Annotated in this window: 50 protein-coding genes and 1 pseudogene (1 of these 51 running past the window's edge); 36 read left to right on the plus strand and 15 right to left on the minus strand. The window is 55.7% G+C overall.

Features of this window, described 5'->3' with window-relative positions; translation table 11 throughout:
* Window positions 1-608 precede the first annotated feature (608 nt).
* Together ACPOL_RS30525 and ACPOL_RS30535 are read right to left on the minus strand one after the other, a co-directional pair.
* Window positions 609-908: pseudogene (locus tag ACPOL_RS30525) on the minus strand (transposase); the annotation flags it as partial.
* A gap of 1,770 nt (window positions 909-2,678) precedes the next feature.
* Window positions 2,679-3,323: an IS6 family transposase gene (locus ACPOL_RS30535; protein ID WP_275066527.1), complete on the minus strand. Its 645-nt coding sequence runs from the start codon at window positions 3,321-3,323 to the stop codon at window positions 2,679-2,681.
* Between the two features lie 235 nt (window positions 3,324-3,558).
* Between ACPOL_RS30535 and ACPOL_RS33830 the strand changes: the two genes are divergently transcribed.
* On the plus strand, window positions 3,559-3,723 hold the full coding sequence (locus ACPOL_RS33830) for a hypothetical protein (protein ID WP_161557670.1): 165 nt from the start codon (window positions 3,559-3,561) through the stop codon (window positions 3,721-3,723).
* A 147-nt stretch (window positions 3,724-3,870) separates the two neighbouring features.
* Here the strand turns inward: ACPOL_RS33830 and ACPOL_RS30540 are convergent, their stop codons facing one another.
* Window positions 3,871-4,776: a leucine-rich repeat domain-containing protein gene (locus tag ACPOL_RS30540; RefSeq protein ID WP_150133194.1), complete on the minus strand. Its 906-nt coding sequence runs from the start codon at window positions 4,774-4,776 to the stop codon at window positions 3,871-3,873.
* A gap of 33 nt (window positions 4,777-4,809) precedes the next feature.
* Entirely contained in the window at window positions 4,810-6,705 is a 1,896-nt protein-coding gene (locus ACPOL_RS30545) for a leucine-rich repeat domain-containing protein (RefSeq protein ID WP_114211161.1), read from the minus strand.
* Between the two features lie 335 nt (window positions 6,706-7,040).
* Here ACPOL_RS30545 and ACPOL_RS30550 point away from each other — a divergent pair, with 335 nt between their 5' ends.
* Window positions 7,041-7,619 (plus strand): hypothetical protein, encoded by a 579-nt coding sequence (locus ACPOL_RS30550; protein WP_114211162.1) that lies wholly within the window; start codon window positions 7,041-7,043, stop codon window positions 7,617-7,619.
* Window positions 7,620-7,810: 191 nt separating this feature from the next.
* Here ACPOL_RS30550 and ACPOL_RS33835 read toward each other — a convergent pair whose 3' ends face one another.
* Window positions 7,811-7,984: a hypothetical protein gene (locus ACPOL_RS33835; RefSeq protein WP_161557671.1), complete on the minus strand. Its 174-nt coding sequence runs from the start codon at window positions 7,982-7,984 to the stop codon at window positions 7,811-7,813.
* 279 nt (window positions 7,985-8,263) lie between these two features.
* Here ACPOL_RS33835 and ACPOL_RS30560 point away from each other — a divergent pair, with 279 nt between their 5' ends.
* The 10 genes from ACPOL_RS30560 (at window position 8,264) to ACPOL_RS30600 (ending at window position 20,113) form a co-directional block, all read left to right on the plus strand.
* Window positions 8,264-10,507 carry a CHAT domain-containing protein gene (locus tag ACPOL_RS30560; RefSeq protein WP_114211164.1) on the plus strand — a complete coding sequence of 748 codons (2,244 nt, stop codon included), beginning with the start codon at window positions 8,264-8,266 and terminating at the stop codon, window positions 10,505-10,507.
* 76 nt (window positions 10,508-10,583) lie between these two features.
* Complete coding sequence (locus tag ACPOL_RS30565) at window positions 10,584-11,804, plus strand: tetratricopeptide repeat protein (protein ID WP_114211165.1); 1,221 nt, start codon at window positions 10,584-10,586, stop codon at window positions 11,802-11,804.
* Window positions 11,805-12,257 (plus strand): hypothetical protein, encoded by a 453-nt coding sequence (locus tag ACPOL_RS30570; RefSeq protein WP_114211166.1) that lies wholly within the window; start codon window positions 11,805-11,807, stop codon window positions 12,255-12,257.
* A gap of 630 nt (window positions 12,258-12,887) precedes the next feature.
* Window positions 12,888-13,388: an ABC transporter permease gene (locus ACPOL_RS30575; protein WP_236657602.1), complete on the plus strand. Its 501-nt coding sequence runs from the start codon at window positions 12,888-12,890 to the stop codon at window positions 13,386-13,388.
* Window positions 13,389-13,605: 217 nt separating this feature from the next.
* Window positions 13,606-13,908, plus strand: coding sequence for a hypothetical protein (locus tag ACPOL_RS30580; protein ID WP_114211168.1), 303 nt, complete (start codon window positions 13,606-13,608; stop codon window positions 13,906-13,908).
* Between the two features lie 81 nt (window positions 13,909-13,989).
* Window positions 13,990-14,112 (plus strand): hypothetical protein, encoded by a 123-nt coding sequence (locus ACPOL_RS35635; RefSeq protein ID WP_275066528.1) that lies wholly within the window; start codon window positions 13,990-13,992, stop codon window positions 14,110-14,112.
* Window positions 14,113-14,440: 328 nt separating this feature from the next.
* Window positions 14,441-15,502 (plus strand): hypothetical protein, encoded by a 1,062-nt coding sequence (locus ACPOL_RS30585; protein ID WP_114211169.1) that lies wholly within the window; start codon window positions 14,441-14,443, stop codon window positions 15,500-15,502.
* A 662-nt stretch (window positions 15,503-16,164) separates the two neighbouring features.
* Window positions 16,165-17,151 carry a tetratricopeptide repeat protein gene (locus tag ACPOL_RS33305; RefSeq protein WP_161557673.1) on the plus strand — a complete coding sequence of 329 codons (987 nt, stop codon included), beginning with the start codon at window positions 16,165-16,167 and terminating at the stop codon, window positions 17,149-17,151.
* Window positions 17,152-17,652: 501 nt separating this feature from the next.
* Window positions 17,653-19,311 carry a hypothetical protein gene (locus tag ACPOL_RS30595; RefSeq protein ID WP_114211171.1) on the plus strand — a complete coding sequence of 553 codons (1,659 nt, stop codon included), beginning with the start codon at window positions 17,653-17,655 and terminating at the stop codon, window positions 19,309-19,311.
* A 91-nt stretch (window positions 19,312-19,402) separates the two neighbouring features.
* Window positions 19,403-20,113, plus strand: coding sequence for an IS6 family transposase (locus tag ACPOL_RS30600; protein WP_114211172.1), 711 nt, complete (start codon window positions 19,403-19,405; stop codon window positions 20,111-20,113).
* Here ACPOL_RS30600 and ACPOL_RS30605 read toward each other — a convergent pair.
* On the minus strand, window positions 20,085-20,540 hold the full coding sequence (locus ACPOL_RS30605; RefSeq protein WP_236657603.1) for a site-specific integrase: 456 nt from the start codon (window positions 20,538-20,540) through the stop codon (window positions 20,085-20,087). The genes ACPOL_RS30600 and ACPOL_RS30605 overlap by 29 nt on opposite strands.
* Before the next feature lie 59 nt (window positions 20,541-20,599).
* Here ACPOL_RS30605 and ACPOL_RS30610 point away from each other — a divergent pair, with 59 nt between their 5' ends.
* Complete coding sequence (locus tag ACPOL_RS30610) at window positions 20,600-21,190, plus strand: hypothetical protein (protein ID WP_114211173.1); 591 nt, start codon at window positions 20,600-20,602, stop codon at window positions 21,188-21,190.
* Between the two features lie 1,184 nt (window positions 21,191-22,374).
* On the opposite strand, the gene ACPOL_RS30615 is transcribed toward ACPOL_RS30610, so the two are convergent.
* The 4 genes from ACPOL_RS30615 to ACPOL_RS30630 form a co-directional block, all read right to left on the minus strand.
* Window positions 22,375-22,719, minus strand: a complete 345-nt coding sequence (locus tag ACPOL_RS30615) for a condensation domain-containing protein (RefSeq protein ID WP_150133197.1) — start codon at window positions 22,717-22,719, stop codon at window positions 22,375-22,377.
* Complete coding sequence (locus tag ACPOL_RS30620) at window positions 22,716-23,324, minus strand: hypothetical protein (protein ID WP_150133198.1); 609 nt, start codon at window positions 23,322-23,324, stop codon at window positions 22,716-22,718. Before ACPOL_RS30620 ends, ACPOL_RS30615 begins: the two co-directional genes overlap by 4 nt.
* A gap of 9 nt (window positions 23,325-23,333) precedes the next feature.
* On the minus strand, window positions 23,334-23,963 hold the full coding sequence (locus ACPOL_RS30625) for a hypothetical protein (protein WP_114211176.1): 630 nt from the start codon (window positions 23,961-23,963) through the stop codon (window positions 23,334-23,336).
* Window positions 23,964-24,122: 159 nt separating this feature from the next.
* On the minus strand, window positions 24,123-24,353 hold the full coding sequence (locus ACPOL_RS30630) for a hypothetical protein (RefSeq protein WP_114211177.1): 231 nt from the start codon (window positions 24,351-24,353) through the stop codon (window positions 24,123-24,125).
* Window positions 24,354-24,783: 430 nt separating this feature from the next.
* On the opposite strand from ACPOL_RS30630, the gene ACPOL_RS30635 reads away from it, so the two are divergent.
* From ACPOL_RS30635 to trfA, 4 genes are all read left to right on the plus strand, one after another.
* A complete protein-coding gene (locus ACPOL_RS30635; RefSeq protein WP_150133199.1) occupies window positions 24,784-25,074 on the plus strand; it encodes a hypothetical protein in 291 nt (96 codons plus the stop codon).
* Window positions 25,075-25,710: 636 nt separating this feature from the next.
* Window positions 25,711-26,037 (plus strand): hypothetical protein, encoded by a 327-nt coding sequence (locus ACPOL_RS30640; RefSeq protein WP_114211179.1) that lies wholly within the window; start codon window positions 25,711-25,713, stop codon window positions 26,035-26,037.
* Window positions 26,034-26,675, plus strand: coding sequence for a hypothetical protein (locus tag ACPOL_RS30645; protein ID WP_114211180.1), 642 nt, complete (start codon window positions 26,034-26,036; stop codon window positions 26,673-26,675). The genes ACPOL_RS30640 and ACPOL_RS30645 overlap by 4 nt, the downstream gene beginning before the upstream one ends.
* 51 nt (window positions 26,676-26,726) lie before the next feature.
* Entirely contained in the window at window positions 26,727-27,674 is a 948-nt protein-coding gene (gene trfA, locus ACPOL_RS30650) for a plasmid replication initiator TrfA (RefSeq protein WP_114211181.1), read from the plus strand.
* 540 nt (window positions 27,675-28,214) lie between these two features.
* Here the strand turns inward: trfA and ACPOL_RS30655 are convergent.
* The gene (locus ACPOL_RS30655) at window positions 28,215-29,159 is read right to left on the minus strand and encodes a DUF3991 and TOPRIM domain-containing protein (RefSeq protein ID WP_114211182.1); all 945 of its coding nucleotides are present in this window, start codon (window positions 29,157-29,159) and stop codon (window positions 28,215-28,217) included.
* Between the two features lie 619 nt (window positions 29,160-29,778).
* On the opposite strand from ACPOL_RS30655, the gene ACPOL_RS30660 reads away from it, so the two are divergent.
* From ACPOL_RS30660 to mobF, 17 genes are all read left to right on the plus strand, one after another.
* Complete coding sequence (locus tag ACPOL_RS30660; RefSeq protein WP_150133200.1) at window positions 29,779-30,177, plus strand: hypothetical protein; 399 nt, start codon at window positions 29,779-29,781, stop codon at window positions 30,175-30,177.
* Between the two features lie 2 nt (window positions 30,178-30,179).
* Entirely contained in the window at window positions 30,180-30,449 is a 270-nt protein-coding gene (locus ACPOL_RS30665) for a VirB3 family type IV secretion system protein (protein WP_114211184.1), read from the plus strand.
* On the plus strand, window positions 30,430-32,790 hold the full coding sequence (locus ACPOL_RS30670) for a VirB4 family type IV secretion system protein (protein ID WP_114211185.1): 2,361 nt from the start codon (window positions 30,430-30,432) through the stop codon (window positions 32,788-32,790). The genes ACPOL_RS30665 and ACPOL_RS30670 overlap by 20 nt, the downstream gene beginning before the upstream one ends.
* On the plus strand, window positions 32,787-33,059 hold the full coding sequence (locus ACPOL_RS30675) for a hypothetical protein (protein ID WP_114211186.1): 273 nt from the start codon (window positions 32,787-32,789) through the stop codon (window positions 33,057-33,059). The genes ACPOL_RS30670 and ACPOL_RS30675 overlap by 4 nt, the downstream gene beginning before the upstream one ends.
* A gap of 31 nt (window positions 33,060-33,090) precedes the next feature.
* Window positions 33,091-33,303, plus strand: a complete 213-nt coding sequence (locus tag ACPOL_RS30680; protein ID WP_150133201.1) for a hypothetical protein — start codon at window positions 33,091-33,093, stop codon at window positions 33,301-33,303.
* 81 nt (window positions 33,304-33,384) lie between these two features.
* Complete coding sequence (locus ACPOL_RS30685; protein ID WP_114211188.1) at window positions 33,385-34,230, plus strand: TrbG/VirB9 family P-type conjugative transfer protein; 846 nt, start codon at window positions 33,385-33,387, stop codon at window positions 34,228-34,230.
* Window positions 34,231-35,505: a TraB/TrbI/VirB10 family type IV secretion system protein gene (locus ACPOL_RS30690; protein WP_114211189.1), complete on the plus strand. Its 1,275-nt coding sequence runs from the start codon at window positions 34,231-34,233 to the stop codon at window positions 35,503-35,505.
* A gap of 14 nt (window positions 35,506-35,519) precedes the next feature.
* Window positions 35,520-36,341 (plus strand): hypothetical protein, encoded by an 822-nt coding sequence (locus tag ACPOL_RS30695; protein ID WP_114211190.1) that lies wholly within the window; start codon window positions 35,520-35,522, stop codon window positions 36,339-36,341.
* 27 nt (window positions 36,342-36,368) lie between these two features.
* Window positions 36,369-36,593 carry a hypothetical protein gene (locus tag ACPOL_RS30700; RefSeq protein ID WP_114211191.1) on the plus strand — a complete coding sequence of 75 codons (225 nt, stop codon included), beginning with the start codon at window positions 36,369-36,371 and terminating at the stop codon, window positions 36,591-36,593.
* 10 nt (window positions 36,594-36,603) lie between these two features.
* Window positions 36,604-37,503 (plus strand): hypothetical protein, encoded by a 900-nt coding sequence (locus tag ACPOL_RS30705; protein WP_114211192.1) that lies wholly within the window; start codon window positions 36,604-36,606, stop codon window positions 37,501-37,503.
* Window positions 37,500-37,694: a hypothetical protein gene (locus tag ACPOL_RS33310; protein ID WP_150133202.1), complete on the plus strand. Its 195-nt coding sequence runs from the start codon at window positions 37,500-37,502 to the stop codon at window positions 37,692-37,694. The genes ACPOL_RS30705 and ACPOL_RS33310 overlap by 4 nt, the downstream gene beginning before the upstream one ends.
* Window positions 37,666-38,448, plus strand: coding sequence for a VirB8/TrbF family protein (locus ACPOL_RS30710; RefSeq protein WP_114211193.1), 783 nt, complete (start codon window positions 37,666-37,668; stop codon window positions 38,446-38,448). The genes ACPOL_RS33310 and ACPOL_RS30710 overlap by 29 nt, the downstream gene beginning before the upstream one ends.
* The gene (locus ACPOL_RS30715; RefSeq protein WP_236657599.1) at window positions 38,445-39,464 is read left to right on the plus strand and encodes a TadA family conjugal transfer-associated ATPase; all 1,020 of its coding nucleotides are present in this window, start codon (window positions 38,445-38,447) and stop codon (window positions 39,462-39,464) included. Before ACPOL_RS30710 ends, ACPOL_RS30715 begins: the two co-directional genes overlap by 4 nt.
* Before the next feature lie 81 nt (window positions 39,465-39,545).
* Complete coding sequence (locus ACPOL_RS30720) at window positions 39,546-39,830, plus strand: hypothetical protein (RefSeq protein WP_114211194.1); 285 nt, start codon at window positions 39,546-39,548, stop codon at window positions 39,828-39,830.
* A 262-nt stretch (window positions 39,831-40,092) separates the two neighbouring features.
* Complete coding sequence (locus ACPOL_RS30725; RefSeq protein WP_114211195.1) at window positions 40,093-40,488, plus strand: hypothetical protein; 396 nt, start codon at window positions 40,093-40,095, stop codon at window positions 40,486-40,488.
* Between the two features lie 3 nt (window positions 40,489-40,491).
* Window positions 40,492-42,600, plus strand: coding sequence for a type IV secretion system DNA-binding domain-containing protein (locus ACPOL_RS30730; protein ID WP_114211196.1), 2,109 nt, complete (start codon window positions 40,492-40,494; stop codon window positions 42,598-42,600).
* Between the two features lie 18 nt (window positions 42,601-42,618).
* A complete protein-coding gene (gene mobF, locus ACPOL_RS30735; RefSeq protein WP_236657600.1) occupies window positions 42,619-47,373 on the plus strand; it encodes a MobF family relaxase in 4,755 nt (1,584 codons plus the stop codon).
* A 337-nt stretch (window positions 47,374-47,710) separates the two neighbouring features.
* Here the strand turns inward: mobF and ACPOL_RS30745 are convergent, their stop codons facing one another.
* From ACPOL_RS30745 to ACPOL_RS30755, 3 genes are all read right to left on the minus strand, one after another.
* Window positions 47,711-48,337, minus strand: coding sequence for a LolA family protein (locus tag ACPOL_RS30745; protein WP_150133203.1), 627 nt, complete (start codon window positions 48,335-48,337; stop codon window positions 47,711-47,713).
* A gap of 164 nt (window positions 48,338-48,501) precedes the next feature.
* On the minus strand, window positions 48,502-53,082 hold the full coding sequence (locus ACPOL_RS30750; RefSeq protein WP_150133204.1) for a hypothetical protein: 4,581 nt from the start codon (window positions 53,080-53,082) through the stop codon (window positions 48,502-48,504).
* Window positions 53,083-53,283: 201 nt separating this feature from the next.
* Window positions 53,284-56,310: a TonB-dependent receptor gene (locus tag ACPOL_RS30755; RefSeq protein WP_114211199.1), complete on the minus strand. Its 3,027-nt coding sequence runs from the start codon at window positions 56,308-56,310 to the stop codon at window positions 53,284-53,286.
* 287 nt (window positions 56,311-56,597) lie between these two features.
* Here ACPOL_RS30755 and ACPOL_RS30760 point away from each other — a divergent pair, with 287 nt between their 5' ends.
* Complete coding sequence (locus tag ACPOL_RS30760; RefSeq protein WP_236657601.1) at window positions 56,598-56,948, plus strand: helix-turn-helix domain-containing protein; 351 nt, start codon at window positions 56,598-56,600, stop codon at window positions 56,946-56,948.
* 8 nt (window positions 56,949-56,956) lie between these two features.
* Here ACPOL_RS30760 and ACPOL_RS30765 read toward each other — a convergent pair whose 3' ends face one another.
* Window positions 56,957-57,172, minus strand: a complete 216-nt coding sequence (locus ACPOL_RS30765; RefSeq protein ID WP_150133205.1) for a hypothetical protein — start codon at window positions 57,170-57,172, stop codon at window positions 56,957-56,959.
* 151 nt (window positions 57,173-57,323) lie between these two features.
* Between ACPOL_RS30765 and ACPOL_RS34390 the strand changes: the two genes are divergently transcribed.
* Window positions 57,324-57,671 carry the 5' end (the start) of an NACHT domain-containing protein gene (locus ACPOL_RS34390; RefSeq protein ID WP_201759353.1) on the plus strand. The gene runs 3,111 nt beyond the window's last position, so the window shows 348 of its 3,459 coding nt (coding positions 1-348); its start codon is at window positions 57,324-57,326; its stop codon lies beyond the right edge, outside the window.

The raw sequence follows: 57,671 nt of genomic DNA on the forward strand, positions 1-57,671 counted from the left end.
CTCGGCGGCGTATCTCTATTCATTCCTCGGCCACAACCCGACCCTATACGGAGGTTTGCTGAATCTTGCCATTTGGCAGCTTGTGAGAAACATGGAGAACTTATTAGCAACAGCATGCAGACGACAAGAGGGCAAAAACTTAGCGGTTTTGCTTTTCGCATTCGTATCTCTTCCTTGAAACCAGATTTTATTCGGGCCCAAATACGAAGAAGCGAATTTTAGCACGCAACAACAACAAATTATCGAACTTTATCCAAGCCGGTAAGGCGGCTCTTCCGGCACGCGGGGATATTGATCGTTTCGATGGGCACGCCGGCGTCGGTCCACAGCGCGACACCGCTTCCCTTCTCGTCGAGCGGCTGGAGCCGCATGCGCACCTTCTGCGCGCCGTAAACGCCATGCAGCTTCTGAGAGGTATGAATCCGATGAAGCCTGCCGCTCCTGTCACCAAATAGGGGATGACCTGCCCCCAAAAAACTGTACCAGTGGTAGCTGGAGTTCTCTCGTAATGTAGACGGGAGGATTTTGTATGAAGAAGAGCCGTTACACGGAAGAGCAGATCATCGGGATCTTGAAGCAGCATGAGGCAGGAGTGAAGACGGCGGAGTACCGGTCTTGATGATCCCATGGGCCACACGTACCATCTTGGCAGCCACGGCGACATACGCCATGCGCTTGCGGTCGGCACTGGCGGGATCACGCCGGAGATATCGTTCGAACTTGTCTTGGAAACTGTTCTCACGCAGCCTGACAGCCACGGTGGCCGCCATCCAAAAGGCGCAACGGAGACGCGCGTTTCCGTACTTCGACAGCTTGGTGGTTCCCCGGAACTGTCCCGACTGCTGGGTCGAGAGATCGAGACCACAGAACTTGAGGACCTGGCGATGATGGTTGAAGCGGCGGAGATCCTGCTGTTTTCCATGCTGCTGAAAATGAATGGGTTATTAAACCTGCTCGCCGCTTAACGTACGTAGCGTTCCCTTTCTTGAGGTGCCCCCGTTTTGCACTTGGTCTATCCGGTCGAGATAAGCTCGGCGTGGTTCATCCGTCAAGAACCGCCCCTCTTCACATCCATTCCCCCGGACACAGCACTTGTGAAAATGATCTAACGTTCAAATGCCCGCCAAGTCCTGGTTCTCGGTAACTTCAAGTTCAAAGAACAACCGCCCGAGCCGAACCCAAAAGAGCTTAACGTATTGGAATTAGCCTCAACAGTAGGTGTATAATAGCGGGCATTTCATCGACCACGATGAATAACTAAGTTCTAGTGAGGTGAATAAACATAATGAAGATTATCGGCTGTTTATTCTTCATCTCTTTGTCTGCTGTGTTAGCTCAAGCTCAAAGTTCTCCAGAAGATACGGCATCGGGGTCGCAGTGCGGCCAGATGACATTTTCACCCAAACAGAAAGCGCCAGCTACCGATCAGCCAGCATTTGACCCTAATGATCAGCGCTTCTTCGCGGTTGCAGGATTTCCCCCCCTTCCACAGGGCTGCCGCTACACGGGAAACAGCGCGTGTGGAGGCACCGGTGTAGACCTACAAGGACATTCACAGACCTGCGATAGACACTCTCGCTTTTTCACATGGGTATGCAATGTCCTCGGGGCCCAAATTCAAAACAGGGGATGCAAAACATCTCCGGACTGCGGCTAGTGTGACTGAGTACTCACCTGTTTTACTGGGATAGGAAGACTGTAAGACCACTGATAGCCGTTGAACGCAGTGCCCACGAGACCCACACTTAGTGGTCCCCGACTGCCTGCAATATATACAGATTGCACGGATGCGGACTGAGCATGAACTGTTTGTAAATGCGCTTGGCCACAAAGATACAGAAGGCACAAGGCTATTACGGTAAGTATTCCTTTTGTATAAACATCCACTCGCATCATTTTTTCTCCTTTACCCGCCTCTTGTGAGACCTACTCTTTACTTTGATTCTTAAAAGTAGCTGATCAAAGAAGGCCTCAAAAAGGGAAATTTATGTACGCCGCGATCTCCCAATGCTGAACCGCTGGGCTTTGCATCCTGAGACCTCTGAATTAAAGAGCTGGGTGCAACGGATGGACGCCGTGTGTCACGCATGTGGCGGCCTTGGGGAAGTGCATCCAGTTTATTAATCGCGAGCCTCCAAAGAAAGTCCCGGGCAGCCCGGCAGCGCCTGAGACATCCGTTACATCGGATCGAGCGAGGCGTCGCTAAACCCGTATCCGTTAGCTTCAAAGCTAGCGAACCATAGTCGGACGACTCCCATTGGGAACCACGCCCGCGTGTACTCTCCGAAACCACCGGTTTAGACGGTAGGTTCCCTTCCCTGCACGCCCTTTATGCAGCCATGCGTTCCAGCGCGTGTCCCCAAAGGGTGAGTTTTGACCCATGCCTTCCCTACCCTATTTCCAACGGCTTGCGCGGGTCACAAGTCAAGGCAGTAATTGGCGAACAACTACGGCTAACCTTACGACCCTCTCTAAACTACAGACTCCAGGTATCATTAACGGCCACGGCAATCTCTTGCTCAGACGCGAGGTAGCGTTTGGTCGTCTGAATCGACGAGTGGCCAAGTAGGAACTTGATCTGCTCGAGGTCGCCGCCCGACTTCCGGCAGAGTTTCGCACAAGTCCGGGCTCTGTTGCATTAACTTCACAGGTCGCAGTTCACACGGTGGACCGCTCGATCAGGCAGCGACAGCGAAGATGTCGAACAGCTTGTTTACGAATCGGATCTCCTCTTTGACGCGCGGCTTACAGGTGAGGCAATGCCCTCGACGGATCATACGCATCACTTCAAAACCCTTGATCGTAGCAGCCGCGGTCTTCATCGTCTGAAAGCCTCGGGTGGGTCGGATGACGCGCTTGAGGGCGCCATGGTCGGCTTCGATGATGTTGTTCAGGTATTTGCACGTCCGATGTTTTGTGTCTGCAGACAGCTTGCCCTCGCGCTGTAGTCGGCGGATTGCTTGCGGGTAGGAACCGAGTTGGTCGGTGGTGATCGAGGACGGTGGCCAGTGGCGCATGATCGTCAACGCTTTTCCCAAGAAACGATGGGCTGCCCGAGTATTGCGGCGATCTGCCAACATGAAATCGATCAAGCGGCCGTGCTTGTCGACGGCCCGAAACAGGTACCTCCACCGACCGCCGACCTTCACATACGTCTCGTCTACGCGCCAGGAACCGGTTCGGTAGCCTTGGTACCAGCGCACCCGTTTCTCCAATTCAGGCGCATAACGATGCACCCAGCGCATAATCGTAGACGGGTCTAGTTCCACGCCACGCTCCTGCATCATCTCCTCCGAACGCGAGGTCGCTGCACTTTCCCGCAATGGCCGGGAGCTGAATCTCTATACCTCCGATGGCTCACTGAAGCCGGAGACGCAAAGCCACACAGTCCAAAACCAAACGACCCAAAACCCTGTCGCTCTCCCCCAGCAACCGCAGTTCGAGGCCCCAGCAGCCATCGCACCGCAGCTCGCAACCCGCATGGGACGGTAGTGACCTACCCCGCACCCTAACGGTTCGCCAGGCATCGTCAACTAAAGGGGGTGAAAAGCTGAGGCGATGAGAGCACCTGAGAACTACGGCAGACACCGTTTTCCAATGAAGTGGCAGAGCGGCGACGGGGATGTCCCCTTAGAACTCACCGTCTGTATGAGCGGAAGCGAGATACTGGCGGCGTCAGCAGTGCTGCCTGTGTACGTCGGCAGTGATGGAGTGATGGAGTGACCTGCGAGGCAAAGAGCCGCTATGCTGAAGGTAGAAGGTAGCCACGCCCTCGTTTAGAACGGATGTGCCCGTCACGATGGCACCGTGTCTAAAGATCACCGAGCCGTTTGGCGATTGGGCGTGGGTTGGCACGGCGGCGCTCAGCAATCACCACTCAGGCCCACAAGCTGGCGAATACCGCGTGAAGTCGAATCCTGACTTATAGGTGACCGAGCTTGGAGCGGGGCAACCTACCACATCCTTGTGCTCAGCATAGCTGTCCTTTATGGATTCGACGGTGAGCGTATCTCCGTATAATTCCACTATCATCGCAGGAACCTTCGTTAGAAGGGCGTCCAATTGCTCTTTCTGTGCAGGATTGCCGGTGATAATAACCCTTTTTCTCAACGTCTCATCAAGCAACCCAAAATCCTTGATCTCATTGTTCGAAATGTCAAATATGCCCGGCGTAGACAAGAATGTCTCAAACCCGGAGAGCCTTTCTATCTTGTTGCTAGATAGATGTACCCACAATAGGTTGGGCAGATTACCGATCGGAGAGATGTCACTAATGCTGTTAAAATCGGCCCACAGTTCTCGCAAGTCCCCCAACGCCGCTATGGCATGTATGTCGTTAACTTGGTTATCTTCCATTCTTAGGGATTCTAAGTTTGATAATGCGGGGAGCTCCGTTATGTCCGAAATGTTGTTGAGCGATACATCGATAGCTTTTAAGTGACTCAGATGCCCCACACCCGAAGCCGTCGTCAATCCATTTCTGCTTATGTCTAGTGACTCCAAGGCATGCATATCCTGCAATAATTCCAAGTGGTGGAAGTTATGTCCCGATAACTGCAGGCCATGCATCTTTTTCAGTGCGCGATCGTACATCGTACAATTGAAGCCTTCCACGTTCCCAACAAAAGAAGCTGTAGCCGTTTTCAGAGAATCAACATCTGCAGAAAGTCCGTCGTCATCCTTTTTAGAAGCATCACTTTGAGTGCAAGCCTGTAGAAACGTCTGAGCAATTAACGACGAACCTGTGCCCATTATGATAACCGCAATGAGAGCCATTCTGAGTTTCTGACACATGACGGCAGGCCTTCCTTACTCATCGGCAAAGCAGCTATAGTCTGCAATTAGAACTCTCGCGTCTGCAAGTCCGTTCGTCTGTATCACTACGAGTCCGGGCAGTCGCTCCTTGAGGGTATCCACTTCCGACGGTGGCACAAAATTGCGTTTGATGCTCAAGCAACCCAAGCGCGACGGCGGCTTCAACATCTGAAGAGTTTGAACGTTATTGCCCTCGATATCTAAAAACCGCAGTCTAGTCAGGGAGGCCACCGGAGTAATATCTGTTATCAAATTGTTCGGCACCGTCAAATCATGAAGGAGCGGCAGCGTCTTTATTGGACCAAGATCCTGGATACGATTGTCTGCCGCAAACAATGAGGTCATTTCGGTTAGGTCTGATAATGGTGCGATATCGGATATTTGATTATGGTCGAGGTTCAAATATTCTAGGTCCTTTAAGGTGCGGAGAGCGCTTAAATCCTTGATCCTGTTCTTGCTCAAGCTCAGCCTTCTCACATGCACTAGGCTGGCCAGTGGGCCGCTGTCCGATAAGCCTTGGTCTTCGAGCCAAATAATCTCTTTACGTGCCAGCAACCGCTCATAGATAAGACAGTCCAACTCATCAATTGGCACTCCGGCAGTGTCGACAATATTTATTAGCGCGTTCACTGTTTGTCGAAGGGGGTCTTGAGGATTCCTTGTTAGAGCTTCAGAACAAAATGTCCTAAAGGATTCCGCGACGAGAAGCGAGTCATCTACATCAGCAAGCTTCAACTTGTCGACAGTGTCAGGGCATTCGATCGGCTTGTTATAGCACACGTCTGACGCTTGTCTTTCCAGTGCCAGATTACCCCTGGCGACCTCAAACGCCTTCGTAAGGGAGTCCTTTCGTGCAGCGGACGTCGACAGATCACGAAGGCGGTCAGCGGCGAGATATTGGCGATAGGATCGCTCAAAATTCTTTGCAAGCTGCGCCCTTGCGTTTTCAATAGATAATTTTAAGCCCGGATACTCGGGGCTGAAGATTCCCTGAGAAGGATACGTGGATAGTACATACTCCATGTCTACGGGGCCTGGTTTGACCCCAGGTGCTAACTGAGACGGAAAGCCTTTGCTTGTGTCCTTAGCGTAAGTAATCGCGCCCTCAAGAACGGAAGCGCATGCCTCGAAAGTTCCCAATGTGCATTGCACAAACTGATGGACGGAATCATCCTTGGTTCCAAAGATGTCTGTTACTTTGCTTGGGTCGCCACCTATCTGAAGAGCGCTAATAGTAACCTTTACATCTTTCCCGAAGCTCTTGCTCGCCGTGGATAGAGTTCCTTCAATTCCCGCCATCGGTCCTGACACACTAAACTTTGCGCTAAAGTCTTGTTGCTGGGCTGCTGACCGAAAGTCAATTCTGATTGAAAAATACAGTTTGGCGCCCTTGCGTATTTGCGAGACGAAGCTGTCTCCACACGCTTGATTCCAGCGCTCAAATTGCTTTCCGTCATATAGCGGTTTGGCAAATTTGGTGAATTCGATCGAGTCTGAGGTGAGTTTTTCATACGGGAAAAGGTATTCAGCTCGATAGATGGAAGAAATTGAAAAAGATGAGCTGACCGATCGAGAGTTGAAACGCGCCTCGGCACTCCCCTCGTAGACGCCAAACCGGGCATGTGCTCCAAGCGAAAAGCCGAGGTCATTAGCAAGTTCAGACTCTGAGATTTGCTGGTCCAACGCAAAGCTCGACGATGACGTCCCGGTAGGCTCGGAGATGCCCTTGAGACACTCGCCGCTGAATGCTTGCGTGTCGGAGTGATATGCCGTACCAAGTATTGCCGTCTTGCCGGTGGCAGAGACTACCGTATCGCTACATCGAGCTGAGGTCGAGAGGCTGATAAGACCTAGAAAACAGCCAATAAAGACTGAATAATTGTTGGGCATCCAAAACCCCCAATCTTCAATTAAGGTCGTTGGCGGATGATATCATGCGGCGGTATAAATAGCAGTCTTCTGGGTGCAAAGATTTTCACTGAGGAGATTGGTTAGGATAAATGGTCGCCGATCGTAATTGCTTAATGAACGCCTTGCTCCGAGTGACACAGGTGCTCCGCATGGTCGGACATGCGGTTCACAAAACCCGGCGAGAGGGTTCCGTCATGCGTCTTGGATAGTCACGCTATATAAACGGCAATATCCGTTATTTGGCGCGCGACTTTATTGGTAAGGTCCGGCCGCCATCTGTTAATCTCAATCCCGAATCGAAAGGGTCGTCAGCAATGCACATCAACGCTTTGGCTAAGTTCGTGGTGCTTTCACTGTTTACCATGTGCGCTTCTTTATCTTTTGCTGATCCCCCACTTTGCGGACACGCAACATGGACCGAATGTAGCGGACTCGTAAAAGATGCGGTTGATAAGGACGACGGCTCCAACCTTCAACGTCTTGTGGGGTACGCTATGGAGTGGAATAGTTCTTATGCTGCCCGATTCGATCACCTCCGCAAAGGAGGCGTGATTGAGCCTTCCTTTCCAGATTCAGAGAAGATCTACGAAGCCGTTAAGGACAAGCTCGACCCACGCTCAATTGCCAAAGATAAGGCGAGAGAAGTTCTCATTAAGAAGCTGCTTCCCCGGGTGGCTTTTATTGTCGAATGGTCGTCCACACCTTTTGCTGAAGGGCTTAAAGTCTTTCTGAGTTCTTCCGAGACAGCGTCCGATTATGACGAACTAAGACTGGCAAACGACGATGTTCAACGGTCAATAGAAAGGAAGCTCGGGCCATATCTACAGTCTGACTGGAAGGCTACCCTGAACGCTGCAATTATTGAGGCGGCCCCAGAGCTCCGTAATCCCTAAATAAAGAGGAAGCGCCAGAAGCACCCGAGCAGAATAAGCCCGCCCTGGTCGGCTTTCGCGCGGTCTACGTCTTCGACAGATTATTGCTGTTTTGAATTATGCAGATTTGGAGATAGTGGGTCACGCAAGGGACGCCTCTTAACTAAGGCTGAGGGACGGAATCACGGGTCTTTCCACTAGGTCGCCGATCACTACTCGCCGTCGCGCTCGACGATGTCCTGGCTGCGTAGTCCGCAGCCGAGCAGGAGGGTCAGAAGAGCGTGGTCGCACTTACCGATCAGCTTATCCTGGTCAGGCACGGCGAGGAGCTCTTTCGCCTGATCGTGGTCGAGCCAATTCCTCTCCGCGTCCCTGCTGGCGCACATTGGGTACATCGGTGATCGAGACCGCGGCCTCGGAGTCGAGTATCACTCACATTAGGGTGTTGTTCCCTCAAGAAATATTTGAAGACACTCCGGCGGTCGGATATTGGCCGCCTAGCCCGAGGGTGACTAAACGTTTTTAATGGTCGGCAGGATGTAGCGTGTGGAGCGGCGACCTCAGCCGTCAATATGTTCGGTATATTTAGCAGATCGTTTGCTGAACAAAAGACAATAAATTTACTTTCTATGTATCACTTGCAGTGAAGATCGTGGAGTACTCGAATGGAAACAACCGCTCCCGTTACAACCCTGCGCATCGCTCATCTTACCGGCAGCGATCCCGCAGCCTTCCATGTCGTACGCCTAAGCGACGGTAAGACGGCGCTACCGACAACACCGTTATCTCCAGTTGGATTTCCTGTCGATGGCCGTCCAGACAGCGATTTGCTGCGTGAGCTCCAATGGTATTTGGAGTCCTTCCTCGACTATCCATTCTTCCCGGAGGTTGAACGTGCTGAGAATGTTTTGCATGCATTGCGCAGCTGGGGAAAGCAAGCATTCTCGACTCTTTTTGAAGAGCGTACAGCCGGACGTCTCTTTGAGGCCTCCACTGCCGACGACTATTCCTCGCTTCATCTGCAGATTGCCAGCGACGACCCGCGTATTCTCGCTTGGCCCTGGGAGGCTCTGTGTGATCCGGAACTAAGTTGGCTTGCACAGACATGCCAAATTGAGCGTCGCTTGAACTTGGGTCGGGATCCACAGCCACTCTCCAGTTCTCTGCCCAAGGACCGCGTCAACATCCTGCTCGTTGTTGCGCGTCCCTTCGGCGACTCCGATGTAAAGTTCCGTTCCATAGCCCGGCCGCTTATGGATCTTATTGAAGGCGACCGCTTACCGGCCCATGTTGAGTTGCTCCGGCCGCCAACATTCGATCAGTTGCGCAAGCATCTGGGTGAACGCCCGGGCTACTACCACATCTTGCACTTCGACGGTCACGGAGCTTACAGCGCGAATGGCAAGCAAGGGTCCATCCACATGCTAAGGGAGTCCGAGGGCACGCTTGTATTTGAAACCGAAACCGGCGGTCCGGATGAGATTGGTGCCGACAAACTCAGCGCCCTGCTTAAACAGTACGCGGTTCCTGGAGTGGTGCTCAATGCCTGCCAATCAGCCATGGTGGATGCGGGCGGCATAGATCCATTTGCCTCCGTTGCAACCGCCCTTCTTCGCTCAGGGATGCGTGACGTGGTTGCGATGGCTTACTCGCTGTACGTTGGCGGAGCTCAGCAATTTCTCCCGAGCTTCTATCGTGGTCTCTTTGAGCAAGGCAGCATGGCCAAAGCTGTCCGGCTCGGACGTCAGCAAATGTGGACCCACGACAAACGAATTTGCGCGCGAGGAAATTACCCTTTGCAGGATTGGCTTCTTCCCGTTTTGTACCGACAGGACCCGCTTGATTTCTCATTCATTGCCGGAGAAGGCAGGACCCAAGCACTTCGCGAATCAAAACTACCGGACGATCTGCGACTGAACAAGGACCCATACGGCTTCGTGGGGCGGGACAGCGCCATTCTTGCCATTGAACGCGCTATGCGTCGGCCTCCGGCCGGGATTTTGGTTCAGGGTCTCGGTGGCGTGGGCAAGACAACTCTCGCGAAAGGCTTCCTCCAATGGCTGGACTCGACTGGGGGCCTAGGCAATGGCTGTTTCTGGTTCTCATTTGAAGAGATTCGCAGCGCCGAATACGTCTTCAACCGGCTCGGAGAAGCACTCTTCGGTGGCCAGTTCGCAGCCTCGCCTGCCGAGCAGAAGATCAGAGCCCTGGGGGATAGGTTCCGGAGGCACCGCTTCGTCATCGTTTGGGATAACTTTGAATCTGCTGCCGGAATACCTGACACTGCGGTTACGGAGAATCTCACCGATGCGGATCGTCAACTCCTCGCGCTCTTTCTCGATGAGCTGCGCGGCGGCGCAAGCAAAGTTCTTATTACCAGCCGTTCCACAGAAGAATGGCTCGGTTCACACCGGCGCTTTTTGTTGCGTCTGGGTGGGCTGGATGGAGAGGAACGCTGGGAGTATTGTGATGCCATCCTCCGCGATCTAGGATTGACCATCGACCGGGAGGACGCAAAGCTGGTTGAGCTAATGGATCTATTGGGCGGTCATCCTCTGGCTATGCGCGCAGTTCTCCCCAAGCTTGAGCATTTAGAGGCTACGGAAGTGACATCTGCCTTGCGCTCAAATATCGCCAGCCTCAAAGCCATTCAAGATCCAGATTTTGCCGCTATTCTTGCGACACTTCAGTTTGTCGACCAATCACTCCCTCTGGAATTGCGGCCGCTTTTGGTCATATTGGGCATGCATGAAGGCTACGTAGCTTCAGACTACCTGGAGGCAATGGCCCGAAGGGTTGATCAGACGTCGACCCGAGCTAGGATCAACCGGTTGATGTCGGCTTTGACCTCCGCTGGCCCCTTCTCCGAGAGATCCGCCAGGCGATCTATCAAATGCATCCTCTCCTGACTAGCTATCTCCGATCGACCGATGCAGAGGAACCCGAAGCTGCAAATCGCGAAGCATCGACTTCAAGCCTTTATGGATGTCCTTGCTTTCCCAGCGGTTCGACCTTATTACAAAAAAACTACACGAACAGCGACCTATTTTTCAAACTTACGGTCAGAACTTCTATCATGCTCTCAACCAAGCCCAGAGCCGGGGGGCGCAGCTACAGATCGTCGCCTTCACCGAGTTCCTAGCCGCATTCGCTCGGAACAGCCGCAACTTTAAGGAAGCCGAAAGACTGTATAAGCGCTTGGCGGAGCATTCCATCGAGTTAGAGAATGAAAGACTTGAGGCGATTGCTTATCACCACTTGGGAATTGTCGCCGGCGAGCAGCTGGACTACGCAACTGCAGAGAAATGGTATTTCAAGTCGCTCGAAATCAAAGAACGACGTCGTGACGAGCCCGAGGCAGCAAGCACCTACCATCAACTCGGAACGGTCGCACTTGAACGACGGGACTTTCCACTGGCGGAAAAATGGTATTTGAAATCTCTCGAAATTAAGGAACGCCTACGACAAGAGTATGGTGCTGCTTTGACTTACAACCAGTTGGGAGTAGTAGCACAGAAGCAGGGAGAATTTGGTAAGGCTAAGGATCTCTACCTAAAGTCGCTCGAAATTAAGGAGCGGCTGGGCGACGAACATAGCGCCGCAACGACTTATCACCAGCTTGGAATAATTACACAGAGGCAGCAAGATTTGCGAGCGGCGGAAAAGTGGTTTTGCAAGTCTATCGAAATTGATGAGCGACTTGGCGAGAATGATAGCGCCGCACGCGGCTATTACCATCTGGGGATGGTCGCCCGGGAGCGGCAGGATTTGGGCGCTGCTGAGAGGTTTTATCTAAAGTCGCTCGAGATCAAGGAACGCTTGAACGATGAGCACGGCGCCGCTGTGATTTACAACGAACTAGGACTGGTCGCCCTAGCTCACCATGACCTGAGTTCGGCAGAAAAGTGGCACCTCAAGTCTCTCGAAATTACTGAACGACAGGGAAATAAGGATGTTGCCGCCATGAGTTACGGACAACTCGGCATACTGGCAGCAGAGTGGGGAAATTTCTTAGAAAGCGGGAAATGGATGCTCAAATCTATCGCAGCCCACATTGATGCAGGCGATAACCATCAAGCGACAATATCCAAAAGAAACTACCTTGTCCTCTTCCGCATAGCCCCGGCGGCCGACCGCATCCAGCTCCGTGCCTTGTGGGATAGTGCCAAACTCAACGAGCCTTTCTTTAATGGAAGAGGGAACTGAATGAGGACGAAAGAGAGAATCAAGAGGCTTGGCCAGACTCAAGCCGCGGAAATCCTTGAAACGATCGCTCGATACCGCCTCGCATCCGGGCCGCCCCTGGAGCTAACCCCTCAGTTGCGCGCACAACTCGCTTCAACATTCGGCCTGCTCGGTGCATCGCTTCCAACGGTTTCCGAGGGAGAACTAGCCCAGCAAGCTCTTATGGTCCTGTCGGAAGATCCCGCGACGGCCGTCGCCATCAGTACCATGGTAGATCAGCCCATCCGTGTGGCCCAGAAGCTCGACTTGGGTGCAACCATCGCTCTTACAACGGCGGTATTGGTTGTTTTACAAACGCATTACAAGTTCGAACGCCACACCAACGGCACTTGGACTCTCAAACTGGAAAAAAAGCCTACTAGCGAGCTACTCCTCAAGACCCTAGTCCAAAAACTACTCGGATACTCGAAGTAGATCACGCGATGGGGCCCGGGCCTTAGCGCGCTCCCCCATCTCACCCTGCCTGGCTACCGGCGGTGGGGCGTTGATCTACCTGCATAACATCAGCCGAACGGTCTCGAAAACTTTCCGATTGGCGATGCTCAGCGAACCCCCCGAGGCAGGGAGGGGACACTTCAAGATAGGGAAATTTACGTACTCTAGTGCGCCGGGAGACCGGAAAGGAGTATCGGGTGAGAGTCCCGTGCAGTGAAGGAATAGCAAACCACACTGGCCCCGAGTCATGCGTACTGCATCGCGAGGTGCAGGATGAAGCGTTGACAGGGGAGTCTGTAGGCCAGCCATTGAGCCGCGAAAGCGATAAATCAGTTCAGGGAGCCGCCGCCGTTAGCGTGGTGGAAGGCAATATCGACGGGCGCGATAGTGCGAGTGCCTGCTCGGCCCTGCGTGGTCTTAGAACCTGGCATGCAGAGACGCTCTTTATCCGGAACCGGGAGATCTCCGGCCTGATCGCTCTGGATGTGCCGGAGCGGTCCGCATCGGGAAGACGAGGAGTCGAAGCCGATGACGCACGGGCCGGAGAAGTCAGACCTTTCCATAGTAGCGATGAAGCTGGCGAACAAATCCGGGCACACGGGAAGAGACATGACCAGGGAGATTTATCAGCCTCTCCTAGAAAGAGCAAAACACCTCCCGGGGGTTCAGAGCGCATCGCTGATGACCGAGGTCCCGCTCGGCAAGACTTTCAAGATGATCTTTACTTTGTCGACCGATGGCGAAGACGCGGCGGCACAGAGGCAAAGGGAGATGCGGGCGCAATTTCGTGTTGTCAGCCCTGAGATGCAAGAGGTGTTTGGCTTTCGCATGTTGAAGGGCCGCTTCTTCAACGCAGAAGATACGCCGACGTCTCAGCCTGTTGTCGTTGTCAACCGCGCATTTGTCAGGGCGTATACAGGACAGGATCAGGATATGGGAAAAATACTTGGCGACTCGTTGCTCAGCTATGGTGGCGGGGATGATCGCAGAGCAGTCGTCATTGGAGTCCTCGACGACGAGCGGCAGGTTTCGGTCGCTGAACAATCCCAGCCAGAGATCGAGGTGTGTCTACCCCGGCCGTCATATCTCCCGCTACGCCCGCTCCTCTAGGCGATACAGAAGAGGAGACCGAAGGTGAGGACGAGGCCGAAGAGCAAGCCGCCCAGCGCCAGCAGGAGGCCGAACGGCTCAGACAAGAGTTCAAGGAAAGCAGGAACGCCAAGCCGAGGAGCGCCGCAGGGAGTCCCAAAGGCAGCATGAGGAGTACGAGGCCGAACACGCCCGGAAAGCGGCCTTACATCAAGAACGTCTGGCCACGCTCGACCGGATGATCGAGAATGCGCCCGCCATCATTGGCGACGACGAAAACAACCAGCAGAGCGCGGAGGAGGTTCTAGCCAGCACCCTTGCCAAACTCCCGGACGACAAGCTTACAGGCTTCGCCCTCCGTCTCGGCTTCACCGCCCATACCGCTCTTCCCCGTCAGGGCGAGACCGACTTCCTGGCCGCAGCCGCAGCCGCCTTCGCTCCACCGCAACCCCAGAAAGCCAGCAAGCCGAAGAAGGCGCAGACGCCCCGCGCCAAGGCCACGCCCAAAAAGAGCGCCCCGAAAAAGAAAGTCGCAGCCTAGCCCGGAGGTGGGGGAATCCGAAGGACTCCCCCACCCCTTCCTCGACATAACGCACACGAAAACCACCACGGAGCCACTGCCATGTCGCAGCGCATCGCTTACATCCTTGTTCCCGGAGCTACGCCCGGAAAGCGCATCGCCTACAAGCCGTGTACCGAAGCCGCCGCCGAGTCAGTGATGCTTTCCAGCTCCCCTAGCGATTGAACCGCAGCGCTGCAGCTCTTCGTTTTTAGCTGGCGCTACACTATATCTGCCATGCCTTTAACCCCTGAATTGCGTAAGTTTCTTCGAGATCTCTTCCAGTTTTTAGAATTGGAACCCGCTTGAGCATACCGACCCGCGCTACGTACCGCTCTATGAAAATCTCGAAGATGGAGATCCCGTCGAAAGGCTGTCGCGGACCATCAATTTCTCAGACAGTCAGAGTTGTCAGTTCTTCTCAGGTTTTCGAGGCACAGGAAAATCAACTCAACTCCTTCGACTGAAGTCGCAGCTTGAGGCTGATGGATATCTCGTCTTCTATGGGAACGCAATGAATTACCTGAATCCAGCGCTCCCTATCGAAATAGGGGACCTTTTAGTGCTGCTGGCAGGGGCGTTCAGCGATGCAGTTTCTGAATCAGAAGGCCTCAACCTGGCTGGGCAGTCCTATTGGGAGAGATTCACCAATTTCTTAATGAACACCCAGGTAACGATGACTGATCTTGAGCTTGGTCTTGTCAACGATATTGCGAAACTCAAATTTGCCTTTCGGGACGCTCCGAGTTTCCGCGAGATATTGCAAAAGGCACTCTCGGATCGCCTTTTCGAAGTTGAGCTTCAGGTGAGGAAGTTCTTCGAGGATTACGTCAAAGGACTAGGCGAGCGTCATCCAGGAAATCTAGGCATAGTCTTTATCTTTGACAATCTGGAACAAGTGCACGGTTCCGCGACTACCGAATCCGAGGTCATCGCCAGCGTGCAGCGTCTGTTTACAGCCCACATTGAGCGTCTGAAGATTCCATATGTCCATCTGGTTTATACCGTTCCGCCCTGGTTGAAATTCCTGCTCGCTGGCGTCGATGTGGAGTTGCTCCCCAGCATTTGTCAATGGACAAAGCATCCTGACCGCGCCCGACGAGAAACAGGCCATGCCAGCATGCTGGACGTAGTTCGCAAGCGGTTCGGTCTTGAAAGCTTTAATCGGTTTTTTGGGGAAGAATCCAAGGCCGGGCAATTCGTCGAGGTCTGCGGCGGCAACCTACGGGATCTGATCCGACTGCTTCAGGAAGCCTTTCGCAGGGTTGACAATCTTCCTATAACAGATAAAGTCATCCATTCCTGTATCCGCTCCATACGGGATGACTTGTTGCCTATTCCAACTGACGACGCGATCTGGCTTTCTCGCATCGCCCGTCTTCGGGAGCCGTCGTTGCCCAATGGGCATCCGGAAACAATATCCCGCTTTACACTTTTTCTGGACATCCACCTTGTCTTGCTATTTCGAAACGGAGATGACTGGTACGACGTCCATCCTCTGATTCGCGAATATGTTGAGCAACTTGCGTCAACGGAACAACGCCAAGCTGCTGTTGAGCAAGGGGGCGTTTCGTGAGCGCACCGCAGGGGCGAGATGCAGCATTACATAGTGCATTGTCGATTGACGCCGATTGGCAGGCCTTTCTCCGGCATTTTGATTTGAGCCGGGGTTTTTCTTTCTTGTTGCTTCTCGTGGATAGCTGTGAAAATGCTGGTTTTCTGCGCGAAGATCTCTCCCGCCACCTAACGGAAATTGGCTCAGGGCCCATCGAAGACATCCTGTCCTGGTGCGAGCCGACCGGATCTCTCGAAGAACTTAACAACCTTCCCTCGCTTCTTCGGTATTCGAAGTTCTCGCACGCCCTGGGTGCGATCTGGTGTGAAGCTGTGGCGTCAGAAAGCGACCCACAGATAGAGCGGTGGCGGCGCGAGTGGTGGCTTTGTTTTTCAAGGCTCAACCAGGTGCGCAACATTCTTCAGCGAACAATTCCCTGTCCGCTCGTGTTCGTCGGCGCCCCCTGGGTGCAGAAAACGGTTCGAGAGGCCGCTCCCGATCTTTGGTCGATACGATCGTCAGTGTCTCGCATTTTCCTTCGAACGACTGCCCGGAACCTCTTAGAGGGACAGATCCTCGATTCCGATGTCATACCCCGCACATCCGATATAGCTGATCCCGAGTACGCTCTAAAAATGGCCGAGAGGCTACACGTAAGGGGATCGGCTCGCGAAGAAGCTGAGATGCTTAATATCGCGGGTTCGGCCTTAGTAATGAAGGAGCAGTTTGCTGAAGCGACCCCGATCCTGCAGCGTGCACAGATGCTTCTCCTTCAAACGCCGGACTTGAGGCGTGAGCTGGCAGAAAACGAGATATGGCTGGGAATTGCCTACCGTCGTCTCGGCCAACTTTCTGAAGCGGAACGTGTGCTTCGCGATGCGATTGAGACTATAGAAATGTTCGACAGTCCGCAGCCTTCCTTGCTTGCGTCGGCTCTTCATAATCTCGCAATTGTCCTTGGACAGCAAGGGGCGGTGGAAGAATCAATAAGCCTTCTCCAACGCACTTTATCCTCTCAGATCAGAAGCCTGGGGGAAGACCATCCATTCGTTGCGCGCCTTTGGCTTGACCTGGGATCTCTGTTGCATAGACATCAGCGTCACGTCGAAGCAGAGTCCGCTTACCGGAAGGCTCTTTCGATTCAAAGCACGTCTCTAGGTAGGGAGCAACCGGATACCGCGGATGTGTTGTCCAATCTGGGCCTCCTCCACCAGGCGATGGGCCACCATCACGAAGCTGAAGTTGAATTCCGTAAAGCGCTGGCAATTTGGGAGAAGACACTCGGGTCTCGTCATCCGCGCGTTCATACGGGTTACTACAATCTAGCAATCAATCTTTATCAGGCGGGAAGGATCCAGGAAGCAGAGCGTTCAGCACGAAAAGCGTTCGAGATTGAAATGGAAGCTGAAGGATATTTATCTCCAACGCCCTATGGCGCTTCGATGATTCTGGCACTAGTACTGGATGCGCAGGATCGCAAGGCAGAGGCAAAAGCCGTTGCTTTGCGCGGCTTTGATCTGTTTATGAAAGCGTCATTGAAATCTCATCCGCCGGTTTCATCCGTCGAGCCAATTCTGAACGGGTATCTGGAGCTATTTAGGCACCTTGGAATAGCCGAGCACCTATATAGTAGACAACTGGAAGACGCTATCGCGGACGCCGAGACATGATAGAGTTCTTCATAAACCACCTAAAATTAGACCCGTTAGCCGTTCTGGCGAACGGAAGGCTCATCGCTTAACACCCTGAAGTTACCGAGAACCCAGACTTTGCAGGCGTTTGGAAGTTAGATCGTTTTCACAAGTGCTGAAGAGCGGCTGTTCTTGACGGATGAGCCGCGCCGAGCTTATCTCGACCGGATAGCCGCCACGCACGCACCCAGATTCAATCCCCAACTAGGCGGTGTAAACTGCCACTGCCATGGCGCAACCCATTCTTCCAATCTTTCTAGCTGTTTTTGCGGTGGTGTCCTTTTAGCCATCGGCGCGTTCTCCTTCCGTAAGAAGGCGAGACTTGATCAAATGCTTGAAAAGCTTGGGAGTCTGCCGTTGAACCAACGTCAGAGCGTTCTTCGGCACGAAATGGGAATAACGCACATGAGCTTCTCAAGAATCGTCTCGGCTCGTGCATTGAACTGATCCTGCTGCTTACGATCCATATAATCCCAGCACATGGGTTTATTGATAACAATCCTGTCGCTCCTGGCCGCTGTCATCGCGGTTACGCCAAGGGAACGGCAGTTGGATCTTCGGGTACGGTTCAAGGTCCTTGATTGGGCAATAGCCTCAATTGGCACGCTTGCTTTGATCGGACTCGAATTCTACGAATTCTTGGAGACCCATTTCAGCTTTGTGCCTCCCGAGAAAAGCTGGCCGACCGGACTAACGTCCAAGAATGCCATTTACCTCATCTTTCTGGTCGTGGCCCTGGTGATCCCGCTTCGACTGCGTTTCGCAAAGCTCTCCAAGAGGCGGATGTCCATATTCCGTGAACTGATCGAAGAACTCTACTGGAATGGCAATTATGGCGAGCTTATCGCGCTGCTCCAGACCCACCTGAAAAGCCTGTTCCGGATATATCGAGACGATTTCCCGATTTCGCGCCTTCGTGCCAAAGTCTATCCTTTGGCGTTTCCGCACTACGATCCTGCCGTGATCGAGGAGATCCTCAAGGCCGTCAATGGCCCATCGAAAACAAAACCGAGAAAGCGTCGAAATGAGTTTCAAGAGCGGTTGGCGTTCCGTTTCAAACGGATTGCGTGGCGACTGCTCAAACTATTGCCAGACGGCGGGACGGCCAAAGAGGATGCGACTGAATTGATCCGGGGTATATTCTTCGCGCCGAAGTTTGTGACCGCTTTAAGCCAAACGCGGCCTTACCTAGGACTTGAAATCTTCACGGAGTTTAAGAACACGTTCGACAGGACGGAGTTTATTGAACTCTTTATGCGGGAGCTTCTGAAAGACTCGCATAGCGTTCTTTTCCGTGAAATCAGGAACAACCAGAATATGTCGGGCAGAAGGTATCAGTTACCAGAGACGAACAGACTTCTGTTCTTTCTGTTGAAAGATCTAAATTTCGCCAAGGACGTAAACATCTATAAGCCTGTCGGCGATTTCATGCTGACATATCTGGACGAATTGGCGGCGGGAACGACCAAAGACCCATACAACCGGCCTAGCGATAGCGAATATGAGCGGAACGGGGTATGGGAATCTCCGCTCTATATCGGTATTCTGTTCTTCGACATTATGGTGCGCGAGGCCCTTTTCAAAGGCATGGAGTGGCACATGTGGCTGTACTACATGCCTCTTGTGGTCAAAGAGATTGAGAAGAACTATAGCTTTGACGGGCTTGGGTCTGATCACGAACATTATCAATACCCGAGCCGGTACGCGCAGCTTCTATATCGAATCTTCAGGAATATGCGCGATTGGATATTGGGCGTCCAGGACGTACCGTCCGACCAAGCTAACGTGAAATTGAGACGAGCTGACGATGAGCATGAGAATGGGAATATTCCGAAATCGAGCATCATCGCATTCTGTGAGAGCCTGTATACAGTTCTCGTTTCGGAGAGGATCGGAGAGAAAACGAAAGCCAGCCTCGCGGACATGGCGTTTGAGATTTATTTCGAGCTCAGAGCATCAGGCAAGTACGACAGCTATGCGGTTTCGATCCTCTTGGCGATGACACATGAAAAATCGTATGCGAAGCAGGCCCCTAAATATAGGGGGCTTCTGGCAAAGTTCTTTAAGGAGCAGAGGATCGAATATCGCTTGAAAAGGAAAGAAGAGCACGTGGACAGCGTTCAGGCCGCGCTGAAGTAGATTGCGAGGCCATGGCCAAGTGATCCAGTATTTCGATATACCCAAGAGGTCGACGCAGGCATCGTCAACTTAACGGGTGTGAGAAGCTGAGGTGGTGAGCAGCGCCGAGCGGTATCATCGTCATCGTTTTCCGATCGAAGTCGTGGAGCACTGCATCTGGCTGTATTTCCGCTTCTGCCTGAGCTATCGCAATGTTGAAGAGATAATGGCGGTGCGCGGTGTCCGAGTGACGTATGAAACAGTTCGAGAATGGTGCCAGAAGTTCGGCGCCCTCTATGCGGCGCAGCTGCGAAAGCGTCGCTCTCGCATCGGTTCGAAGTGGCATCTCGGTGAGGTCTTCCTCAAGATGAATGGCGTTCAGCACTATCTGTGGCGGGCTGTGGACCAGAACGGCGTCACCATTGACATCCTGATACAGCCGAAGCGGGATCGCTGGGCAGCGCTGCGCTTCTTTCGCAAGCTGCTGCGCGCCTCAGGAGGTGCTCCGCGCGTCATCATCACGGACAAACTCCGAAGCTATGCTGCAGCGAAGAGGCAGATCCTGCCCGAGGTAGAACACCGGCAGAGCCGCTATCTAAATAATCGATGTGAAAACTCCCATCAGCCCACACGCACTCGAGAAAAACAGATGAAGCGTTTTAAGAACCCTGAACAGGCACAACGTTTTCTTTCCAGCTTCGAATCGATCAACGCTCTATTCCGCCTTCGCCGACATTTACTCTCAGCAGCTTGCTATCGACGTCGCCTCACCCATGCACTTCAACTCTGGCGTGCTACCGCCCTTGCGGTTGCACTTCCCTAATACATAGGCTTACAACAAGCCTTTGCCCGCTCAAGGCTGCACCGCGGCCGTTAAGTTGACGATGCCCGCGGGCGAGCTTACGGATCGGCGAGAGCCGGAGGTTGACGGTCGAGGCGGAGAGCCCCTGATCGAGGAGTGACGACCGGTACTGCTGAACCAAAGCTTTTGTAAAGGCCGGCCCCGCCCCGAAGATCCGGATCCAGGTGAAGAAGGCCCTAAGACCGGTCGTATAAGACCGCCGGGAGTGCTCCGAGGTCACGCCATTGACGACCAGATCGATGAGGAAGGCCTCCGAGGGCCGGTTCCCAGGCGGTTGAAGCTCGATCTCACGTTCTGGGGTCATCCAGGAGAGAATAGCAAGATAATGGGGATTATCGGGTGCAATAGTTGCCGCTAATTCATGTTGTCGTGCGGATTCCGTGCGCACTCATGGTGTATTATGGTTCTCAGTTGAAGAGCGGCTAATTCCCTCTTCCTTAATCGCTTATGCCCTTCCCGCGCAGCTGGCTCCCGCGAATCCGCTCGATCGTCGCAGCAGTCGAAGACTGGCCCGCAGAGCACTTGGATCGCGAGGCGATTGCTCAAGTCTTCGCCCTCAAGCGCCGTGCCACCCTCTCACTAATGAAAGAGATCGGCCCGATTCGGCTCCGTACCGGTCGTTGGATTCTGCCACGCGAGAAGCTCATCGCCTTCCTCCAAGCCCAGGCGAAGGAGACGGAGGTCGAGCTGGCCCGCAAAGAACGCTTTACCCAGTCCTTGCTCGCTGCCGACGCTTCCCTGCTCCGCCGTCCGAGCATTTTGCTCGCGCCACGGACGCTGTCTTCTGAGCAACGGGAGGCCTATGCCGTCGGGCTGCCGGAAAGCGTGACCCTCGAGCTGGGTTCCCCAAACCAGCTTGTCGTCGAGTTCGCCACCATCGAGGAGCTCGCCGAACGCCTGCTCGCAACCGGAATCGCCCTCAACAACCGGTTTTCCCTCTACCAGGATCTGTTCGCACCTCAATCCCAAGCTGCCCATGACGAGGACCAAGCCGAGCGCGAGGATGCCGAGTGGTTGAGAAATTGGAGGCCGGATTAGGGCCATCGACCCTTCGACGCAGTCTTCCCTGCCCCTCCTCGACACCAGTACCGCGGCTGGCGCCGCAGCGCTGCAGCGGGCCGATCCTGAAGGCTTCGCCTATCTCCAGACGCATACCGTGCCGATCGTCACCCTCGATGGGCCGACCTTCCAATGCGCGTTCGGTCGGGAGATTTCTGCCAATCCCGTCAACACCAACATCATCATGCTCAATTCAACGAAACTGTTGTCGCCCGAGCTGAAAGCCTCGGAGATCTCACACGAGCTGATCCACGTTGAGCATCGCGACAAGAACACAAAGTACGGCCAGCACTACTGGTTACGACATCTTTTGTGGATGAGCGAGGAGGGGCGAAGCCCACCTCCAAAGTTTAACAACTGCCAAAACTCTCCGTGCTCCATACCCGTACAGCGTTGCCAGCGATTATCTGACCTTCATCTACACCCTGCCTCTGTATTACCTCGTGCTAGGCCTGGCTTCCCTGGGGCTCTTCAAGCTAGATCATCAGCCGAAGGTTCTCAACTGCGTAGCAAACCCAGGCCAGCTTTGCCCCCGTCACAGAAAATGCCCAATTTGGGCGTTTATTCCTGTCGCCAGCATGGACACGAAAGCGATAAATTCCGGTGAAAGCGCGAGAGAGGCAGAGCCTCTTTCGCCCCTCAAGATGCCATCCTTCTTGTTTGCTCAGTGTTATTTCCTTCAAACTCCGGCTCTCCGTCGGAAGACTTGAACGAGCTTTCCCGGCGGGCGTTCTGCCAATGCCGGCGAACAGCCGCCTTGTATACCTCCTCCCATGGGATAGGCAGACACTCGTGGGTATCCAACAATTCAATACAGAGACCTACAGGAAGAACGCTAACCTTCACTGGATGAACTTGTTCGCCAAGCGATAGTCCCGGCTCGGGACCGAACACATCAGAGCTCCAACGTGCCAACCCCTTTTGCGGAAGCGCTGCTGCCATTGTGAAACACCTCTTTCCCAAAGGTTGTTGAACAAAACCGAAGAGCAACCTTTCCAACGAACTACAAGTCATCTCATCTCGGTGGGATAATTATCCCACCGAGATGCAAATGGCCACTACGCTCTACCTGAGGCGGATGCTTTTTATCAAAAAACATTTTCTTCGCATGAGTTGCCTACCTCAACTCAAACGGAAAAATCGACGCCACTCATGCACCGAAATCATTTCTTCTTCTTCTTTCCGTACTCCAACACCGCGCTGTTCACCATTGCGTTCATCGATGTCCCGCGCGCCGCTGCTATCTGCTTGAGCCGCCGATGCAAAGCGGCTGGCAGCTCGATCGTCGTTTGAGCAAGGCTCCGTATGTCGGATGTCAGCTCAAGAACGGGTATCGTCGTCAAATCCACTGATTTCAAAATAAGCACCACCAGCTCCGCGAGTTCGCCATAGCGGCGAATCCGATCACGCAGCTGCATGTCCGCCTCAGCGATCAACCGGGGACGTAAGGCAACCGTTTCCTTACCTGAAGATCTTCCCGTTCCCTGCCTTCCGCTATCCCACGTCATACCAAACGCTCTCGCTCTGAATCTACCGTTCCCCTCGGACTCGCCTTAAACTCCACCACTCGACGCCCTCTCGAATCTGTCGCTTGTCTCAAATACTCGGCCCGGATACTATGAACCCGCTCATAAATCCCAACAAGTCTCTGGCATATCAGGATATACGCCGCGCAGGCCTCTGCAAGGTAAGACCCCACACGGCGTCTACCATACCCTATGGTTCGACCAAGCCCTTGGCCGACGATCGCGCTCTTGATCTTGTTCGCGTCCCGCCGCATCAACTCCCCGGCTTCCGCCGCACTCTCCGGGTCCAACGCCTCTGCTTGCGATGCCATCGCCATCATCACGTCTACGTTATGACGCATCCGGGCCAAACCTGATGTCCCGCCGATCAGACGAAGTTTTTCACTTTCAGATAGAGTTTGCACGGTTTCTTGCGGACGTAGGTACTCTCGCGAGAGAGCATCTATTCCATCCACGTCCACATCCTGCAAGCTCTCCATCAACGCCCGCCACGACATCGACGAGTACCTCGCCAGGCTCATTCGCGTAATCACGAATCCCATCGACAGAATACCGAGGATTAGTACACAGACCGCCAACAGAATCATGACCCGCACTCAGACCCGCTTCCCATAAAGTAGCCGTTCACGCAACTCGCTGGCGCGATCCTCGATCTCCTGTCTTGTAAACGACGGTTCGACTGTTGGCCGCGCGAATGTCACCGTCCAGTACAGCAAGGTTCCGAGGTACAAAAATTTGCCGATGTGGTCAAAGATCACCATGTCGTGCGGCCATCCCATCGCCAATTGCGCGATCTGCCCCGCCAGGACAACAAGCGCCCACACTGTCAGCCCTTGTCCAATAGCGATCGCTTCCCTTCTCCACGGCCGCCGCTGACGATTCAGCACCAGCGCCATGGCCAGAAAGATCTCACATGTCACCATCGACATGAAAATGTCGGCACGAATCGACCAGAGATACAGTCCCGACTCGTTCGGCGGCGAAATAGCTTGCGCCACAATGGCGGCCGCAACCATTCCAGCGCCCGCGAACAAAAACGATTCTCGCAAGCCCCGCTTAAACCAGACCCCTGCCGATCGTGTAAGGACCGTCGCGAGCTCAACAAGAATACCCACCTGCAATAAGTAGTCGCCGCCGGCAAACACCCAATATGCTCGCGCATACACCGAGCCGCCCCAACTTCGATGGGTATAGTACAAGGCGATCGTTCCGACCAACTGATACAACACGCGCGCCGTAAAGACGCGAAACGTCCACGCCCCCCGCGCACTAGCAGCGTCGCCAAAAGCACTGCATGGCCCACGAAACCCGCTACCCACAATGCGTAATCAAGCGTCCCTAGTCCGCTCTCCACTCCCTCTTCGCGGCCCCCGACTTCACAACATTCACAATCCGAACACCGACATCGCAACCCGTAGCCAGGTCATAATCTCATCTGTCGTACTCACCTCACTGCCCTTAGTCACCTGGCTGGCGCCCCTACCGGGTCTTGGGTTTGTACCCCCTACGGCGGCCGGCTTCACCACATTCGCAGCAGACAAATAAGGCGAGGCCGCGAGACACAACATCGAGACGAACGCTGCTTTCCGCATGAACGGGCCAATACTGCTTCGCATCGCACAGCTCCCAGACCATAAAATTAGGGTCGAATAAAAGCTTAATCCCGTTCATTTCTGCTCTCAAACCAATTATTTGAACGAGGTAACTCCTCAAAAGTAATCCGAGAGACCAACGCTGCGGCCTCGAAAGTAACCACAGGGTACCAAATAAACCGCCGCAGTCAAGACCTCCAGCCCCAAACAACCAAAAGCCCCTTCTTTCAAGGGATTTCCCGGGATATGCTAGTGCGGAGCCTAAACATGCCACTGGCTAACAAAAGGAAAGGGCGCATTGGCGGGCAAACTCGGTCCCTTGACAGTCAAAAAAATCACCAAGAATGTAAATCGCGACGGACAGCGCTGGACTCCGAAAAGCAGAGCGTTGATCTTGAGACTTCCCCAAGGGTTAAAAGACGAACTCATCGAGCAGGGTCACGCCCGGGGAGACATGGCCAGAGTTATCATTTTCGCTCTACGCAATGTTGACCTCGATTCCATCCCTTTTCATTCCACCAAGAATGCCACTGAACTCACCCTCTCTCCCCCCCAGCAGATCTACATAGGCGCGACGGCACGAGCTGCGATCAAGCAGGCCGCCGACGAGCACGATATGAGCGTTAATTTGCTCATGATCGACATTCTGACGGCGTTCTTCCGTGTGCTGAAACGCGATAAGAAGCTTCGCGATGAGCTGAAGATTCACTTGCGAGCCACACGGGGATTACCCATCGAAGACTAAAGTCTCGCCCTAAGGCTAAACAACAGCAAAGCAAGAGAAGGCGGGGGAGCCCTACCCCCTGTCTCCAGCCGGGCACAAAACCACCGTCCCCCGCCAGCCCCTCTGCGGGAGAACCCCGCAAAACCCCGAAAGACACCCCCCCCGCCCTTATGTTTGCCCCAGGATCATCCCGTGAGCGGTCTGGCGGGCGACCCACCACTCCCTACCGAAAACCCTCTGCTTTGATCTCGGCGCGATTTAGGGCAGATCCTCTCCGGGGACCATGTAATGAGTGGCAAGCAAGCTATGTGGCTAGCCATCCGATTTGCCGTTTACTAGCGCGGCTAGCTTGCTATATCGCTAGCCGGATGGCCAGCAATGATGCTAGCACCTCTTTGAGCTATCCAGATAGTCCGCTATGCGGCTAGCCGCATAAGCCGTATGGCCATATTTAGGAGCGCGAGATTAAGAACAAAAAAACATAAAAAAGTGGCGAGGCTATGTGGCTAGCCATTCGACATGCTGTTTACTGGTTTGGCTATCCTGCTACATTGCTAGTCCGATTGCCTGCAATGATGCTAGCTTCTATTCAGGCTATCGAGATAATATGGCTATGCGGCTAGCCACATAGCCATATAGCCACATTAGGAGCGCGAGATGAAGAAACCCAAAGACGTTGCAGAACTTGCCAGCCGTCTAGCAAACGCGGCGACAACCCCGCTTGTTGTTTCTGCTCCAGCCGTTGCCTCGGCTGCAGATGATCCAGATCCGGCCCCGGCAACGCAAGGAAAATCTTCGGCAGCAGCGCGGAGGCCTCGCAGGGCCTCAAACCGTAGTACCGTCGCCGTATTCCTGCGCGTTCCAGAACCCTTGTTCGAGCATTACGACGAAGAAGCGGTGCGGAGAACCAAGGCGACCGGGCGCGGTGTCACCGTTCAACAGGTCATGCTCGATAGGCTAGAGAATGCGGGTACGAACGCATGAGCCACAGTGTTTATTTCGGCGGCCGAAAAGGCGGCGCGACCAAAACGACGACTTCGCACCTGGTCTGTCTCGGCGCAATTCTGCACAAGCAGCCCGCAGCCTATGTCCTTACCGATCCAGACCGCCGGCTAAAAGAGGAAGGCCGGCCGTACAGTGTTCTCGACGGGCGTGACCCTAACGACCTTGCAAAAATCCTTGGCGCGATCGACGCCCACCGAAACGGCTGGTGGATTATCGACGGCGGCGGCAACCGCCCCGCCTTTGACGCGGAGATGGCGCGCCATGTTGATCTTGTCATCCTGCCGTTCCGGGATAGCGAGGAGGATCTTGAGGCCGTAACGCGCGACCTTCATGCGTACCCTAATGCGTTGGCGTGGCCATGTGCATGGCCCACCAATGACAAAGCTCGACAGGTGGCAAGAGGGCTGTTCGAAGCTCTTTCGCTTGCTTTCCCGCGGCGTGTTGTCACATCGCCTCTTTTCTTCGTGAATTCAGCAAAAGAACTCCTGGACGCGTCGCTCGACAATCCGTCGACGCCGACCCGCAACGCAGCGAGACGAGCATTTGACATTGTCTCTGATACCTTCGACGCTTACGCGCAAAAGGGCGACGAAGCGCGGGGCAGGGCGATTGCATAGGAGCGGGCAGCGGGGAATAAAGAAAAGGGAAGGGAAGGGGAAGGGCGCGGCATGACCATCGAGAACCGACCTTCGAGAGGCCCGCAGCTTCCGTTATGGCCGGAGCGGGTACGTGGCGGTCCGAACGCCATTCTGCGATCAGCGCTCTTCGCCGGCATAGCCAGCAAGAAGCGCCAAATTCTCGGCACACAGACGCGCCCGGAGAAGAAGCCAGAGGGCGTAACAATCGCCGCTCAGGACGGCATCAAGATCAAGTATTCAGGCGTGCAATTTAATCAGTACGACGCCGATGTATTTTTCGAGGCGCTACACCGCGCCAGGCGCGATCTTCTCGATACGGAATGCCGCTTCACCGGCGCCGAGTTTTTGAAGAGCATTGGCCGTTCGCGCAACAACCTGAATTACGAAGACTTGGACGAAAGCCTTGACCGCCTTCGCCGCGGCAGCCTTGATCTGGAATTCGAGGTCAGCGGCCGCCGCTACATTTTTAGCGGCAGCCTGGTCGCGTCCTATGTACGGGAAACGACGACGAAGCTTTATAAGGTGACATTCGCCAAGGAAATTCAGACACTGTTCATGCCGGCAACTTGGACACAGATCGAGTGGGATGAACGTATGGCTTTGATGGGCAAGCCGCTCGCGCAATGGCTGCACAGCTATTTCTCGACGCACGCACAGCCGTTTCCAGTCAGTGCGGCCTATCTGCAGGAGAAGTCCGGTAGCCCAACGAAGCTTCTGAAGCATTTTAAAGTCGAATTAAAGCGCGCTTTCGCCGCCATGGAAACAGCTATTGGCTGGGAGTTTTCGTGGGATGGCGACCTTGTGATCCTCAAGCGACCGCCGAGCGAAGCCCAAGGCCGGCATTTGGCACGGAAGGCCGCTAAACGCCAAGCGCAGCTGGCAGCTTCAAACGGGCAAAGAGGGGGAGGAATGGTCGCTGTAAGTGATTTGCTTCCCGGCTTGCTCAAAGATTTGAAAAGGAAGAATCGCCGTCAGTAGGTGAGCATTTCACCCGACCGCCACTTTTCAATTCGCCCGAATTCTGTCTTTGTTTCACCTCGAAGCGAGCATTTCACCCGACCGAACAGTGAAATCGTTGTGCTCATGCGGGTGAGCATTTCACCCGACTGCCCGCTAAATGATTCTTTCAAAGGAGTTTTCAACAGATCGTCGATCTGGAGCATTTGACCCGACTGGGTGGAGCATTTGACCCGACCAGAGTGAGCATACGACCCGACCAAAGTGAGCATTTAACCCGACCATGGTGTATTAAAATAGGCGCGTATCCGCTTATTAATCAATGATTTACAAGTTAGTCGCGCCGCAGGTAATCCTCTTTTAATCCCCTATAATCATTATTTAATCCCAGCCGTTCCTGTGGAAAAGCCCTTCAGAATACTCAAAAGCACCTGACGGGCAGTATGAAACCCACGCTCTGCCCTTAACCCAAACAGTCGTACCCGTGTAAAGCCATGCCCTTGAACCGAGACAAGACAACACATCTACCCCCGCCACATTTCTGCCTCAACACTTAACCATTCAAAAACGGGCAGCAGGAAAAGAAGATTGACGGCTTTGCCGCAAAACATCATTCCAGTCCTTGATCGGCAGCGGAGGGAAATGTGCGCGATAGATGAGATCCTCGCGGCCGCTTTCGGTGACGGCCATTTCGATGATCGCGGCGATTTGAGCACCGTCGGCATCGTTATCCACGGCGCTGACGACTTCGGAGCCGTTCGGCAACTTGGCGATTTCAGAACGGATCAAGCCAGGCTGTTGCGGGTTCAGCTTGCCGCCGATGCTGGCGTAACGTGTGTGCTCGTCCGGAAACAGCGCCGCATGGCTTAGAGCATCGATGGCACTTTCCGCGAAGACTAGGCGACGATCGCCGTCGTGAGAGTGGCTCATCCAAAGGCCTTTTTCTCCGCCGGCCGCGAAGCCGGTGAACTCGCGATTTTTTATTTCATAGCCGGAAAGGCCGCCGGCGTCGAAGTGCGGGAAGACAGCATTTCTTTTTGCATCGATCCTGATCCGACCGGCGAAGCGCGGCGCGCTGAGTACTCCGGTCGGAATCTTGCGGGTGTCTTCGAGATAGGGATGCCGGTTAGCTATCTGCATCGTGTAGAAGCGCCGCTCGACCGCCTGGCGATCCTTCGAGGTGACTTCCATCTTGGAGAAAGAGAGAAGGGAAGGGGTCGGGCGGCCGGACCAGGCGCGCAGCTCCTTGCGGATGCCGCCGAGGTTCACTTGCTTGCGGTTCTTGATGAAATCGATGATCGAGCCGTGATCCTGGTCGTCACGAACCGAAAAATAAACGTAATGCCCGTCCGCCCCGAGCTTGATAACGATCTTGTCGCCCGCGCGGCTGCGCATGACGGCGGAGCCGCGCCAGCTTTGCTTGCGATCTAGCGCGTATCCCTGATCCGCCGCATATTCGCGCAGATCGAGGCGCTTGAATTCTTCCAACTCCGGATCGAAGGACATCTCTTTTCCTACCGCCCTTATAAGCCTAAGCCAGAAACAGAACACTGGATCAATGCACGTCGCGTCGGCTTTGCTACAAATAACCGATTACCCGCCCCTTATGGCAAGATTCCACGAATCGCTCGCGAAGGCCAGCCCGTGCGCCGACGACGAGCGCACGCGTCATGCGAATGTCCACCATTGACCGTCTCTGATGTTGCCATGGATTTTCGTTCTGTCCACCGGAATCTGGCATACCCCATATGCACTTCATGCGCGCGATAGCACCGAGTTCGATAAATCCCGGTGAGAGCGCGAGAGAGGCAGAGTCTCTTTCGCATTGCAAGAAACTTTCCCGAAACCTACTTGCGTTGCACCGCAAGCGCGTGTATTCTCCGACTAAGTTGAAACGTACAAATCAACATGTACACAATGAGTGCTTACGTTGCAAAGTGTTTTAAATTAACTCATCCTGGAAGGAGGTGATTCTTGGAGAGTAATTACGCGCATATGACACGCGCGTTTGCTTAAACGAGCCAATCGCAGCATCTTCCGGGAACCCCACAAAAACTCATGCAAGAACAGCGCATGGCCCAGCCTCAATCAGCAACATTCACCAACGCAGGACATAGGAGACACCTTGAAGAAAAACAATCATTCCCGCCTCGCGACCACCGCCGCGCAAACCTTCACCCCGCAGCGAGTGAAACTGGCCGCGCGCACCCTCGTCCCCTTCCTTATTGCCGCAGCCGTAACCACCGCGGCCCACGCGCAGGGCACCGTCGATTTAAGCGGTGTGACTACTGCGATGACCGCTGTCGAGACAACTGTAAAACTCGGCGGCGCTATCGCGCTGATCATCAGCATCGTCTTCGCTGTGTTCCAGTTCATGGGCCGGAACATTGCGCAAGGCTTCATCGGCATCGCCGGAGCCTTGTTAGCAGGCATCGTCATCGGCTTCGGGCCGGGCTGGGTCGCCTCGCTCACCGGTCAGACCGTATCGATGCTCCTCGTGCACGTCGCCGGAACGGTCGCCTAACTATGCAAACCTCGAAGCGGGGAGAGCCACTGGCGATCAACCAGGCGCTTAACAAGCCCAAAGCAAAACTCGGACTGAGCCTGCCCATCTGGATCGGCATCGTCATTGTGTCGATCCTGGCTCTCCTGCTTCGGTTCTATTTCTTCTCCCTTTTCAGCTTTCTCAGCATCACGGGCGCGTGCTCGCTGATCGTGCGGAAGCACCCCAAAATGTTTGAGCTGTGGAGCCTCAGCTTCCACCAAGGGAGCTACTATGATCCCCGCAAAGACTAACCGCTGGTTCGCTGACGCCCGCGCCGCCAACAGCATCGTCCCAGTCTCCCGCTTCGTCGGACCGGCTATTTTCGCCACCAAAACAGGCGGCTATGGATGCCTCTTCGAGCTTTCCGGCGTGGACGAAGAGGGCCTTACTGATCAGGAGCTTGAGGCGAAACTTCGCGCCGTCGAAGGCGGGCTGCGCGGTCTGCCGGAAGGCTCCTGTCTCTACCAGTACATGCGGATCAAGAAAGGTTTCGCGATCCCGCGCAAGGACCGTTATGCGGATCCCATGACCCAATCGTTCGTCGAGGACCGGCTCTCGTTCCTAGACAAGACGGCAAAGTTCCGGCGCATCGATCTCCATTGGTGCCTCACCTTCGAGCCAAAACGCGCCAATCCTTTCAAAGCAAAACCGAATGAGCAGGCGACCGACAACGGTCGACTGCTGGCGGAATTGCAGAAGGCCGCCTCGATCCTCGAAGCGCATCTCGGCCCGGCCATCGGCCTCCGGCTCATCGAGAAAGAGCCATCATTCCAGTTCTTCGCGGAGCTCTTCAACCTCGAAGAATGGGCCGGCAAGACCCGGCTCCATGCCGACACCGGAGTGGATAGGCAGATCGCAGCTAGCCCCGTCTCCTGGGGAACGGACCGCCTTCGGGTGGGCAAACGCTATGTGCAAATGTTCACCATGACCAGCGCTCCGCTTGCCTCGCAGCCCTGCCTGTTCTCCGGCGCGGTGACGACGCTTGACTGCGACAGTGTCCTCTGTTCGACGTGGCGGCCGAAGTCTCGAGCCACGGTGAGAAAAGAGATTGGAGCGCAGGAAACCTTCATCGATTTTTTTAAGGTAGGTCTCTTCCAGCGGCTGATCGCGGGCAGAAACTTCGCCGCTCTCGACCAGGGCGCGGGCGCGAAGGCCGCCTCCGCGGGCGTTGATGATCTTGGCCTGGTCGTCAGGGAACTCGACAAAAAGGCACAAGGAGAATACTCCCTGCGGCTGCTGCTCTCGGCGTGCTCTCCGGAGGAATTACAGGACAATGCGCCGGTGGTTCATCGAATCTTCGTCGAGGCCCAGGCCACCGTGATCGAGGAGACTCTCGGCAATCTCTCTGCCTTCTACGCGATGTTCCCCGGCAACACCAAATTTAACGTCTTTCCCCTTTGGTTAGGCGAAGACCATCACGCCCGACTGTCGCCGGTGTTCGCCCCCAGCATTGGTCATCCGGTATCCGAAGATCTGAATAACGACGAATATCTCAACGTCTTCGAGACCCGGCAGGGGACTCCGTTCTTTCAGGACGTTTACGTCAACGGCGTTCGGGTCATGCTAGCGATCGGCCCTCCCGGTGCAGGGAAGTCGGTCCACGTCAACCAGATGATTTCGCTTGAACGCAAGTACAACGGCTTCACCTACATCTTCGACATCGGCAACTCCTACGAGAGCATGGTCGAGCTATACGGGGGAAGGGTGGACCGGATCGGACTGGACGGCCCGCGCGTCAATCCCTTCGCGCTCGAGCCGACTGAGAAGAACCTCAAGTTTCTTTACAACTTCATCAAGCTGCTGCTTACCAATGGCGGTGCCTTACTAAATCCCGAGGACGAGGATGTGGTCTTCAAAGAGGTCCAGAGCATGTACCTGCTCGACCCGAAAAACCGCCGACTCTCGAACCTGCTTTTACCCAAACACCTCAACCGCTATCTCGCGAAGTGGGTCGGCAAAGGCGTCTATAACGCGATCTTCGACAACGTCGAAGACTCGCTCAGCCTTTCGCGGATCCAGTGTTGGGACTTCGCCGGCGTCGCCAAAGACTATTCCGATCTGATCGAGCCACTGATGATTTGGCTTCTTCGGCGGATCGACGATGTGGTTTACGACCCCAAAAATCTCGGACTCCCGAAGCACGTTGTCATCGAGGAGATTTTCTCGAACCTCAAGAACAAGCAGCTCCTCGAAGGTGCGCTGGCCAGCATCAAGCAGGTCCGCAAGAACCTGGGTGGAGTGACCATGGTCGGCCAGTCGGCGAACGACCTTGGGGAGAACGCCCACTCGATAGTCAACTCCTGCACGTCTTTTCTGTTGCTCCCCGACGCCACTTTCAACCGAAAGTTCTACGGCGAATTGTTCAAAATGACCGACCAGCAACTCAACCTCTTCGAGAGCCTACGCCCGCGCGAGGCGCTTTACATGCGTCGCGACGGGTTGACGAAGGTGGTCGCGCTTAACCTCGACCCGCGCAGCTACGCGATCTTTTCGACCAAACCGAAAGACAGGGCGCGGCGCGGACGACTCATCGAGAAGTGGGGATTGCAAGAGGGAATCACCCGATTTGCCGCAGGAGAAGACGTCGCATGAAGAGATCGACCATCGCCGCCGTTGCCGACTCGCGCAGGTGGACAACGTCTCCCCCAAAAGGACTGACCTCGATGAACCTGCCGGCTGTCAACCGCAGCATGGCAACCGATGTCGCTAGGTTGATTACGGCGCTCGTCGCCATTGGGGTCTGCGCTTTGGTTCTTGGATACCTCATCGAGGCTTCTGGAGCAATGCAAGCCATTCGACATTGCGGCCAAACGCTTCAGGAAAGATTAGACCCTTCGTTGTCCCCAGACGAGAGCTTCTAGACCAACACAGAACACCAGGGAAATGGACGCCATGATGATGCATACCACCTCCGTAGCGCTGGCTGTTGTATCCCATGCCGCCATCCGGCCTGCCATCCTGGGGATTTTCCTTCTTATTGCTAGCCTCGCCCCATTTCTAGGTTCCGCTTTTCTGATTATCGATGCGTTCAATTCCATGAGTGAAGACGACAAACAGCTACGCCGTCTTCAGAACGAAACAGCGCGGCCAATCGATCGCTTGTAAGTACGACCCCGGGATCCCCGACAAACAGGGAACCGCTCCACATCCACCAAGACCGACCTTCAACCAGGGAGATAGAACACCATGCAAAGACCGCTCATCCTCACTACTTGCGTCCTGGCGACGATCGGCGCTTGGGGACAAACGCCAACCCCTCCGCCCGCCGTCCAGCCCAAAGCACCCCGAACCGTGGAGGTAAATCACGCCTCCGCCGCCCCGATCATCCGCACGAGTCTCAACCAGTCGACGCTTCTCGAGCTACCGCCCGGCGAAAAGGTAGCCACGGTTTTCGGAGGCAACACTGACGATTGGATATTCAACGCGGGCCATGTCGCCAGCCGCTTCATCAGCGTCAAGCCCAAGGCGGCCGCCGCGAAGAGCAGCACCAATGTCCACATCATCTCCGATCACGGCAACGACTACACGCTTGAGCTCAAAGAGGTATCCGGGGACCCAGACGCCTCCTTCGACTCGACCGTCTTTCTGACCGCGACCGACCCGGAAGCTCAGAAGAAACAAGCGGAAGCGCCTGTCTTCGTTCCCGCCGCCGAGGTGAAAGAGAAGGAAGAGATCCTCGAGAAGGAGGCCGCGGACGCCCATGCCGCCGCCGAAGCCGAGAAAGCGTCGGCACAGCGCGCCAAGGAGCAATACGAAAGCACTTATCCCAGCAACCTGCATTTCGATTACAGCTGGGACGAGAAAAAGGCCAAGGCACTCGGAGTCCGGCAGATATGGGACGACGGAAAATTCACCTACATCCAGGGCAAGTTCGAGGAGCCGCCCGTCGTCTACGAGCTGAAGGATAAAAAAGGCTCACTCATCAATTTCGATTTCGCCAACGGCCTCTACACCGTCCCCAAGCTCCTTCAAAACGGATACGTCGCGATCGGCAAAGCTAGGGTTGATTTCCACCGCGAGGAGGCCAACTAAATGGACACCGTTCCCCAGCAGCCCGTCGCCAAACCGCCGATCCAGAAAACCCTTCCTATCGTCCTCGTGCTTTTGGGCGGAGTCCTGTTGATTGGTATATCGACGGTGTTCAACCTCATTGCCGGTCATAAAAAAGAAGCCGCGAAGAGCACCATGCAGACGAAGCCCTCGACGGCCGACCCGCAGCAAGTGAGCGGATTCGAGAAACAGCAGGAGCAGATCGCCAAGAACGACCAGGACAACCTGCAAATGCAAAAAGCCCTTGCTGCTTTGCGGGCGCAGGACCAGGGCGCTCCCGGCCCAGAGGCAGACCCGTCCCTGCCCATGACTCCCGCCCAGAGCGCTGCGATCTACGGAGCAAGCCCGAATGCTCCGCGCCAGACCTCCGGACAAGCCGAGCTCGAAGCTCAGGCCAGACAGCAGGCGGCGGAGCGCGCGAAAAAGCGCGAGGATGCGCTCAACAGCGACACGGTCGCCATCGACTTTGCCATCCGCGAGACGCCCGAGGCTGCGTCGGCTGTATCGGTTCACGACGAAAATAAAGCAGGCGAAGACAAAGGATCTGGCCCGCCCGCGCAGGCGGCAGGCGACAGCGACGCCGAAAAGGACATCGCCGAAGAACAAGGGCCTCGGCTGGGCGACAAAAAAGACAAAAACCCGATGGCGGCCTACGATTTCGACGCCTACGGCGGACAACTCTACCGCATCTTCGAGGGCACGGTACTTGAAGGCGTCGTCACCAACCATACCGACGGCGGCATGGCCGGCCCGGTCCTGATTATGCTCACGACCGACTACTACTCGCACGACCACCGCCAGCTTCTTCTTCCTCAGGGAACCCGGCTGATCGGCTCCGTCCAGACGGTTGGCAGTCAGCAACAACACAAGTTGGCGGTCGTCTTTCATCGCGCGGTCTGCCCGGACGGTTTCTCGATCGATCTCGACAAATATCCCGGCCTCGATCCTTTGGGAACGACCGGCCTTGCCACCAAGGTTGACCACGGCTACGCAATGACGTTCGCCGCCGCCGCCGCCGTCGGGGGACTGGGAGGCCTCGCGCAAATCGGCAACGCCGGCAGCTCCTTAACCACCAGTAGCCAAATCCGCAACGGACTCTCGTCGCAAACCAGCGCCGAGGGCGAACAGATACTCGACCATTTCCTCAATCGGCTGCCGATCATCACGCTCAAAGAAGGCTCGCGCGCGCGTGTCTACATCGGCAAAGACATTCTCATTCCCTCCTACGCAAACCACCGCGTCAACCCGAATCTCTAAAAGGAGAAGCGTTCATGACACCACCGAACACCGCAACATGGAGCGGGATCGCCGTTCTTTTCGGCACTCTCGTGGCAGCCGTACCAGCCCACGCCCAGTTCGGCTCCGGCATCGTCTACGACCCAACCCAATCGGCCCACGCGATCAAACAGATCATCAACGAGACCCAAATGGCCGGTACCGCTCTGAAGACTTACAACCAGACGGTGACCACCTACAACACGATTTACAACAACCTGATCCACTTCAACTCCAAACAAATCTGGCACACGCTCGAGAACGCGCTCCTAGCCACCTCGGTCGAGAACACGTACGGGGAAACCAGCGGACTCCAAGCACAGTTGAACGGCCAATCGCAAAACCCTTCGCTGGTCTGGAGAATCATGAACCTCGCGCTTAACGGCACCTCGTCGAGCTTTTGGGCGCAGCAAGCTGTGGGAGCAAGCGAACGGCTCTCGACTCTCGCCCACATCGAGGCGATGGACGCGGCAAGCACGGCATGCCTTGGCGCTGTCGGCTCCTATAACGCGGGAAGGACGGCCAATCTTTCCGCCAACAACGCGCTCGGCACGTCGCAATTCGACGCGACGACCTTCACCAACAGCGAACTCGAACAGCTAAACCTCATCAACGTCGCGAACGCGCAGAGGATGCAGGAAGAGCATGCCCAGGGCCAGATCCACGCCTGCATGGCCGCGCAGGCGGCGGTCGCCAACATGGACAAGCGCAACGCCGAATCGGCGGCCTTGAACGACGCGCAGTACGTTCAGAGCCAACAGTCATCGAACCCCACCTACGCCGGCAACGAATCCGGCACGTGGACCAGTTACTACTAAACACCACCTAAATCCAAGGCGAGGCCCATGCTGAAAGCCATCGACACCAAGCTCCTGATCGCCATTCTCGCGGCGCTGTCCATCATCAGCGCCGCCATTTTCCGGATCGAAAAGCAGCACACCGATCAAGCCCGACGCGAAGCCGAGATACGCAAGCAGGATGAAGATTTCCGCAAGCAAGTAGAAACACTCAAGAAGAAGAGCCATGCGTCTGCCGGCAACGAAGGCGACACATGGAAGAAGTACTACTGAGGCTACTATCATGCATATCGCCGCCCCGACGCTGCTCGCCGTAGGAACCATCGACTGGCTCTACCAGTTAACGCAGCAACTCACCGATCTCACCACTGCTAACGGCGACGCACTCTCGAACTTCGGAATGATCCTGCTGGCGTTCCTCGCGACCCTCAAGCTGATCGGGGTGGCGATCCGCATGAGCCCCTGGTCCGCCTATTTCGGTGGCTATCGGCCCGTCTCGCTCGACGAACTCAAAGTGTTTCTTTTCCGGCTCCTGTTTTGCTGCGTCATCGAGCACTACTGGACCAACAACCTTCCCGGCGCAGCGTTCGGATTCAATCGGATGTTCTCCTACATCGCCGGAGCCATCTCTCAGATCCTCGATCAGAACTCGCTCAACCAGCTCCTGCAATTAATGCACACCGCGGCATCGGACACCACCTTGCCAACCGGCCTGGCCATATACCAATACGTCGTTTATTTCCTCATCATGATCTTGATGGGCCTCGCCTCCGGCATCCTGTTCCTCATCAACTCCAGCGCCTTTATCTTCTACGGCGTCACCGCCCTCTTCGGTCCCGTCCTGATTCCGCTCTACATGACTGAAACCTTTCGGGGAAAGTTTCTGCACTTCGTCGAGGTGCTGGCGAGTTTCGCCATGATCCGCGCCGTCGCGGCGGCGTTCATCTTCGTCTGGTCGGGATTTCTGACCGGGTTCATGCAGCAGACCTTCGAGGGAAATTACTCGCTCGCGAACTGGCTTGCCAACTTGGTCCCGTTCATGACCATCTACGTCGCATTCATCCTTAACATGGTTCTCGTTCCATCCATCACACAAATCATCTTCGGAGGAGGCGCGGGGGCGGCGGGCAAGATCGGCGAAATGGGTGAGCGCGTCGCAGCCTACGCGGTAACCAGATCATGAAAAAACCAGTCACTTACGTCCGAATCGAACCCACGCCGGCGCAGCGCGTGGGAAAGTCCGTCGCGATCGTCATCGGGTTCCTGTTTCTAGCAATCGCCATCGAAAGTCTCTTCTTCACCGTCCCAACCGCTTACCACATATTCAAGGCATCGAGGAAAACACATGTCCGCGCAAATAGCCAGTCCCACTAGCCACCTCACGCCCAAACAGCGAGTGGAGGCTGACGAGATCGCCAACGAAGTCTACGCCGCGCACTACAACGAGCGCCGCATTGCGAAGCTCGCCATCGTCTCGCTCGCCGGGCTCTCGCTCGCCCTCGGCGGAGCGGTGGTCTATGTCTCCGCCCGTCCCGCTGTCAATCGCTACATTCGCATCGACGAGGCAGGCCGAGCGCAGGCCATTCAATATAGCGACCTGAGCTACAGCCCGCGCGAGGGTGAGATTCGCACCTACCTCACCGACTGGGTGAATTACCGCCACACCATCAATCGCCAAACCATCGCAAAAAAATATCCGATGAACTACTACTTCCTCTCGGGTCCACTCGCCTCGCAGCTCATCCTGGCCGACAACAGCAACCATCTCACCTCGCAGGTGATCGCCGGCCAGATCGAGCAGAGCGACGTGCAGGTCAACAACGTCACCATCACGTCGATGTCGCAGGAGAGTATCTCCGGAGCGGTCGTGTCGCGAGGCACGGCGCTGATCAACTTCGACCGCATCTACTCGCCCGAACAATCACGCGAGCCTCGCACCGAACACTGGATATCTTCGGTGACTTACTATCTCAATCCCGCGCAGGTGAGCCTCCAGGCGCGGACCAACCCGCAATACGAGACCATCAATCCGCTGGGACTCACAATCACCGAGTTCCATGAAAACCGAGCCTCCGTCGATCAGACTCCGGAAGGCGCGCGCGCGTCGCGGCCAGAGGTGAAACCGTGAGCGACAGCGCGACCGTAACAGCCACCGATGAGACTGGCTGGGAGAAAGTTCTTCCTTTCTTCGAGGACGAATTGCAAGCGCTGATCCTCGACAAGACGATCAGCGACTTGATGGTCAATGGAACGCGGGGCGTCTATGCCGACCGGGGAGGCGTTGTCGAGCACATTCCGCTCACCAACACTTACAGCGTCGAACGACTGGAGGCCGCCATCCAGCGCGTCGCCCGCATGATCGGGCAGGATCTGACGCAACAAAATCCGATCCTCAACACGCGTATGCCCGATGGTTCGCGCGTGGCAGTCGTGGGCTCTCCATCGTCGATCGGTGGCCCGACACTCACCATCCGGAAATTCAACCAATGGTTCACCACTGACCAGCTCATCGAGAAGGGAAGTCTACCCGCTGCTGTCCGGGACAAGATTGTTTCGCTCCTGCTTGCGAAGAAGAACGGCATCATTGCGGGCGGTACGGGATCGGGCAAAACCACGCTCATGAAAGCGATCCTCGACCATGTCCCGCTCACCGACCGGCTGATCGTCATCGAACAGGTCGCGGAACTCCAGGTCAAGCAACCGAACGCTGTTCGCTGGGAGGTTGTCGATCCTATTCCCGGACAGTCGCGTGTGTCGCCGAGCGCGTTGCTCGCGGCGGCCCTCCGCCATCGCCCCGATCGCATCATCTTCGGCGAGATACGCGACGAGTGCGCGAACGATCTGCTGCAAGCCATGAACACCGGACACGGCGGAACGCTCACTACCTTACACGCGAAATCGGCGTGGGACGCATTGAGCCGCCTCTCGAATCTCGCGTTGAGTGCGCGTCCCAATATCAACCACAGCTTCATACGATCGGAGACCGCCGACGCTATCGACTTCGTTCTTTATTGCGAACGCGACTCGACCGGCAGGCGCAGAGTTCGCGAGTTCATCGGCGTCAACGGCTACGACTTTCCGACGCAAACCTTCCTCACCGAAGACTATTACCGCGCGGAGACAAACCCCGCTGCGGCGCACTAAACGGCAGCGCTCCGGGCGCGACAACAAGCGCCCAATCATCCACGCAACACAACCCCAAATCTCTCTGGAGGAGACCGATAGATGCCACTACTCGATATCAAACTCATCAAGAAACTCACCGTGCTCTGCACACTTGAAGAGTCAACGGTGCAAACCGTTGACCAGTACGCCGCGTTCGCGAAAGCGCCTGCCGATGAAGTGGTGAACAAGGCCATCGAATACGCGCTGGGAAGAGATTCTGAGTTCCAGAAATATCGCGCGGCGAACCCAAAAGCGCCCGCCGCGCTGCGCGTCAAGACGCCATCCAGCGGCTCGCCAAATAAGAAACGCGGGCCGAAGCCAGCGTCTCTTATTGCGGCGGATTAGTAGATGCGACGCGGCCTATTCTCCATCCGCTTTGCGGCCTCTTCGCTGGTAAGGAAACAGCGCGGTAATCTTTCAGCGGTTGTGGTGGACATCAAAGGATGTGCTTCGCACATGGAAATGACGACACTCCATCCCTTCCAGGGTGGTGTGCAGCGGCAGAAAGTAGACAATAGTCAACCTTTTACCCAAGAACAACTTACACGCAATCGGTAGACAGTTGTAGACCTCCGGTCTTCAATTGTCTACCGCTTCAAAGGAACAAATGGAACCGATTGAAACAGGAGCGCCACTGGACTTCGAGAGCCGGTTGCGCCGTTCGCAAGGACGGGCGGGACGCAAGCATGTAGCAAGCGCGAAGGTGACTGGGGCTGAATATAGCCAATTACAAGTAGCGGCGCAGAGGGATGGCAAGGCCCTTAGCGAATGGGCGCGCGAAGTGCTCTTGCGGGAGGCGCGGCGAAGCCCGCGCGATCCTCTTTTCACGGAGATCGTCGCGACACGAATGCTTCTGAATCTTGTGCTGCAGCACATTGCCTGCGGCGAGCTGATGACTGCAGAAATGTTTAGCGACATGCTCACGAAAGTGCGCACGACGAAGCACAAACAGGCGCTCGAATTGATGGAACAGTACGCGACAAACGATCCGAAGGAGATCTGACAAATGGCCCAGCAATGGGGACGAAAAGAGACGGTCGTCTGGCCGCCGCAAGTTCCAATCTACACTTACGCGACGCTGATTCTCGCAGTGCCGATCACGCTCGCACTGCTCTTCAGCATGTATGCGATGAAGCCGTTTCTCGCGCGGAACTACACCGGAGCATTCCTCCAGACGGCTGCCGGGGCCCAGTTCAACATGCACGGATCGTACCGGCTCATTTATCTCGGGGGAGGGAAGCGAGCGCCCCGCGTAGCCGTTCCCGACGACTTCGTTCCCGGCTCCATGACGCTGCCCGAAGGCAAGCAACTCGACGTAGAACTGTCTCCGGTGGCTAAGGCGCAGGGATACACCACGCTCTTTCGCGGGCCGGCGCGCAAGGTCGCCGACACCACTCTTCATCTCTGGCTTCAGTCGTCGATCTTCGGAGGAGAAGACCTTCTGAGCAGCTATCAAGCCGCGTTGATCGAAAGCGGCGTGGTGATGGTCTTCATGCTTTGTTTCGCAGTTCCGTGGGATCTAAAGCGCGGCAAACGCATGAAGTACGGACGGCTCCTTCGCGGCCCCGAGATGCACACGCCGAAGGAGTTCAACCGGGCGGTGAAAGGCCAGGGTCTCGGTCTGGTAACAACCAGGAAGGGCGTCATCATCCGGCTGCCGAGACGCGCCGAGGCAAAGCATATTCAAATCATGGGCGACACGGGCGTAGGGAAATCGACCTTGCTGATGAAGATGCTCGAACAGATCGAAGACCGGGGCGAATCGGCCATCGTGTACGACCCTGCCGGAGAGTTCGTGCAGAGGTTTTACCGGGAAGACCGAGGCGATTTCATCCTCAATCCCTTCGACGAGCGGTGCCCCTATTGGACGCCTTCGAGCGAGCTGCGAAACCCGGCCGAGGCGCGGACCATCGCCGCGTCGCTCTATCAACCGACCGACAACAAGAAAGGCGAATTCTTCACCGACACGCCGCAAAAGGTCTTCGCGCACCTGATGAAATACCGTCCCTCTCCGCATGAATTGGTCGCGTGGATGTCGAATGAAACCGAGATCGACAAGCGCGTCGCCGGCACGGAAATAGCGGCAATGATCGCGAAAGATGCCCCCGACCAGAGGAACGGTGTCCTCGCATCGCTCGGTTTGATCGCCGACAGCCTGCGGCTTTTGAAGACCAGCGAACAGGCCAAAGGACGGGAGTGGAGCGCAACCAAATGGTCGGAGAAACGTGAGGGCTGGATCTTCCTCACCTCCACCCAGGAGGCCCAGCAAGAGGCGCTCCGCCCGCTCCAATCGTTGTGGATCGACCTGCTCATCCTCCGTCTTCTGAGCCTTCCCGAACCCGGCCAAAAACGGGCATGGTTCGTCATCGACGAGTTGGCCACCCTGCAACGGCTACCGCAGTTCCACACCGCTCTGACCAAAGGCCGCAAGAGCGACAACCCGATCATCTTCGGCTACCAAGGGAAGGCCCAGCTCGAAGTGATCTACGGACACCTGGCGGAGGTCATGCTGTCGATGCCCTCCACCAAAATCATCATGAAGACCTCGGAGCCGAACGCGGCCAAGTGGGCTTCCGAGCTGATCGGCGAGATCGAAATCGAACGAGTACGGGAGACGGTCGCCGACGGTAAACGGGCCGGAAAGAGCTTCACCATGGACCGTCAGATCGAGCCGCTGGTCATGGCGTCGGAGATCGAGGGTCTCGAAGACCTCCATGCGTTTATGAAGTTGGGAAACCACGTCACGCGGTTCTCCTTCCCCCGCATGGACCGGGCAATCATCGCGCCATCGATGGTCTCGCGGGAGATTCCTGAAGAAGATATGTGGCTCCCTTCGCTGCCTTTAGAAGTTCCGAACACGATCGAGACGGTAGAGGAGGCAGTAGAGGAGGAGACAGTCGCCGCCACGCCCCCATCCATCGAAGAACTCATCGACAAGGGAGTGGAAGCAAAGTTCGACGAGTTGCTGGCCGACCTCGACCGCCGCCTTGAGCAGCGCTCTCCGGAAGACGCCGAATCTACAACTCCGGGGCCGCAGGCCGTCCCTTCGCCCACGCCCAAACCGCGCCCTCTGCCGTTGTTTACTCCGGCCCTCGACCGCAGCGCCAACCTATAGCCAAAGCGAGAAGCCAGAATGCTCAATATCTCCAAGGCGCTGAGTTCGAGCCAGGCGCAGACGTATCACAAGCTGGAATTTACCTCGGAAGCGGCGAACTACTACAAGCAGGACGGTGCGGTCGCAGGCGAGTGGCAGGGACAGCTTGCGGCCAAGATGGGACTGAGCGGAACCGTTACCCCTGAGGAGTTCGCCCGCCTCACTGAAGGCCTCCATCCCCAGACTGGCGAGCAGATGGTCAAGCATCGCGAGGCCCAGGAGTACACCAACGCGGACGGCTCGACCACCAAAGCGGTCGAGCACCGCGCCGGGTGGGACGCTACCTTTTCCGCACCGAAATCGGTTTCCTTGACCGCTCTCGTAGGCGGCGACGAGCGGGTCAGGGAGGCCCACCGGGAGGCGGTCACCGCCGCGCTTACCGAGCTTGAACGGTACACACAGGCGCGGATCGGCGGCAACAACCCCGCCGAAACGACCAGCCAATTTATTGCCGCAAAGTTCGAGCATGACACCGCCCGACCCGTCGATGGCTATGCCGCACCCCAGCTCCACACCCACGCCGTCATCTTCAATGTGACGGAGCGAGCGGACGGCTTCGAAGGCGGGAAACAGACCCGCGCTCTCCAGGAGCGCGCCTTCTTCGACTCGCAGAACTTCGCGACCGCCGTCTACCAGTCCGCGCTCACCTATCGGCTCCGCAATCTCGGATATGAGATCGAGCCGGGGAAGAGCGGAGCGCCCGAGATCAAGGGCTACTCACAGGAGTATCTGGACGCCTCAAGTCCGCGCTCCCAACAAATCAAAGATCACCTCGAACGGACAGGCCAGAGCGGCGCGGAGGCGGCCCAGATCGCCGCCCACGCGACCCGCGACAGCAAGCAAATTCTTACGCCTGAACAGGTGCTTGCCGCCCATCGCGAGATCGCCGAGTCCTTCGGCAATGAAGCCGCCACAGTTGTGGCCGAGGCGCGAGAACGCGCCCAGAAGCGCATCCAGAATCCCGTAGCCCAGACAGACGAAACCGCCAGGGAATCCATCCGGGCAAAAGAGGCGGTCACCTACGCGCGGAGCAGCAACTTCGAGCGCGAGGCGGTCGTTGACGAGCGGGCACTGATGCGGGACGCGCTGCGTCACGGCATGGGCGAAACCACCTACCCACAGATTCGGGCCGAGTTCGAGAGCCGCCGGAGCCGAGGTGATTTTGTCCGCATCGAGGGTGAGAAATACGATTCAGGACGGAAGTTCACCACCCCGGAGACCATCGCCAGTGAACGCGCGAACGTGGCCCATGTCATGCGCGGCCAGCAGCTCGTCGATCCTCTGATGGATGAAGAACACGCCGCCGCACATGCCTCCCGCAAGACCTTCCTCAATACCTCACAGCGGGCCGCGATTCAGGAGGTGCTCACCTCTCCCGACCGCATCCACGGCCTGCAGGGGCTCGCCGGAACGGGCAAAACCACCGTGCTTTCAAGCATTCGCGAGGGCGCCGAAAGCGCAGGATACTCAGTTGTTGGCTTCGCTCCCACGTCAAGGGCGGCCGCCCAGCTCCGCGAGGCCGGCATCGCCGCGACGACCCTCCAAAGCTTTCTCGCCCGAGGCAATCAGGGCCAGCCGGCGGGTGATCCTGCCAGCCAACATCTCTATCTACTCGACGAATCGAGTCTTGCCAGCACCAAACAGATGCGCGCCTTTCTCGACAAGATCCACCCGCAGGACCGCATCCTCGTCATCGGCGACACCCGCCAGCATCAAGGCGTCGACGCCGGGCGGCCTTTCGAGCAGATGCAGGACGCCGGAATGCGGACCTCCCGGCTCGATCAAATCATGCGCCAGAAAGACCCTGAGCTTCTCAAAGCTGTCGAGCTTCTCGCGACCGAAAAGACCGTCGAAGGCGTACGCCTTCTCGGAGAACAAGGCCGCGTCACCGAAGTCAAAGACGGCAACGAACGCGTCCGCGCGATTGCGCAAGACTACGTGGCGAATCCCGAAAACACCATCGTCGTCTCCCCCGACAACCGCAGCCGTCAGGCGATCAACCAGGCGATCCGGACCGAGTTACAGTCGGCCGGCTCCCTCGCCACCGACGACCGCGAATTCCGCATCCTCGCCCACCGCTCCGATATGACCGGAGCCGATCGTGAGTGGGCGGCCCGATACCAACCCGGCGACATTCTCAAATACACGAGCGGCAGCAAGCTCTATGACATCGACCGGGAAACAACAGCCAGGGTCGTTTCCGTCCAGGCCCGCGACAACACTCTGACGGTTGAGCGCGAGGATGGGCAAGCCGTCACCTACGATCCCAAGCGGCTGAGAGGCGCGAACGTTTACCGGGAAATCACGCGGGAATTCGCCACCGGCGACCGTGTTCAGTTCACCGCGGCCGACAAAACGCTTGCCGTGAACAACCGCGACCTTGGCACCATTGTCAGGCTCGACGACGCCGGGATCGCCGTTCGGATCGACGGCAAGGAGGAGCGTGTCGTCTCCTTCGATCCCGCCAAGATGCGGCACTTCGATCATGGCTATGCCGTGACTTCCCATAGTTCCCAGGGACTCACCGAGGGCCGCGTCATCGCGAACATCGACACGAACTCTTCCCGTTCGCTCATCAATACTCGGCTCGCCTATGTCGCGATCTCGCGCGCTTCGGACGACGCCCGCATTTATACCAACGACCGAGAAACGCTGGGGACGCGCCTGGCGACTGAAACCAGCAAGACCGCCGCAGTCGATTTCCGCCAAAACACGGCCGAGGCGAAACAGGCCGCTTGGCCGGCCGCTACCAACCAGTATGCCGATCCCAACCATCGCATCGCGGCGGTCGCCCTCGCCTACGCCGAGCGGCCCGACAGTACCGTCGTGGTCGCCCCAGACCGTGTCGAACGTCGAGAACTGAACCAGCTCATCCGCTCTGACCTCCAATCCCAGGGGCGCGTCGCGCCCGACAGCGTCGCTCTCATCGTCCATGCCGAGAAAACCCTGAGCGATCCTAGAATCGCCGCTCAGTACGCGCCCGGCGATGTCATCCAGTACCGGCAAGCGAGTCCGACCATCGACGGAATACCGCACAACAGCATCGCGGCGGTGTTATCGGTGGACGCCAGAAACAACACCCTGACTGTTCAAACTCCAGGCGGAGATGTGGCCACCTACGATCCGCACCTTTCGAGAACGATGACCGCCGAGAGTACCGTCTTTCGTCAGGAGCAGCGCGAAATCGCCAAAGGCGACCGCGTCCAGTTCACCCGCACGGATGCCGACCTCGGCATCCGCAGAGGCGAACTGGGGACGGTTACGGCGATCGACCCGAGCAATCTCGAAGTACGGCTCGACAAAGGTTCGCTCGTCAAGCTCACCGCCGACCAGGCCCGCCACATCGAACATGGCTACGCAATCGAGAGCGTTAAGGCCGGAGCTCCGGAGCGAGTACTCTTCACCCACGACACCGCGTCGGTCGACCGGGAGATCGCCGTGCTCTCCCGAAAAGGCCGCGAAGTCAATCTCTACATCTCCGATAGCCCAGCGGCCAGGAACCAGGAAACCCCAGTCCGGGATTCACCAAGACACCCCCCGCCCGCACCGGCTGAGACGCCCAGCCAAGCAGTCCCAAATCAAAAATTCCAAAGCACCGCCGTCTCTCTAGAACTCCAGCAATTCGAGAAATACCACGACGCCGTGCAGGCCGAGCGTTACCGCGTCACCTCGATCAAGATGCTGCCCGACGGCCAGAACAAGATTTTCATCCTCGATAAGGACAAGCAGACCGGGGTGACCAGAGGCTTCACGCCCGAGGAGATCGCCCAGCGCATCCCGGAGATGCAACGCCTTCAGCGTCGGGGCGAGAATATCTATTACACGCCCCTTTCAGACAACAAGCACCACATCCTGATCGACGACGTTAACCGACCTAAATTCGCGAAGCTGATCGCGGACGGCTACAGGCCCGCCGCCCTGATCGAGAGCAGTCCCGGCAATTATCAGGCCATCCTTACCCTGCCCAAGCTGGGAACGGCCTTCGACCGCGAGGTCGCGAACCGCCTGACCGTCGAGCTCAATCGGGAGTACGGAGACCCGAAGCTCTCCGGCGCCATCCATCCGCACCGTGCCCCCGGCTTTGAGAACCGAAAACCCAAGCATATGCGGGAGGACGGCAGTTATCCGGAGGTTCGTCTGCTCAAGGCCGAACGCCGCGAAGACGGCAAGGCGCTCGAAATGACCCGCGCGATCGACGTCGACTATACCCAGCGGGCCGAAAAGCACACCCGAGAAGCAGGCCTGCGTCACGCCGCCGTCTCCTCAGGGCAAGCCAAGGACCTCTCCCAGGTTTACGACGTGCATCGCAACGACATTCTGGCCCGTCAGAAAGGCGACATCGACTACTCCCGGCTCGACAGTATGATCGCGCTCCGCATGAGGGCCACCCACCACGACCGGAGCGCTATCGAGGCGGCCATCCTTGACGGCGCTCCGCGTAGCCGCCCCGCCGACGCCAACCACAATCATCAATGGGAGTATTACGCCCAGCGGACGGCCGACAGCGCCTACACACCGCAGGCGGACAAACAACTGGAATCTCTTGCCAAGTACGCGAAACACTGGGCGCGGCTCGAAGCGCGCGGGTCGCAGGACGACAATAGCCAGCGCAACCAACCGCCCCAGTTCGAGCCGGCAGCTCTGTCTCCCGCCCCTTCCGCGACGACCGGCAACAGCGACGCCGCGCTCATGCCGCCCGAGCGCGTCTCCCACCGGCCGAGGATTCGCCACTAACCAACGCCAGGTCACTGCGACGAGTGAACAATAGCGGCGACATCAGCTGGCACAAGAACAGAGTCTTCATCAGCGAAGTATTCCCTTCGAAGAGTTGGGCGTCGAGTTGATCACACCGGGGTTCTACATGGTCTTCTTTCGTGGAAATCGGAGAATTCAGCTCTGAAGAGCTGCGCTTCAGAGCAGCGCGAAGAGTGCTCTGAGCCTGTCGATGAGTGCAAGAAGGCCGCCTGATCACGGCGACCTCACAGAGCCTTGAAGAAGAATGGGGTTGCCGGATTGATCTGGCAATTCCTTGTCCATATTTCCGGCCAGGCCTTTTCAAACGGGAACGCTTTTACTTCCCCCCGGATGGCTGTGGCATGTTGAATAATCCGGCATCAATCGCTGGATTCAGTTCGACTTGCTGAATTTGCATCTCGAATACGGACTGGCCTGCAACCCTCACATCCAGCGAATAGGGCAGCGTAACACCGTTTAGTTTTCGATACTTGGTGGGATAGCTCTCGATAAGCTGCACAGCTCCCGCTTGCTGGATTTGAGTCGACGTTTTCGCGATCATAAAGGTGTTTTGATCGATATAGTAGTCAAAAGCATTGCCGTCGGACCATTTAGCTCTTAAATGATAAACCTTGCTGCCGTTTACTTCATCATTGCCTATCATTTGTATCGTTTGGCCAGCAACCATTGCACGCAGATATCCGAGGGTAGAATCCATTTGGGGGGAAGACAGACTGCTAGCCGTAGATTGCTCCAAGACTAAGGGCGCGGCACCCCCCGTTTGAGGGTCTACGGCCCAAGCAGTAGTTCCATCAAAGCCGGAGACAACTTTCCCCGTCGTCGAAGTAGTCACTGTGTGCATGAGATTTGGTCGCTTCATCGTGATGACTACAGACCTCTCAGCCGTATCGGAGCCAAACGTGGCACTTGCCGTCAATCGGATTTCTTCGATTTGCTTGAGCACGTCCTGTCCTCCGACGGCCGCTTCATTCCCAGCTATTACCTGATCGACTGTCGGACTTTGGGACGAAGCTATCGACGTACAGCAACCCACGAGCAACAATACCCAAATCGTCTTAATTGCAAGGTTGGTGAATATAGAAAGGTGATGTCGCGTCATCGAATACCTCATTGAGAAACTCTCGAAATGTTGGAAGATCCCCTCGCGTGAATCTCAAAAAACGTAGTCCTGTCCCTGTCGCGGAATACCGGACCCGTGACACGCAGCGTATCCCCAATTTTCCAACTTTCGTGGCTGCTATCGAAGCGCTCATCGCCCTCATGAAGGTACTCAATCCGGACATATCGAGGGCCATGTATTCCGGTTACGTCACCTGGGACAATAGTCCTTCCACCCACGTCCACGCTATTCACCTCCAAATCGAGGCTCACATAGACGTCGTGACCAGGACTCGGGTTGTTGCGAAGTACTCCTGTGACTGTCACGTTCCCGAGATCCGGGATCGAATCCCACCCGGAATACCCACGCATTTTGGCAAAGGGAGTCGTCAGGAATACGTCCCACCCGCACTCCTTCTCCCCCCCGGATGACACACAACCGGGGGTATTGATGTTTGTTCTCATTCCCTGTACGAAATACTCACCTCCGCTCATTCCACGTACGGGATTTTCCCACTCAGAGTGCCCCTGCCTTAACCGGCCATAGCCGTTGTTGAAGGTCACGTAGTCTCGTCCATTGACAACGAGGGTTACGCTGTCAGGTTTCCATTGCCCAGGCAGCGGAATGTCGATCCCAGGGACGATGTTATCGATTAAAGTTTTAAGGTCAGAGATCGCGCTATCTAGACCGTCTGCCAATTTATTTAGCGCGTCATATTCAAGTTGATCTGCGGTCAACAATGTTTGTTTCGTTACTTGAAGTTGCGCATCTGTCGCTTCGGCGGCCACTGCTGCCTGAACCTTTATCGCGAATGCAGCGGCATCAGCAGTAGCGTTATTAAAATCTTTCTCAAGCTGTGTAACCTTATCATTTAGTTGTTGGATGAGAGGGTTTACAGCGCACACAAGTTTGTTCGTTATCAAGCAAGCAGGACCAAAAGCCATGCAAAGACCAATTTGCACCTTTTCGTTATGGCAAACCTGGCCTGGCAATGTAAGAAGTTGGTGTCGAATATCAACGATCTGGTTTTGGATATCTGTGACTTTGTGAGTGAGGTTTGCCCCTTGATCAATTATTGCCTGCGCTTGCTTAATGGCGTCTTGAAGTTTACCGATTTCATTGGCAATGAAGTCGATTGCCCGTTTCTGCAGTTGAAGTTGCTGGCGATCAAGTTGGATCTGGGCTGACATTGTGTTAAGTGCATCCGAAGGCTTTGTGGGCAACGTTTGTCCGAGGTCCACCGTTGAGTCTGGTCCGTTAGCAACGCCACAAATTTTGGGGAGCCAGATGCCTTTTTTCTCCAATCTCACTTTGACTATATCTCCAACATAGAGCGGAACCGGGCTTGGGACGAGAGCCGAGCAGTCTCCTCCGTCTACTGTCTTTGGGTCGTCGATAGTTACAGTCGTCGTAGCTCCTCTGCTGAAATCCCCTTTTCCGCTGATCAGCCACGCCTTAGGGCCAATGTCTAGCCAAATATCATCCGGCTTACCCAACAAAGGATCGTTATCGCTCGCCAAAAGATCGTTACTAGTCGTGATCCGAGCAGCAAGGGTGGTAACAACCTCGCATGGCGATATCAGCTTATCCGCATCCGTGGGGGGGAGATGAGCTAGGCACCCTTTCGTGAATGGTATTCCCTCGATGGTAGTATCTGCCCCGAGAGTGCCGGACACCACACTAGCGCGCTCCACATTTAATTCGGCTCCAGTGCCTCCCGCCAGAGGCAGGCCGAAAACTGTCGTATCGCGGGCGAGCGTGGCATAATTTACGTGGCCAGTTCCGTCGAATGTCGCAGGTGAGTTGACCGCGATAGGGATGTTACTTACTAACATAATGCGGTTCGGCGCGACGATTTCCTGTACTTTGCCAGTGGGCCGTCGCGATAAGACCTTATACTCATCTGCCGGTAGCTCGGACAACATATTATAAGAGCCAAACTGTTCTCCTTTCACGCTGAGTGAATTCCAAAGTAAAGGACTGGCTGTACTAGCTGAAATATTTGCGCTTAGTTCGCCGTTTCGAAGAGTGACCTTCGGAGTGGCCCGATACTTCATCAGCGAAAAATGCACGGAAAGGCGTCCGTCGCCAACGGGGAACGCGCCCTTATCGACAAAGTTCAGAGGGCTTTTAGAGTTAGAGTCGTATGTCGATGGTGCGATCAGACTCAGCAATCGTCCGTTCGTTGCACCTAGTATCTTGCCGGGGCTCAAAGCGAGATGAAGCGTAGGTAGCGGGCCGGATATACCTCCGTCGCTCTCTAGTTGCAAGTGCTCAGAGACAATACGTGAGCTGGGACCGACCGGGAGACTGGTGTCGGCATCGAGCCCGACCTGTCCGCCAGAAACATTCGCGGATAACGCTAGAGTACCGGAGACGTTTCCGGTGACGGATCTGGTGAGCAGTCCGTCCAAATGCCCATCTGCGAGAGTGACCGAGGATGTTGGCGCGAAAATTGCTTGACCGGAATTGAAATCGGCGCTGAGATGGAGCCCCCCGACGATTCCGGCATCCGAGAAATCAGCGGTCTTATCTGAGGTCGGGTTTTCTATCATAGCTCCGATCTTAGGAGCGATTGTCAGCGATGGCGAAACGACTGTGCTCTTAGAAGTGTCGATATTTAAGGACAATGCAGAAAGCGGTCCGATGAGCCCAGAGCTCGATGAAATGTTCAATGCGTCAAATGTTAGGCTCCCGTGAGAGGTAGCCACGAGCGTTGATCCATAGAACGGTATTGACCCCGCCCCGGTATCAAGTTGCCCACTCACAGTTCCAGTGAAGTGCGAATTCCCATTGGTGGTTATCGCAAGATGCGCGTGGCCTGACGTGATGGGTAATTGTCCGTTCGTGCCAAAATCGAGCTTGCCGGTGATCATGGGTGCATCGACGGTGAAATCGCCGTGTGGGCCAGGCTGATTGGTAATAAAAGCAAATTGATTGGGAGTGCGGATGTGAAGAGCTGTACCCGCGCCGATTTGCAAATTGAATCGTGTCTCAACGCTAATACTGCTATTCGTCGCGATCCCAATCTCGCCGGCCGGGATTGGCCCGGTGATCTGTGGCTCGCTGGACGTGTGGATGGAGAGGCTGCCGAGAGTGGCGGTTCCTTCTCCTAGATACAGACGAGCGCCTGCACCAAAGGTCAGTAATCCTGCGGACACCGCGATATTGCCTGGAGCGAATGCGGCGTCTACGCTGGGATCGGATGAATCAACCCAAGAGGCGGAATTGAACGTAAGGATAGATTGCTGTTCTGTGAAGGTCCAAAAATCTGTAGTATCCATCGCAAGTGTTGCTTGGGTATTCAAGAGTGACGACTGGGCTATGCCGAGTACTAGTAGGCCGTAACCCGCGTTTGTTATTCCAAATTGCAGGTCGTTCGCCTTTATCGCCCCTCCTCCGCCTGCCGCCACAATGCTACTTCGGTTCCCGTCAAATCCGAGCGCAATCTTAGACCCGGGTGTGAGAGTCGCATTCAAGGTGCCGGCATGCAATAAAACATGCGAAGTCTTCCCAAGACTTGACTGGCCAAATTCCAAAGTGGAGACTTGAAGGTCCTTGCCCGAACTGATTTTCAGCTCCGTTCCGCCTCCGGCCAGACATCCCCCACCGAGATCAGCGGCGAAACTTCCAATCGACGCTTCCAGATAACCGGATTTACCCACATAGGACAAGGAAGTCCAGGTTATCGGGACACTGCTCGAAAATGTCAGGTCGGGATCGCAACGTCCGATCTTTCTCGCGCCTATAGGTAAAGTTGTTGAAGATCCGAGGACAAACTCCAATCCGTCTCTTTGAGGTTCTTGCAATGTCGCTGAAGAAAAGATAAACGGACCTTTCGATAGACCCCTACCTAATAGCAGTACACTCAATTGGGGAGGGATCTTGATGTTCGAAAGCAAGGGGGAATAAAAGCCTATAGGCTCACCGGATTCGTGACCACGGCGATCAAAATTGGTGATTAGGCCCCCGTCAGGGGCATATAGACTCCCGACAGTTCCATCGCGCCCATAGACTATCTTCCCGATCTTCAGAAACCCAGGCGCTGGCGTGTCGACGGCAAGCTGAAGAGATATGGGGTGGTCAGAAAAGTCCAGTGCCAACTTTTTCCAACCTTCGGCTTGGAGTGAAAAATCCACTCGGACGGTTGTGTTCGGGTCGATATGCCAAACTCCTGCCTGTCCAAATTTGTCGCTTGCGGTGCGTCCATCAAATCCCTGCAATGTTAAATGTAAGTTGCCTGTTCCACTCTGTGCCGAAGTTATGAGAGCCGTGTAAATGTCGTTGGCAGTGTCACCGGATCTCAACGGGCGCCGCTGAGTCAGTGATGGGTCTTGTGGCGACGCCAAAGTTGAAAGGGCTAGGCACAATGACACGACGACCGAAACTCGGGAACAAAGTGATCGTGCGGAAGGCATACCGGAGCCTACATTTAAAAGGAAAACTTGACAAGGGAGGAATTTCTCACATAATTCCGGGTTGCGCAGCAATTCCAGACTGTTGTTAGTAAGACCTGACCAGATGGATGTGGGCGGCTGCGTGAATACCGGCGGTGCGGGCATACTATTGGGAAATCGCTTAGCAGCCATTTAGCTCTCCTAATGAGAGTGAAACTCTGTTCTAAATCCCCTGAGTACCTCAGTAGCGTACCAAGACCCAAATTACCTCTTCCTGTTACTTCGGCCCTTGGCAATTCTGACGTTCCCACCAAATGGCCCCTTGTGCGTGTGGGCAAGCTTAGCGCAAAGATGTTTCCCTGTCCATGAATGTTGCTGAGTTCGCAACACTGATCAAAAGCTAGCTCTGAGACCCAATTGGGCCGCGAACGGAATTCCCACGGTCGTGCCAGGGCCGAAGAAGTCTCCTAGTGCTCCGCCGGCCAGACGCAGCTGATTCGGATTGCTGATGGGGGCTGTCGTCGTGCAAGCTGCGTTCGTGCAGATATTCGTGACATTCCCTGATTGCGCATCCGCAGATGGGACGGAAAGCGCAGCTATGTTCGTTACATAATTTGCGCCCGGATTGTTGCGATTGAAGAGATTGAAGAACTCGATGAATGGCATTACGGACCACTTGTCGCCCAGGTGGACAGGACGTGCGACGCGCAGGTCCGTCTGGATGTATGGAGTTCCGCGGAACTGGTCCAGCACAGTAGGATCTCCGTTGATCGAGATGCGCTCCTTATTGTCCGCTGTGGTAATCGTGAAAGGGCGCGCGCTTTCTGCCTGTGATAGCCCGCTAAGCTCGATACCTCCCGGCGCATGCCACGTGCCGGCCAGCACAAAGCGCTGGCGGACGTCTTCACCCGATGGGCCATAATCGCCTGGACCAAAGGCATCGAGCGGATTGCAGACGCCGTTGACGTAATCAAAGAGCTCGCCGAGCACGCAGCCCCATGTCTGCGCTTTCGACAGGGTGTAATTCGCAATCAGAGTGAACCGGTGCGTCACGTTGCCCTGCAGGTGCAGGAGCAGGCCGTTATAGCTGGAGCGGTTGTCGGAGTGAAAGACATTGACATCCGGTACATAGGTTGCCTGATCGGGGTCTGTGACCGAAAGTTGCGGCGTAAACAGGTTCGTGCCGCCGGTGTAGCTATAAGCACGATAAGCGTGGTTGCCTTGTTCGTGGATGTAGTCAGCACTTAGCGCCCAATTCGCGCTGAACGCATGTTGACTGCCCCCAGAGAAGTGGATCGCGTACGGTGTTCGATAATTGGGAGCAATCAGATTGGCTGTTCCACCCGAGGATCCACCGGGGACACACCCGGCATTTTCCTGGCCACCAGGATTCGCAACCGGATCGAAGCAAGAACCAGCGGGCGCGCCTGCAGCCTGAAATGCCGTGGCCCAGCCATTTTGCGCCAGATCATTGAAGTACAGTCCGAACCCCGCACGGATCACGGTATTCCCGCTGCCGCTGGGGGAATACGCGATGCCGAGACGCGGTGCTATCTGCCTGCGATCGTCGTGTGGAGTTCCGCTCACGAGTGGAATGTTCAGCGCCTGGAGTGTGAGGTACCCAGGGTTTTTCAACTGGCTTCGGCCCGATCCTGAAAAGAGACCGTAGGTGGTGGAGTATCGCAGCCCATAGTTGAAGGTGAGTTTCTGCGTTACACGCAAGGAATCCTGTGCATAGAACGCCAGGCGCTGTATGTTCTGCGAGAAGCTGCCGCCCAGGTTTGACGTGGAGGCTCCGGCAATCTGGTCGGCCGTGAATTGCACCGGATTGTTGAGGTAATAGGTCGGATTCTGCCGGAACTGGTAGAGCGTCTCCGTGTTCCCCGGAAAGGAGCCGCCGAGTACCGGCTCATGAATGAAGTTGATGCCAAAGTTCACCGCGTGGCGGCCACGCGCATTGCTGAGATCGCACCGGAACTGATACTTCTCCTGGTTGCGCTCCGAGGGAAAGAAGGTGATCGGTGTCGCGAATTGATTGTCGCCGAAGGTTTCAAAGCCCGACACAGTCAAGGATGTGGAACTGAAGGGAAAGGCCAGCGCGTAGCCCAGATCGGAATTGCGCGATTGCGTCAGGTGCAATCCGCTGGCGTTGAAGACGAATTTCCCCAGCAGCGTCGGGGTAAAGACGAATTGATTGCTGACCACCATGCTCAAGTAGTTGTTGTGCGTAAGCAATCCCGTTGAGGGCAATGTGCCCTGCTGCACGAGGGAATTGTGTGTTGTGTAGTCGTCGATCGAACTCCGCATATACCATTGGGACTTCGCCGACTGAGCCCAATCGAGGCGCAGTGAGCCGAAATAATCGCGGAACGGAATGGGGGCATTCGGCGGCACAGCAATCGAAGTCACTCCGGGAATCAGTCCTTCCGACGCCAGCGTCGACAGCGCATCAAATTGCGTAGTACTTGCTGGGCTATAGGAAATACTGGCGTTCTCCTGCACATTTTCAAAAGCGACAAAGAACCAAAGCTTGTCTTTCCTGATTGGGGCGCCGAGAGTTCCAACGTAGTTTTGCCGCGAAAACGGCTGCTTGGGGTTCGGAGCGGGATTCTCGATCGGATAACGGGCGTTGAGAGCAGCGGCCCTTTCATAAAATGCGGTATCTCCGTGCCAATCATTTGTGCCGCTCTTCGTCGTGATGATCACTGAGCCGACGGTGGTACCTCCTGTATCCGCATCTTCCTGGGCGGTCCGAATGGCAAACTCCTGGATAGTATCCGGTGAGAAGTTCTGCAGGAAGCCGCCGATATAGTCATCTGAATTATCGCCGCCATCGACGGAGAGCTCGTTGTTCAGGCCTGAGCTTCCGCCGGTCGAAACAGCGGTGATACGAGCCTTGGTTGGGTCGGAGGGTTCGACAGGTTCGGTTCCGGGAGCAAGATAGGCGATGTTGGCAAAGTTGCGCGCGGGGAGTGGTAGTCCTTCGAGATCCTGGCTGGTAACGATACCTTGGTGAACGCTGCTGGCAAGGTCGATAGGCTGCTCCGTAATCGAAGAGCCCCGGGCCTGCACTCCTACGGTCTGACGCACCGAAGGTGAACTCAGCGTAACCGTGATATCCCGGATCGCGCTGACTGCAACCGACACATCCGCAGTAGCATCTGCAAACCCGCGAGCTGAAACGCTCACACGGTATGAGCCCGGCGTGAGGTCTTCCACTCGAAATTCTCCACGATGATCTGAGGAGACCTGCCGAGCTGACGGAGACGCCAGCATCTTAACTTCGATGTCTGCAGCGACGACTCGGGCTCCCGTTGAGTCCTGAACCAGCCCGCGCAATGATCCACTGGAGTTCTGTGCATTTAAAGCGATAGCGAAGAACACCATGGCTAGAAAGGCGGAAAGCTTACTTCGCATCATGCGCCTCCTTTTATCCGGATATATCGCGGAAGTGTAGACCTATATCGACTACAGAGCCAGCCGCTGGAGCGCGTTGCGGAGGCACTCTTGACGGCCAGCTACGTGAGACTCACCAGTACGGAAAGTCTTCAACAGCGTACAGGCGTTGCAGGGATTTCCCCCGCCCCCTATGTCTTTGCGGTTGCTTTCGGCTTTCGCGGTTGGATCTTTTAGCGCGTTAACGCCATCGCTAAAGGAAACATCTGGCTCCGGGGCTGCTCTGGCAAGGTCTGCCAAGGTAGCAAGTGATGTTCATGGAGCTCATTGTCAGCCAACATCTCTATCCGTATTTATCAAATGCGAATGAAAAAGCTCTCTACGCGCGTGCTGTAGACGGAAACGCTGGCTATTCCGACACCGTATATAGTGCCTTCCTCTCCTATGCTGAAAGCCCTCGGTCAGAGAATCCGCGAGCTGCGCCGGAACGCGGCCATTCGCAGGAAGCTTTTGCCGACGTGTCCGGCTTTCATCGCACCTTTATGGGCACAGTCGAACGCGGCGAAAGCAATGTTAGCTTCACGAACATGGCTAAGATCGCCGCTGCCCTGAAAGTGCCCCTACAGAGTTGGTTGCCAGCATCGATGTCGAGCCATGGATAATTCTTTTCCTACTGGCCGCCCGGATAGCGTCGCAAAACGCCGGTGAGCAGGGAACGCGCCAGGCTGATGCTGTCGAAGATGGCGGAGGTTACGCGGGGCGACGGCCGGCTGATGTCCTCGCGCGCCAAACGCACGGCCGCAATGATCGCGGCGGCAATGACGAGCGTGGAAACGAAGCGTGAGCCATCCCTCTGATCCGCTTCGCCGCTCTCCCGCCTTTTCATCTCACCCATAGTTTCCATGATAGGCGAAGAAATGGTGAATATCGGAGCGAGCTTGTTATTCGTGTAGGCACGGCCAGAGTGACAACCCGAAGTCGTGGACGGTAGAAAAAATTTGATGTAAAGACAGATTTAAAGCAAAAGGCCGCGCATCATGTGCGCGGCCTTTATCCGATGTCCGGGCAGGGAATTACGCAGCGTCGGCTTCGTCGGTCTGCTTCTTTACCGTACTTTGCTGGATGCCTACATCTGTGGGAGATTGATGACAGTGCCAAATCCTGCCACATACGTGCAACCGATCCACTTCGAGGATTTTAGCGGCCCACAGTTCGAGCGCTTGGTTTTTGCTTATCACGTTCGTGCACAGAGATGGGCGTCGTTGGAGTGGTACGGCGAAGCAGGTAGCGATCTAGGACGTGATATTTGGGGTGTCACCGAGGACGGCGAAACCGTCTGCATCCAGTGTGTTAATAGGGCAAGTTTGACGTCCGCTAAGATAAGC

The sequence above is a fragment of the Acidisarcina polymorpha genome (assembly GCF_003330725.1).
In the GTDB taxonomy this organism is placed as follows: Bacteria; Acidobacteriota; Terriglobia; order Terriglobales; family Acidobacteriaceae; genus Acidisarcina; species Acidisarcina polymorpha.

Bases quoted from the DNA above. Each gene is read 5' to 3' on its own strand.
- ACPOL_RS30570 (WP_114211166.1), top strand. From the start codon at position 11,805: ATGAGGACGAAAGAGAGAATCAAGAGGCTTGGCCAGACTCAAGCCGCG.
- ACPOL_RS30720 (WP_114211194.1), top strand. From the start codon at position 39,546: ATGCCACTACTCGATATCAAACTCATCAAGAAACTCACCGTGCTCTGC.
- ACPOL_RS30705 (WP_114211192.1), top strand. From the start codon at position 36,604: ATGCATATCGCCGCCCCGACGCTGCTCGCCGTAGGAACCATCGACTGG.
- ACPOL_RS35635 (WP_275066528.1), top strand. From the start codon at position 13,990: ATGTCGCAGCGCATCGCTTACATCCTTGTTCCCGGAGCTACGCCCGGA.
- ACPOL_RS30575 (WP_236657602.1), top strand. From the start codon at position 12,888: ATGACCAGGGAGATTTATCAGCCTCTCCTAGAAAGAGCAAAACACCTC.
- ACPOL_RS33835 (WP_161557671.1), bottom strand. From the start codon at position 7,984: ATGTGCGCCAGCAGGGACGCGGAGAGGAATTGGCTCGACCACGATCAG.
- ACPOL_RS30540 (WP_150133194.1), bottom strand. From the start codon at position 4,776: ATGGCTCTCATTGCGGTTATCATAATGGGCACAGGTTCGTCGTTAATT.
- ACPOL_RS30710 (WP_114211193.1), top strand. From the start codon at position 37,666: ATGTCCGCGCAAATAGCCAGTCCCACTAGCCACCTCACGCCCAAACAG.
- ACPOL_RS30700 (WP_114211191.1), top strand. From the start codon at position 36,369: ATGCTGAAAGCCATCGACACCAAGCTCCTGATCGCCATTCTCGCGGCG.
- ACPOL_RS33310 (WP_150133202.1), top strand. From the start codon at position 37,500: ATGAAAAAACCAGTCACTTACGTCCGAATCGAACCCACGCCGGCGCAG.
- ACPOL_RS30560 (WP_114211164.1), top strand. From the start codon at position 8,264: ATGGAAACAACCGCTCCCGTTACAACCCTGCGCATCGCTCATCTTACC.
- ACPOL_RS30545 (WP_114211161.1), bottom strand. From the start codon at position 6,705: ATGCCCAACAATTATTCAGTCTTTATTGGCTGTTTTCTAGGTCTTATC.
- ACPOL_RS30730 (WP_114211196.1), top strand. From the start codon at position 40,492: ATGGCCCAGCAATGGGGACGAAAAGAGACGGTCGTCTGGCCGCCGCAA.
- ACPOL_RS33830 (WP_161557670.1), top strand. From the start codon at position 3,559: ATGAGAGCACCTGAGAACTACGGCAGACACCGTTTTCCAATGAAGTGG.
- ACPOL_RS30750 (WP_150133204.1), bottom strand. From the start codon at position 53,082: ATGGCTGCTAAGCGATTTCCCAATAGTATGCCCGCACCGCCGGTATTC.
- mobF (WP_236657600.1), top strand. From the start codon at position 42,619: ATGCTCAATATCTCCAAGGCGCTGAGTTCGAGCCAGGCGCAGACGTAT.
- ACPOL_RS30580 (WP_114211168.1), top strand. From the start codon at position 13,606: ATGATCGAGAATGCGCCCGCCATCATTGGCGACGACGAAAACAACCAG.
- ACPOL_RS30565 (WP_114211165.1), top strand. From the start codon at position 10,584: ATGTCCTTGCTTTCCCAGCGGTTCGACCTTATTACAAAAAAACTACAC.
- ACPOL_RS30595 (WP_114211171.1), top strand. From the start codon at position 17,653: ATGGGTTTATTGATAACAATCCTGTCGCTCCTGGCCGCTGTCATCGCG.
- ACPOL_RS30620 (WP_150133198.1), bottom strand. From the start codon at position 23,324: ATGATTCTGTTGGCGGTCTGTGTACTAATCCTCGGTATTCTGTCGATG.
- ACPOL_RS30550 (WP_114211162.1), top strand. From the start codon at position 7,041: ATGCACATCAACGCTTTGGCTAAGTTCGTGGTGCTTTCACTGTTTACC.
- ACPOL_RS30645 (WP_114211180.1), top strand. From the start codon at position 26,034: ATGAGCCACAGTGTTTATTTCGGCGGCCGAAAAGGCGGCGCGACCAAA.
- trfA (WP_114211181.1), top strand. From the start codon at position 26,727: ATGACCATCGAGAACCGACCTTCGAGAGGCCCGCAGCTTCCGTTATGG.
- ACPOL_RS30610 (WP_114211173.1), top strand. From the start codon at position 20,600: ATGCCCTTCCCGCGCAGCTGGCTCCCGCGAATCCGCTCGATCGTCGCA.
- ACPOL_RS30585 (WP_114211169.1), top strand. From the start codon at position 14,441: ATGAATTACCTGAATCCAGCGCTCCCTATCGAAATAGGGGACCTTTTA.
- ACPOL_RS33305 (WP_161557673.1), top strand. From the start codon at position 16,165: ATGCTTAATATCGCGGGTTCGGCCTTAGTAATGAAGGAGCAGTTTGCT.
- ACPOL_RS30685 (WP_114211188.1), top strand. From the start codon at position 33,385: ATGCAAAGACCGCTCATCCTCACTACTTGCGTCCTGGCGACGATCGGC.
- ACPOL_RS30665 (WP_114211184.1), top strand. From the start codon at position 30,180: ATGCAAACCTCGAAGCGGGGAGAGCCACTGGCGATCAACCAGGCGCTT.
- ACPOL_RS30755 (WP_114211199.1), bottom strand. From the start codon at position 56,310: ATGATGCGAAGTAAGCTTTCCGCCTTTCTAGCCATGGTGTTCTTCGCT.
- ACPOL_RS30640 (WP_114211179.1), top strand. From the start codon at position 25,711: ATGAAGAAACCCAAAGACGTTGCAGAACTTGCCAGCCGTCTAGCAAAC.
- ACPOL_RS30760 (WP_236657601.1), top strand. From the start codon at position 56,598: ATGTTCATGGAGCTCATTGTCAGCCAACATCTCTATCCGTATTTATCA.
- ACPOL_RS30630 (WP_114211177.1), bottom strand. From the start codon at position 24,353: ATGCGAAGCAGTATTGGCCCGTTCATGCGGAAAGCAGCGTTCGTCTCG.
- ACPOL_RS30695 (WP_114211190.1), top strand. From the start codon at position 35,520: ATGACACCACCGAACACCGCAACATGGAGCGGGATCGCCGTTCTTTTC.
- ACPOL_RS30635 (WP_150133199.1), top strand. From the start codon at position 24,784: ATGGCCAGAGTTATCATTTTCGCTCTACGCAATGTTGACCTCGATTCC.
- ACPOL_RS30615 (WP_150133197.1), bottom strand. From the start codon at position 22,719: ATGACGTGGGATAGCGGAAGGCAGGGAACGGGAAGATCTTCAGGTAAG.
- ACPOL_RS30690 (WP_114211189.1), top strand. From the start codon at position 34,231: ATGGACACCGTTCCCCAGCAGCCCGTCGCCAAACCGCCGATCCAGAAA.
- ACPOL_RS30670 (WP_114211185.1), top strand. From the start codon at position 30,430: ATGATCCCCGCAAAGACTAACCGCTGGTTCGCTGACGCCCGCGCCGCC.
- ACPOL_RS30765 (WP_150133205.1), bottom strand. From the start codon at position 57,172: ATGAAAAGGCGGGAGAGCGGCGAAGCGGATCAGAGGGATGGCTCACGC.
- ACPOL_RS30655 (WP_114211182.1), bottom strand. From the start codon at position 29,159: ATGTCCTTCGATCCGGAGTTGGAAGAATTCAAGCGCCTCGATCTGCGC.
- ACPOL_RS30680 (WP_150133201.1), top strand. From the start codon at position 33,091: ATGATGATGCATACCACCTCCGTAGCGCTGGCTGTTGTATCCCATGCC.
- ACPOL_RS30725 (WP_114211195.1), top strand. From the start codon at position 40,093: ATGGAACCGATTGAAACAGGAGCGCCACTGGACTTCGAGAGCCGGTTG.
- ACPOL_RS30675 (WP_114211186.1), top strand. From the start codon at position 32,787: ATGAAGAGATCGACCATCGCCGCCGTTGCCGACTCGCGCAGGTGGACA.